We start from the raw sequence: 46,303 nt of genomic DNA, 5'->3' as shown, positions 1-46,303 counted from the left end.
TGATCTTGCGCGTGCCGGGCTCGTGGCTCTCGCCGGGTTCGATCGCAAGGATCGCCGCATGTTTGCGTTGGAACGGGTGGGGCGAAGTGGTGCTCGCGGTCCGTTGGCCCGCATGCCAGGGAGCCCGGCAGGACGCATCTCGGGAAAACTGGGCTTGGAAGGGCGGCGAAGCTCGTCCTCAGGCTGCAGCAGCCGCGTAGCGGAACGGCTCCTTCGTCTTCCACATTGCGTGGAGGATGACGGCGAGCTGGCGCGCCCCCGCGACCTTTGCCTACTTGAAGCCGGCGCCTTGGCGATCGCAGGCCTCAGGCCTTCAGAGAAGAGAAGCCGACCGTCGCGTGAGGATCACATTGGGGGCTTCGTATCGGTGGGTTCGCGTGAGCTTGTCACCGCGCTTCGAGACGCGGCCGTTTCGACTGACCTCGCCGGATTCATAGCGCCTGGGCGCGAGACCGAGATAGGCGCCGGCGCTGGAGGATCGACGGAAGCGGGGATCATCGTCTCTGCGATTGCCTTGATCTCGGGCGCCTGCCGGTCACCTTCCGCCCTTCCATCGGTTTAGAGAGTGAAGTGCCACCATGTCCGAACAACCCTTGCCGATGCTGCCGATGTGGCGGGTCGATCACATCGAGCCCTCGCCCGAGATGTTGGCCCTACGCGCCAACGGTCCGATCCACCGCGTGCGCTTCCCGTCCGGGCACGAAGGCTGGTGGGTGACAGGCTACGACGAGGCCAAGGCGGTGCTGTCCGATGCGGCGTTCCGGCCCGCGGGAATGCCGCCGGCGGCATTCACCCCGGATTCGGTGATTCTCGGCTCGCCGGGGTGGCTGGTCTCGCACGAGGGGGGCGAGCATGCCCGGTTACGCACGATCGTGGCGCCGGCCTTCACCAACCGCAGGGTGAAGCTGCTCGCGCAGCAGGTCGAGGCGATCGCCGCGCGGTTGTTTGAGACGCTGGCGGCCCAGCCCCAGCCCGCCGACCTGCGGCGCCACCTCTCCTTTCCGCTTCCGGCTATGGTCATCAGCGCGCTGATGGGCGTGCTCTACGAGGATCACGCCTTTTTCGCCGGGCTGTCCGACGAGGTGATGACGCACCAGCATGAAAGCGGCCCGCGCAGCGCGTCGCGCCTGGCCTGGGAAGAACTGCGCGCCTACATTCGCGGCAAGATGCGGGACAAGCGCCAGGATCCGGGCGACAACTTGCTGACGGATCTGCTCGCGGCGGTCGACCAGGGCAAGGCGAGCGAGGAAGAGGCGATCGGCCTGGCGGCGGGCATGCTGGTGGCTGGGCACGAGAGCACCGTCGCGCAGATCGAATTCGGCCTTCTGGCCATGTTCCGCCATCCGCAACAGCGCGAACGCCTGGTCGGCGATCCATCCCTGGTGGACAAGGCGGTGGAGGAAATCCTGCGCATGTACCCGCCGGGCGCGGGCTGGGACGGCATCATGCGCTATCCGAGGACCGACGTGACCATAGCGGGCGTGCATATTCCCGCGGAGAGCAAGGTGCTGGTCGGCCTGCCGGCGACGTCATTCGATCCGCGCCATTTCGAGAACCCGGAAATCTTCGACATCGGACGCGACGAAAATCCGCACCTGGCGTTCTCCTACGGGCCGCACAACTGTATCGGCGTGGCCCTGGCCAGGCTGGAACTCAAGGCGGTGTTCGGTTCGATCTTCCAGTGCTTTCCCTCGCTGCGCCTGGCCGTGGCGCCCGAGGAACTGAAGTTGCGCAAGGAGATCATCACTGGCGGGTTCGAGGAGTTCCCGGTGCTGTGGTGATGCGCGGCCGCCGCCGGGAACCGCGAGCTTCTCCGCAATTTGTCGGCGCGCCTAGGCGCGCGCCGGTCAGATCAGCCAGCCAACAGGTAACCAAGATGGACGTGCAAGAAACCACGGCAGCATGCCGGGACGCCTTCGCCGAACTGGCGTCGCCAGCGTGCATCCAAGACCCTTATCCGTTCATGCGGTGGTTGCGCGAGCACGATCCGGTGCATCGCGCGGCGTCGGGCCTTTTTCTGTTGAGCCGCCACGCCGACATCTACTGGGCGCTCAAGGCCACGGGCGATGCGTTTCGGGGACCGGCGCCGGGCGAACTGGCGCGCTATTTCCCGCGTGCGGCGACCAGCCTGTCGCTCAATCTGCTGGCGTCCACGCTAGCGATGAAGGATCCACCGACGCATACGCGTCTGCGCCGGCTGATCTCGCGCGATTTCACCATGTGCCAGATCGACAACCTGCGGCCGAGCATCGCGCGCATCGTCGCAGCGCGCCTGGACGGCATGGCGCCCGCGCTGGAGCGCGGGGAGGCGGTGGACCTGCATCGCGAGTTCGCGCTGGCCTTGCCCATACTAGTCTTCGCCGAACTGTTCGGCATGCCCCAGGCCGACATGTTCTCCCTCGCCGCTGGCATCGGCCCCATTCTGGAAGGCCTGAGCCCTCACGCCAGCGATCCCCAGCTCGCCGCGGCGGACGCGGCCAGCGCCAGGGTGGCGGCCTACTTCGGCGACCTCATAAAGCGCAAGCGCACCGATCCCCGCCACGACATCGTGTCGATGCTGGTAGCCGCACATGACGACGATGTCGATACGCTGTCGGATGCGGAGTTGATCAGCATGTTGTGGGGCATGCTGCTGGGCGGCTTCGCCACCACTGCTGCGACCATCGGCCATGCGGTCCTGGCGATGCTGGCGTATCCCGAACAGCGGCACTGGCTGCAGGGAGACGCCTTGGGGGTGGAGGCATTCGTCGAAGAAGTCCTCCGCTGCGACGCGCCCGCCATGTTCAGTTCCATTCCGCGTATCGCCCAGCGCGACATCGAACTGGGCGGCGTGGTGATCCCGAAGAACGCCGACGTGCGGGTGCTGATCGCGGCCGGCAATCGCGACCCGGACGCCTTCGCCGATCCCGACCGCTTCGATCCCGCGCGGTTCTACGGCACCAGTCCTGGCATGTCGACCGACGGGAAGATCATGCTGAGCTTCGGCCACGGCATCCACTTCTGCCTCGGTGCGCAACTGGCCCGGGTGCAGTTGGCCGAGAGCCTGCCGCGGATCCATGCGCGCTTCCCCACGCTAGCATCGGCCGAGCAGCCGACTCGGGAGCCCTCCGCGTTCCTTAGGACGTTCCGCGCGCTGCCAGTGCGGCTGCATGCGCAGGGGGGCTGAGGTGCGCGTCGTGGTCGACCAGGATCTGTGTGGAACCACCGGGCAGTGCGTGCTGACGCTGCCGGGCACCTTTCGCCAGCGCGAACCGGACGGCGTGGCCGAAGTGTGCGTGGCGACGGTCCCGCAGGCGCTACATGCCGCCATGCGGCTCGCGGCCAGCCAGTGCCCGGTCGCCGCCATTCGGGTCATCGAGAGCGACGCTAGCGATGACGAGCGCGCCAGCGCCGACCCTGCGTCTTCTCCGGGGGAGGCCGAGCGGCATGCCGCGAGAGACCAACGCAATCCAGAAGGACACGATGGGACGGTTTGATGGCAAGGTGGCCGTGGTGACCGGCGCCGGCGCCGGCATCGGCAAGGCATGCGCCCTCGCCATCGCGCGCGAGGGCGGCAGAATGGTGGTGGCCGACATTGATGGGTCGGCGGCCATCGCCTGCACCACGCTGATCGCGGCCGAAGCAGGCCAGGCACTGGCCCTGGCTATGGACATCGCCGACGCTCAGGCGGTGGCAGCGCTGTTCGATACGGCGGAGCGGCACTTCGGTGGGGTCGACCTGCTGGTGAACAACGCGAGCGCCATGCATCTGACCCCGCGCGACCGCGCGATCCTCGACCTGGACCTGGCCATCTGGGATCAGACCATGGCGACCAATCTGCGCGGCACGCTGCTCTGCTGCCGGCAGGCCATCCCACGGATGATCGCCCGCGGCGGTGGCGCGATCGTCAACATGTCGTCGTGCCAGGGGCTCAGCGGTGACACCGCGCAGACGTCCTACGCCGCGTCGAAGGCGGCGATGAACATGCTGTCGGTCTCGCTCGCCACCCAATACGGTCATGCGCAGATCCGCTGCAACGCGGTTGCGCCGGGTCTCATCATGACCGAGCGTCTCCTCGCCAAGCTGGACGAGTGCATGCAACGGCATCTGCGCCGGCACCAGCTCCTGCCGCGCGTCGGCCGCCCTGAGGACGTGGCCGCGCTGGTGGCGTTCCTGCTCTCCGACGATGCTGCGTTGATCACCGGCCAGGTCGTGTGCATCGACGGCGGCATGCTGGCGCATATGCCGACGTACGCAGACGGTGGCAATAGCCGCGCCGCGCGGGCTGCCGGCGACACCGCCGAAGCGGAGGGCTGTTGATGGACATGCTGCTCAACCCGCTGGACCGTCGGCACCGGCTGCGGCACGACATCCCGGTCGTGCCCGGCGCTTTCCCCCTGGTCGGGCATCTTCCTGCCATCGTCTGCGACCTGCCGCGCCTGCTGCGGCGCGCGGAACGGACGCTGGGCAGCCACTTCTGGCTGGATTTCGGCCCTGCCGGACACCTGATGACCTGCGTGGATCCGGATGCGTTCGCATTACTTCGGCACAAGGACGTGTCCTCGGCGCTGATCGAAGAGATCGCGCCCGAATTGCTTGGCGGAACGTTGGTCGCCCAGGACGGCGGCGCGCACCGGCAGACGCGCACTGCGATCGAGGCGGCGTTCCTGCCCAAGGGGCTGACCCAGGCGGGCATCGGCGACCTGTTCGCGCCCGTCATCCGGGCACGGGTGCAGGCGTGGCGCGACCGCGGTGTCGTAACCATCCTGCGCGAAACCGGCGACCTGATGCTCAAGCTCATCTTCAGCCTCATGGGAATCCCCGCGCAGGACCTGCCGGGATGGCATCGCAAGTACCGGCAACTGCTGCAGTTGATCGTCGCGCCCCCGGTCGACTTTCCCGGACTGCCCTTGCGGCGCGGCCGCGCCGCCCGCGACTGGATCGACGCGCAGTTGCGCCAGTTCGTGCGCGACGCGCGCGCGCATGCCGTGCGCACCGGGTTGATCAACGACATGGTGAGCGCCTTCGATCGCGGCGACGATGCGCTCTCCGATGACGTCCTGGTCGCCAATATCCGCTTGCTGCTGCTTGCCGGTCACGACACCACCGCCTCGACGATGGCCTGGATGGTGATCGAGCTGGCGCGGCAGCCTGTGCTGTGGGACGCCCTGGTCGAGGAGGCGCTTCGCGTGGGCGCGGTGCCGACCCGGCACGCGGACCTGGCGCAGTGTCCGGTCGCCGAGGCGCTGTTCCGCGAGACGCTTCGCATGCATCCGCCGACCACGCTCCTGCCGCGTCGCGCGCTGCAGGAATTGCAACTCGGCCAACGGCGCATTCCCGCGGGCACCCATCTGTGCATCCCGCTGCTGCATTTTTCGACCTCGGCGCTGCTGCACGAGGCGCCTGATCAGTTCCGCCTGGCGCGGTGGCTGCAACGCACGGGGCCGATCCGGCCGGTGGACATGCTCCAGTTCGGTACCGGCCCACACGTCTGCATCGGCTACCACCTGGTATGGTTGGAAATGGTGCAGTTCTGCATCGCCGTGGCGCTGACCATGCACAAGGCCAGGGTGCGGCCGCGGTTGCTGAGCGGCGTCGAAAAAGGCCGGCGCTATTACCCGACCGCACATCCGTCCATGACAATCCGCATCGGCTTCTCATGAGCTGGCATCGCATGTCCCGTGTGGCGAGGGCAGCGGCGCCCGCGAGGCGCGGCATTGCTGCACCCGGCGCGCGCGCTCGGTGCGACGCCGGCAACACCGCGGCGGCTCGCGCTCGCCGTTGCCGTCTCCTGTCAGGTAAAGGGACATGAACAACATGCAGACCGGTTCCACGCTATACGACGACCTAAGTTGCCCTTACGCGCTCGGCGGATTGGGCGCGCGGGCGCGCGACGCATCCGGCAGGCTGCTGCCGGAGATCTGGATGCAGGAGGGCGCAAAGCGGGTCGAACAGGCGCTGGCGCGTCTCCTCTGCGCCGAAGACGACGGTGAGACCGAGCTGATGGCGGCGATGCGCTACGCCACCTTGCATGGCGGGAAGCGCACCCGCGCCTTGCTCTGTCTGGCTGCCGGCGCACTGGCCGACACGCCGGCCGACATGCTCGAGGACGTCGGCGCCGCCATCGAGATGATGCACGCCTGTACCCTGGTCCACGACGACCTGCCCGCGATGGACGACGACGTGCTTCGCCGCGGCCTTCCGACCGTGCACGTCAAGTTCGGCGAAGCCACTGCGATCCTGGTCGGTGATGCGCTGCAGGCGCACTCCTTCCTGACCCTGGCGAGCCTGGATGCGCCGGGCGACAACCGTATCGCGCTCGTGCGCGAACTCGCGCAGGCGGTGTCCGTCGAGGGTGCCGCAGGCGGGCAGGCCATGGATCTGTCGCTGGTCGGAAAGCACGTCGAGCTGGACAGGATCGTGGCGATGCATCGGATGAAGAGCGGAGCGCTAGTGCGCGCGTCAGTTCGCATGGGCGCGCTGTGCGCCATCGCGGAGGATGCCGCGCACGCTGCGCTGTACTGTGCGCTCGATCGCTACAGCGCCTGTTTGGGCCTGGCGTTGCAGGTGGTCGACGACATTCTCGACGCGACAGCGGATACCGCGACTCTGGGCAAGACCCCCGGCAAGGACGCGGCGGCGCGGAAGCCGACCTGCGCGTCGATCATGGGGCCGCAGGCAGCGCGCCAATTCGCGTTGGATCTGTTGCGCGACGCCGGGAGGGCCATCGCCCCGCTGGGACCTCGTGCGGAACGGTTGGCGCAGGTGCTCCAGCGGGCCAACGCGTATCTGTTCAAGCACACGCCATGCGCATGAGCGCGCCCGACCGGAGGGAGTCGCCGCGCGATCGGCCGGCGGCGGTGATGCATGCTGCACTGTCCCGGTCCGCGGTGCCGATCGGAGCAGTTGGCCAGCAGGGCCACGGCACACGCGGCGCGCTGCGCGCAAGCCTATGCCGCGGACGGGCGTCTGCCCAATCTTGGTTCTCGTCAACCGTCTGCAGAAGGAACGTCCCGCGTGAACGCGCTGTCCGAACAGATCCTTTCCGAATTGCGCCACCTGCTGAGCGAGATGAGCGACGGCGGCAGCGTCGGTCCGTCCGTCTACGACACGGCGCGAGCTCTGCAGTTCCACGGCAACGTCACCGGTCGGCAGGACGCATACGCGTGGCTCATCGCGCAGCAACAGGCCGATGGCGGATGGGGAAGCGCGGACTTCCCGCTGTTCCGCCATGCGTCCACGTGGGCGGCGTTGCTGGCATTGCAGCGTGCCGATTCTCTTCCCGGCGCTACCGACGCAGTCCAGGCTGCAACTCGATTCCTCGAGCGCCTGCCCGATCCCTACGCGCACGCGGTGCCGGAAGACGCGCCGATCGGCGCGGAGCTGATCCTGCCGCAGTTGTGCGGCGAGGCCGCATCCCTGCTGAGCGGCGTGGCGTTTCCGCGCCACCCGGCGCTATTGCCGCTGCGGCAGGCGTGCATGGTCAAGCTGGGGGCGGTGGCGACGTTGCCGAGCGGCCATCCGTTGCTGCACTCCTGGGAAGCTTGGGGGACGACGCCGACCACCGCATGCCCGGATGACGACGGCAGCATCGGCATCAGTCCTGCGGCCACCGCCGCGTGGCGTGCGCGCGCCGTGACGACACATGGGAGCACGCCGCAGATCGGGCGCGCCGACGCGTATCTGCAGGCGGCGTCGCGGGCGACGCGCAGCGGCATCGAAGGTGTCGTTCCCAACGTCTGGCCGATCAATGTGTTCGAGCCATGCTGGTCGCTGTACACCTTGCATCTGGCCGGGCTGTTCGCGCATCCCGCGCTCGCCGAGGCGGTGCGCGTGATCGTCGCGCAGCTCGACGCCCGCCTGGGCGTGCGCGGTCTGGGCCCGGCCTTGCACTTCGCGGCCGATGCAGACGACACCGCCATTGCGTTGTGCGTCCTGCACCTCGCAGGGCGCGACCCGGCGGTCGATGCGTTGCGCCATTTCGAAATCGGCGAGCTGTTCGTCACCTTCCCCGGCGAGCGCAATGCGTCGGTGTCGACCAACATTCATGCCCTGTATGCGTTGCGACTGTTGGGAAAGCCCGCCGCCGGCACCAGCGCCTACGTCGAGGCCAATCGCAACCCGCACGGTCTATGGGCCAACGAAAAATGGCACGTTTCGTGGCTGTATCCCACAGCGCATGCGATCGCTGCGCTTGCGCAAGGCGAGCCCCAGTGGCGCGACCAGCGCGCGCTGGTGGCACTGCTGCAGGCGCAGCGCGACGACGGCGGCTGGGGCGCCGGTCGCGCGTCCACATTCGAGGAAACCGCCTATGCGCTGTTCGCGTTGCACGTGATGAACGGGGGCGAAGAGCCGACAGCGCGCCGGCGCATCGCGCAGGCGGTGGCACGTGCGCTGAAGTGGATGCTCGCTCGCCATGCAGCGCATGCATTGCCGCAGACGCCGCTGTGGATAGGTAAGGAACTGTATTGCCCCACCCGGGTCGTGCGCGTGGCCGAACTCGCCGGGTTGTGGCTGGCGCTTCGTTGGGGGCGGCGCGTCCTGGCCGAGGGAGCAGGAGCGGCGCCATGATCCAGACCGAACGCGCGCTGCAGCAGGTGCTGGATTGGGGGGATTCCCTGACCGGGTTCGCCGACGAGCATGCCGTGGAGGCGGTCAGGGGCGGCCAGTACATCCTGCGGCGCATCCACCCGAGCCTGCGCGACACCAGCGCCCGCACCGGCCGCCATCCGCAGGACGAAACGCTGATCGTGGCGTTCTATCGCGAACTGGCGCTGCTGTTCTGGCTCGACGATTGCAACGACCGTGGCCTGATCGCGCCGGAGCAGCTCGCCGCGGTGGAGCGGGCGCTGGGGCAAGGCGTGCCGTGCGCGCTCCCCGGATTCGAGGGCTGCGCTGTGCTGCGCGCTTCGCTGGCCGCGCTCGCCTACGATCGTCGCGACTATGCCCAGCTTCTCGACGATACCCGGTGCTACTGCGCGGCGCTGCGCGCCGGACACGCGCAGGCGGCAGGGGCGGAACGCTGGTCCTACGCCGAGTACCTGCACAACGGCATCGCTTCGATCGCCTACGCGAACGTGTTCTGTTGCCTGTCGTTGCTGTGGGGGCTGGACATGGCGACCTTGCGCGCGCGTCCGGCGTTTCGCCAGGTCCTGCGGCTCATCTCCGCGATAGGGCGCCTGCAGAACGATCTGCATGGACGAGACAAGGACAGGTCGGCCGGCGAGGCCGACAACGCGGCGATCCTGCTGCTGCAGAGCTACCCGGCTATGCCTGTGGTGGAGTTCCTCAACGACGAGCTAGCCGGCCATACGCGCATGCTGCACCGGGTGATGGCGGAAGAACGCTTTCCCGCGCCGTGGGGACCGTTGATCGAGGCCATGACAGCCATCCGCGCGCAGTACTACCTGACCTCGACCAGCCGCTACCGCAGCGACGCTGCGGGGGGAGGCCAGCGTGCGCCGGCCTGAACGCGCGGGAGGCGGCGGCGTACGCGCGTGCCGTCGGTCCGATCACCGGCGGCATGCCACGCGCCGAGGCCATCAACCGGCATCTGACCGAGGCAGCGCAAGCCTTGGGGATCGCCATGTGCGTAGGTTCGCAGCGCGTGAGCTTGGAATCCCCCAACTCCCAGGGGCTGAGGCGCGCGCTGCGCCGCCTGGCCCCAGACATCCCCTTGCTGGCCAATATCGGCGCCGCGCAACTGCGCGAGGCCGACGGCCTGAACCTGGCGCGCCGGGCGGTGGATACGCTGGAGGGGGATGGACTCATCGTCCATCTCAATCCGCTGCAGGAAGCGGTACAGCCGGAGGGCGACCGCGACTGGCGCGGCATCCTGGGGCAGATCGCTCGCGCCGCGCACAGCGTGGGCGTGCCGATCGTGGCCAAGGAAGTGGGGCGGGCCTGTCCGGCTCGGTGGCCTGTGCACTCGTCGAGGCGGGCGTGGCGGTGATCGATGTCGCCGGCGCCGGCGGCACCAGTTGGGCCGCGGTGGAGGGCGAGTGCGCCCGCGATGCCGCCGACCGTGCCGTGGCGATGGCGTTCGCCGATTGGGGGATTTCCGACCCCGGCCAGCGTGCGGGAGGTACGTCGGGCGCTGCCAGCGGTGAAGCTGATCGCGTCGGGCGGGATCTGCGACGGCGTCGACGTGGCCAAGGCCATCCGCCTGGTCGCGGACATCACCGGCAGACGGCCGGCGTGCTGCGCGCGGCGACGGTGTCGACCGAGGCGGTTGTCGCGCATTTCGAGATTGTCGTCCGCCAATTGGCCGTCGCCTGCTTCTGCACCGGATCGGCCGATCTGGCGGCGTTGCGTCAGGCGTGCTTGTTGCCTCGGCGCATCCCGCCCCCCGGTCGATGCCGGCGTCGCCCGCACGTGGCGGCGGGCGCCTAGTCTAGCAGGCTGAAATACCTAGCCAAAGTTAGACTCTGATCCACCTTGGCCAGGCGGTTCGACGCGCGGGAGCGATGTGTTCATGGAGCAGCTGTACACTATGAAGCGGTTGGAGGATTTCGTTGCAGCCGGTCATCGACTGCGTCCGATCCGGCTGATGTCAATCAAGCGCTGGTGCGGCTAGACGGCTTGTTTTCCGGCATATACGCCTGCAGTGCCTAGGCGGTCGCCCCAGCATTGCGCCGGAGAAATTGCTGCGGGCCATGTTGTTGCAGGTGTTTTACAGCGTCCGTTCGGAGCGGCAATTTATGGAGCAGGTTCAGTAGAACCGCGAGCGATTGATCGAACACGATGCGGTGATCGCGCTGTTCATTGAAGTGGTGGAGATCGCCAATGACCGGGGCTGGTTGTCGGGAAACATTTCTGTATGGATGGCACGCTGATCCAGGCCTGGGCCGGGCACAAGAGTTTGAAGCGCAAGGGACGGCGATGAGGAGGACGGCAGCGACTTCCGCGGACGATCGCGCAGCGACCACGCGCACGTGTCCACGAGCGATGTGGATGAGAGGCTGTATCGCAAAGGCATCACGGCCAGCGAGCTGCGCTACATGGGACACACGCTGAGCGACAACCGGCATGGACTGATCGCCAATGCGCGGGTGACGCCGGCCGACGGCTACGCCGAACGCGAGGCGGCAACCACGCTCGCCGAGTTAGCGGTGAATTCGCTTGTCGGCAAACGGATGATCAAGATGCAACAAATGCGTTGGTCGCTACGCGGCGCCCATATGCTGATGCAAGTCCGCCCAAGCCCAAACCCCTCCTGTAGGCCGCCGTATAACCCCGGAATGATTACCGGCATCCCTCAGATTGTGCAATCCCGTTCGCGATACTCTCTAGCCAAGACGGAGCATGCGCGATTTGTACGCTGTTTTGAATGCACATTTGTCCGGCTGTGCGCCCTAACCGCTGACGAGCAATCGTACCGACGACCAGTCTTCTCATAATTTCAGAAGCTTTTTCCTCGATGCCCGGTTCTTGTATAACAATTCCATTGACCCCATCGATAATTTGCCGTTTTAACCCGAACGCGTCTGAGACCACCACGGGCCGACATTTAAAGAGCGCTTCGGTAAGTGCAAGGCCGAAACCCTCCTCTTTTGAAAGCTGAAAAACCGCAAAAGCGCGAGCTTGAAGTCTGCTGATGATCTCAGCGTTTTTTTGGTGATCTTTCATAGACACGCAGACAAATCGGATGTGCTGGCGGACTTTCCGGGGCAAACGCGCAGCATGAGCCTCGCACTCCGAGAGATATTCAGCCGCTTCTGGATCATCCGACACACCTGCAGGATCGGGACCAGCAATAACCAATCTAGTTCCGTCGGCCACTGAAGATTCGTTCTCAACAAACCGCCGAAAAGCCTCTAATACGCGATCGATACCCTTTAGTCTGTCCCAACGCGACACCTGAAGGAAATATCTCTCCTTTATTAGGTCGGCAAGGCTTATCCTTAAATCTTCATCATATCCGTTTATAGAGACGTATCTTTCCAGCTCGTCTCCAGGCTCATCGGGATATGAGAGGTTCTTATCAGCAAACGGGCTAATAGACGGCGGTATTATATCGATGTCGGAAATTCCGTTGAAAGCATAGTCCGCATCGCTCAACACGACTCTATGAAACGGACGTAAATATCCTCGCAAGAATTCCCAGGTTCTATCGACCGTAGGAGCTCGTTGAGGATAGCCGATATGGCATCGCCATATAGCGGGATGAGGTTGAGATTCAAGAAAAAAAGAGGCCGCAGCCAGCGGTTGAGGATCGTGTACGATCACTACGTCATCCGCTCCAATGATGCGCCTCAGGTCACGCGCGCCCTGTCTCGATTCACGCTCGTATGACGCCACAAGTTCGTCGGTGCAAGGGGTTTGGACATTGTGAAGCGAATTGTGCAATCCCTTTGTGAAGACAAAAAACTGCTTGTCCCGAGGCTTAAAAATCAGCCACCTCATGTCAATCCCAAAGCCCCGCATCAGCGCGATGTGGTGTGGCAGCATTTCCGCCACGCCTCCTCCAAACGCTGTCGAGTTGATATGCCAGACGCGGCGATCGGACAGCCGAACGCGGCACGCCATGTAAGCTCGCTCAGCCGCATCAAGCAGCGAGCCGTAGATATCGCGCTCGCGTTGATATTTCGCAAGAATGTCATCATGGAACACGACTTCATCGAGTGTTTTTTCAACCGGTGACAAAGCGATATTCATGGCCTTACACTCCCCGCAGCGAATTGACCGCCGCCAGGTTGGAGCCCTGTCCAAAATCTGGTATCCACTCCATGATACCTTGACAGTTTTGCGCTGCAGCGCCGACCCCGATGCAACGACAACCTGCTGCAAGTGCTGCGGCTATGCCTGTGGGCGAATCTTCAAACACCAGGCATTCTTCAGCCAACACACCAACTGTTTCGAGAAGCAATTCGTAGGGCTGTGGATCCGGCTTTCCGCGTGTGACGTCATCTGCCGAAATCAGAACGTTGGGCAAAGGGATGCCGACCTGGCGCAGCCTGGCGGTCGCGGCCTCCTTGGTTGAAGAAGTGACTATCGATTTACGGGCGGAAGGAATCGATCGAAAAAAACGCTCAGCACCGTTAATTTCTCTAAGCTGAGACATCACCTCAATCTCGAAATCAGCGATGCATTTGGCCTCAGCTTTCGGATCGCGATGCGGCGCAACTTCGGCGATTAGCTCCTGGTCTCGACGTCCGGCAGAGAGCTCAATTACGAGGTCAGGAGAATATCCCCTCTCTTGTGCCCACCGTCTAAGCGCAAACTCAACAACAGCCTGCGAGTCAACGAGAACTCCGTCTAGGTCAAATGCGATGTGGTGGAATTTTGATAAGTCAACAGTCATGATGAACAAAAGTCTCCTGGCTCCTCTGCCCACGCAAACGGTTTAGGCAGATCAGGCTCAAGCACAACGGAGAGGCGCCGCTGCATGCCGTCGGTAGCGATATCTCTTCCCGCCAAGCCTCAAATTTCGACTGAAAGTGACATACGCCTGGCATTAGCCATGATTGTATGGGTTGGGTTGCTATTGCCGGCGAAGTTCATCACCGAGCCGTCCATGACGTAGATATTGTCGTACCCGTGAATACGGCCGTTCCTGTCAACTACGGACACCCTCGGATCATTTCCTGCGCGCGCTGTTCCATGCAGGTGCGAACTGCCCTTGCTGTGAACTGATGGCTCCCGATCTAGGTCTTTGGCTCCTGCTGCGCGAAGAATCTCATCTGCTCGGTCGGCAAGGAATCGGATCCTGGCAATGTCATTTTCGGAGTTCCGATACTCGAACCGGATGTAAGGTACTCCAAAGCTGTCTTTCCGATCGTCAAGCAGTACCCTGTTTGCCATCCATGATTCTTCACCGATCAGGTAGTGGAGGCGAAGTCTGCCGATGTTGTCGCTGGCCTCAGCGTAGTTCGCCTCGTATATCAGTCCGGCAATTCCGCAGGGAGAATCGACGGTTTCATAGAAATCATCGGTGTAAACGGTGGCATGAGGCCCCTTGTGTCTCGCATTGAATTGGGAAGCTGCGCCCCACTTCTCACTATAACCAACGGAATAGCCACTCACCTTGAACGACAAGCCGCGCCCTACCAAGTCGACCTCGTTGCCTATTCCATTCGGCGCCTTCGGGCTTTGCGATCTCAAGAGGAGAGCGGCTGATTGAACGGCGTTAGCGCAAATAAACAGTCGATCAAAGGGAATACTAAGACTTTCGCCAGAGAAGGGGACATAGCACTCCAGCGCCGATCCCCGACTAGTCGACGACAGTTCGACCAGATAAACAAGACAGCCGTACAAAGTGGTTATGGTTCCTGGAAGATCTGTGTCATCCAGAACTCGTCGAGAACGGACGGAAGCCCGGGCGTCCGTAGGGCAGCTTCTTTCGTCACAGGGGGAACACGCGAAGCATCCATTCACTGCCTCAGGGTGATCGATTGCTAGCGGGATTCTCTTGGCATTTATATCCAGCGATGCCATCGCATCCAAAATACAACGTCCCCGCAAACTCAATGGGAATGGATAAAATCCATCGCTCCCGCTCACTCGAAGCAGGCTCTCCACGTATCGATAGTTCTCATCTAGTTCTCCAACTCCTATTGGCCAATCCATGTTCATGTCAGAAGACAGATATTTTGACGGCTTAAGGTCTATCTCCCGGTACCGGAAAGTTATTGCGTCGTAGAACGCCATTCCGCCGCCGACGCAACATGCCGTCCACGGATTTGCGTCCAGACTTCCGCTCGGAGAGAACCCTCGACTGTAAGGCGCCTGATGCTCAAAATAAGTTGACCCCGGACTCGCGATGGTGCCGAATTCGAGGACCAGGACGCTTAGTCCCTTTTCGGCCAGTGTTCTCGCTGTGATTGCACCTGAAGGCCCAGAGCCGACAACGACTGCGTCATATCTCGCAAAATTGGTTGAAGCTGCGGTGATGTGCTGTAATGCGCTCAAGTGTCCCTCCTCGGGTCGGTCGACAATGCGCGGCCACGATGAAAACTGGAAAATGGCTCTAGGCTCGTGAACGAACTGGGCGAGAGCCAGTGAGCTTGCCTGTAGCGCATCCGTGCCCCCTGTCTGCCTGCCGCGACGAATATTCATAGCGGCGCAGCGAGAGGTGTCACACGTCAGATTTGACGGGTTGACGGATTCAGCTCTACCAATCGGGAGCAAACCGCAATTGCGACCGCGTGGGTTTTGTTATTAGCTAGAAGCTTTTCACAGGCGCATCTCATGTAACAGATCGCTGTTGTTTCCTTTATCCCAAGTATTTTTGCGGTTTCCCAGGTCGTTTTTCCGGCAGCAGCCCACACGAGTACATCTGTCTCTCTTTGCGTTAACGTTTTAACCCCCATACAATTGTTGCACGGCGCTTTGTTACTGGTAGCTTGAATGTTGTAAACCGGATTCGCGCAGGCCATGGGTAAGGCGCTCGTCTCTGGGGTCGCAACAGAGTCTTTCATCGCACATACTCCTTTCACTTAGGTCGGAGACTTAAACCGGTTGGTGACGCCGGGTGCCGACGATGGTCGGCCCAGATCCCGAGGCCAATTACGGAGGTCGCGGACACGGTGGGCACAAGCGCAAGCATGATGCCCCAAGAATTTAGTCTAAGGCCCATTATATTGGTGACGGACGCGTCGCAGGCTTAGATCATAACGTCGGAGTTGGGATTTTCCTTTTCGCTCCGCATGGCGATGCCCTCAAGGGCTTTGATTTTGCGAGTTTCGTCATCGATTTGGAATGGCACTTAGGCCCGCCCGTTTGTGGAGAGGACGATCATTGCGACGTCGAGAAATTGAAACGTCGAGAGGCTCAAGCGTCGTTGGATAGTCCTCGGGAAGACGTCCGATTTCCGACGCCCATTGTGGCGTTTGTCGGCTGCGCGACAAAATTTCGGCGGCATTGCTGTCTCGATCTTCCCATCCCTTATTGAACAAAGGGCAGTAAGCTACCCTGGCTGGCGCCCGGTTTAATTGGCACGATTTTTGAGCATGCTCAGTCATTATCCGGTTGTGTTGCCGATCTTGGGGGCGATCGGGCAATGCCCAATAAAGCGGATCCGGCCAACTTAGTATCGGGATTGGCCGACCCAATCGAGACTATGCGCATGCGGATGTTTCATTTCTACTTTCACGATTCAGGCGAACGCCCGCGGAAAACCCATCGGACAGTTAGAAACTGGCTTGACGAACGTGCCGGACCATTCAAGCGAAGGATTATTCATGTCCATCAATGCGCCCGACCCGGTCTTGCGCACGGCCGACCTACATAACTCAGCAATGCATAGAGCGTTGCTGCTTACCGCATCAGCAAATTGGGACTTTAACCGGCGCTTTCCGGCGGTCTACGCCCGCGCGTCTGGCGCACATGTCTGGGACTCTGACGGAAACAGGTACGTGGATCTCACGTCTTGCAGCGGGGCAGCGCCTTTGGGAGCTGGATACGAGCCAGTTGTCACCGATGTTGTGAAGGAAATGCGCCGCACAGGTGGTATTCTGCCCGGGCCTTTGTCCTTGCATCGGGTCGAACTGGCCGAACGGCTGGCGGAAATATTCCCGGTTGCCGAGCGCTCGATTTTCTTCCGAACCGGTTCTTGTGCTACAACCGCCGCGGTCCGTCTTGCCCGCGCGCATACTGGTGTGAACTTGGTGCTCACCAGTGGATATCACGGCTGGCACGATTGGCACTTGCAGGACCGGCCAACGATGGGACTGCCCGACAGGGACCGGGATAGCATCGAGTTCGGTTACGACCTGGACCGGCTCCAAGAGCTGACCAAGGCCCATCGTGTCGCTGCGGTGATCCTGACCCCAGAAGTCAACTTCTTCCCACCCGAATATCATCAGGAACTTCAGAAGCTGGTCGGCGAACGCGGCGCCCTGCTGATCTTGGACGAGGTAATGACCGGTTTCCGCTATGCGGACGGCGGCTACCACACTGCCGCCAACCTCACACCGGACCTGATCACGCTAAGCAAAGGACTGGCCAACGGCACAGCACTGTCCGCGGTGGTCGGTCGGGCGGACGTCCTTAAGGCCGTCGACAAGACCTACCTTGGCAACACCTTCCAGCGTGAGGTCACACCGTTTGCGGCAGCCCTGAGCACACTTAAGGCGTGGCGCGATGGAGTTGCACTGGCCCGAATGCAGCAAGTGGGCAAGCAACTCCTCAACGGGCTTAACGATGTCTTCGCCAACCAGGGGGTCGAGGCATGGGCGTTCGCATGGCCTACCATGTTCGACGTAGTATTCGCCCACGACGAGGTCGGCAGCATGTTCTTCCAGGAGATGTGGTCCCGCGGCTTTCTCATGCAGTACGGCGGCAGGTTTATGCCGTCGGCGGCATTAACCGACGCCGACGTGCAGTCCGCTCTCGAAGCTGCCAGGGAGGCACTGGCGACTGCCGTGATCCGAATGGAGAATACGGGGGGCCAACCGGACAGGTTGGCTGCCGCCGTCCGGTTCGCCGGTGAACGTTTCCTGGCCACCCCGAATTCGCTCTGTCGCTGGTTCACTGCGGCAAGCCATCCTAAAACTTGACAAGAAACGCTGCGATGCCCGGTACCGCCCCGTTTTCCACAACCCCCGTGCTGCTTGGCGGCGAGAACAGGTCCGGTACCACCTTACTCAGCGTGGTACTGGACTCGCACCCCGACATGGTCGTCGGGCCAGAGATCGATTTTCTCGAACCACTGAATCTTGGATCTCACATCCTGGAGGCGACCGACCTACTCACCGCCCATTTGCCCCAGGTGACCAGCTACACCAAAAATGGAATCGACCCGTTCTGGTATGACGGCTTGCACTTTTTGGTGCAATGCCTGAGGTTCGGCTTGGACCTCGAGGATGTACGCGCCCTGGTCACCAAAGTGATGAGCGAGGTGGCTGGTGAGATCGTATCGTTCGTCGACCGATGCCGATTGATCAATGAAATTGGGGAGTTGCGCAAGGCGCGCGCCGGAGCCCGGCGATGGGGGCTGAAACTGCAGCGTAAGATCGCCCAGGTCGATGCCTACGCCCGAGTGTGGCCGCAGGCTCATTTCGTGCATATCGTGCGGGACGGACGGGATCTGGCCGCGTCGCATCTGAAAACCGTGCCAGATTGGGGTTATCAGACCGTCGCCGAAGCCGCGGAAGGTTGGCTCGAAGTCGTATCGCGATCGCATCAGGTCTCGCCGCCGAACGTCTATTTTGAGCTCCGCTACGAGGATCTGGTGCGCCACCCGCGACGGTCGCTCACTCGAATCCTGGATCACCTGGGCCTGCCCTGGCACGAGGCTGTGCTGCGGCACGCGGAACACAAGCATGCGCTGTTCGAGCGCCCTTACGGGCACCCGGCGGCCGACTCCGCGGGTAAACCGCTGCATTCAGGCCGGCTGGGTCGCTATGCAGAGGAGCTAACACCGGAGCAGATCATGGAATTTGAACGGATCGCCGGCTGCGAGCTGTCGCGCTTGGGCTATCTGCCGGCCGGACGACGGCGGTCGACACATGAGCAGTACTGAGATTTTCCGCCTTGTCTAGGGAGCTGCCGCACAACTATTTGGCGCTGCTGCTCGGACCAACCGGTTCGCGCCTGCACTCCAAGGTGACCCTCCTGCCACTGACGGCGATTGCGTTGTTGGACCCGGGACCTGCACTAATGGGGCTGCTGCCGCCCTGCGCTGGCTGCGGACAGTCCCTTGTGGATGGACGCCTTCCGTGCCCTGTGGCCACCGCACTTGGGCGCGATGATCGGCCCAACCGATGGCGCCCGACCAAGCCTGTGGTCTGCAGTATTCTGAGCGCGGCCGGCGCGCTTCGGATCTGGTGGTCCTCTTTTCGTCTCATGCGCAGCTTGCAAGTCGAACACGACCGCTCGACAGAGAAGGCCGGGTATGGACATCGATAAACTAGCCGTGCAGCCAGGCCGGTTGACGGCGTGGCGGATCGATGTGCCGGACCCAGGTCGGTGGCGGCCCGACTCGCGCCGCGCGTCCCATGCTCAAGAGGAACACCTCGACTGCGTTGGGGATGGCCGGCCGACGTGGCTGGCCGTGGCGTTTGAACAATCAGGCGCATTCGACCCGCCCGCTTTCACTCGGGCAGTCCTGAACTGGATCGACCGACACGAGGCATTGCGTAGCCTCGTCATTCAGGAAGGTTCGGCGATTCAGCGTTTCACCGTCGGCCCCGGTGCTGCCGCGCTCAACGGGACGGAAGTCGGCGACTACGCCAATACCAGTGAACTGGTCCGGAGGATGGAAGAATTATTTGACGCGGATACGAGCCCCCTCCAATGGCCAGCTTACGTGTTGGTTACGGTCAGCCGCCCGGGATCGACCACCGTGGTGCTGGCCTGCGACCACTTCCTTACTGATGGTTACTCATTGGCGTTGGTCCCACATGAAATCTGCAAGTTGTACACCGCTGCGATAGAGGGGGTGGCACCGCGTTTGCCTATTGTTCACAGCCATCTGGACTATGCGGAAAGCGAACGAACCCTAATGGCCGGCCTCACAGTCGACCATCCGGCGATCATCCATTGGCGAGAGTTGATCGCGGCAAACGCTGGCCAACTGCCGGATTTTCCATTGTCCCTCGGCACCTCAAAGGGAGCTGCGCAACGCAGCGGACGGATCTTGCTGTTTGACGCCGCCGCCGCTCGCGAATTTGATCGGGCGTGTCGGGTCGACGGTGGAAACGCCATGGCCGGGATCTTCGCCTGCTTAGCGATGGTCGGCCGTGCGTTGGCAAATAAGCAGGAATTCCATACCGTCACGCCGATTCACACTCGGCACGACTGGCGATGGAGAAACTCGTTCGGCTGGTACGTCGGAATGAGCCCGGTCAGCTTTCGTGCGGCAGGTGGATTCTCGGAGATAATGGGCGCGGCCAAGTTGGAAATAACGCGAGCCAAGCAAACAGCGCGAGTGCCGTTTAGCAGAGCCATGGACCTGCTCGGAGCCCAGCTGCGCGACCGCTTCATGGTATCGTACTCGGACATTCGCAGCATTCCGGGATCGCATTTTTGGGCCAGCCGGGGGGTGAGATTGCTGGCCAGCGGCAGTGACGATTCGCACGAGACATACCTGTGGATCAACCGGTCACATGAAGGAATCTGGCTAACTTTCCGTCATCCCGGCACAGTGACCGCGCGAGCCGCAGTGGACGGTTATCTTGCGGAACTCGTTGCGCTGGCCCATCAGGTAAGCCATGCAACGTCCTTCGGCGAACGAGAGTCCTAACAGCCACGCAAGCGCTGGCTGTCCCAATCGGAACCGGCGGCAAATCGGCGACCACATTATTTTAGCCGAGCCGAAAACCTGAAGCATCAAATATGAGATGACGGCCGGTGATCAACGGCACCCTGAGCGAAGGGCCGGCTTCGTTCCGATCTTGCACGGGCTCAGCTGCGACGTAGGCATGTTGTTTCAGCGTTGTGTGCCAGATCGTGGGAAAATCCACGCCCTTGTCGTGCGCTGTGTTGCACTCCCGGACAAGCCTCGAGACCATGTCGGCCATGTATCACCTATCGGATAATTGATTTTCCAATAATGGGTGTAAACGCGCGGGTCGGCATTGACCTGAATCAACTCCGCCAAAAGTTTCCTGTCTCGTGACAGGAAAGTGTCGCATCAAACGCTGTCGGAAAACTCTACTGGTATCGTTATTCGCCTGGCCTGCACCGCCGCGGCGTTGGCGCAAGATGACCACGTTTGACATCGATATCGCCGGGCCCGCCTGTCGGATTGGCGTCTGCCGCGTCCCTCGCCGCAAGTGACCTCAAGGTCGGCCGGATCGAACTTAAAATCCGGCGCAGCATGCCCTTGAGGGGACGCCCGGAGCAAGGAGGGGCTGCAGGAGTGGCGCGAATGGGACCAGACCGCAGGTGGCGCGCCCGAACACATCACGTTAAATGAATCCCTCGGTTGAGCGACCGGATGAAACAAAGTAGGGAGCCCCAAGCACTCAACCTAGCGGCGAAAGCCGCGCCAAAGTATCCCGCTGCCTGTCGCTACGAAGCAGCTTCAGGCATCGTTGCTTCAAACGCAAGAACTGGATGGACGCGATCATTTCCGCCGTCCTCGGTCTCTCGAAATCCACATTGATTTCCTCTTGGATGCGACCCGGCCGTGCCTGCATGACGATGATGCGATCCGAAAGCAGGATGGCTTCGTCGATATCGTGGGTGACGAAGACAATCGTGATTTTGAACTGCTCCCAAACCTCCAGCAGCAGTTCCTGCATCCTCAGTCGTGTAAGCGCATCCAGGGCTCCAAAGGGCTCATCCATCAAAAGTAGCCTGGGCCGATTGATGAGGACACGGGCGATCTCTACGCGCTGTTGCATGCCGCCAGAAAGCTGGCCGGGGTACCGGTCTGCAAATCCATTGAGGCCGACAAGGTTCAGTATCCTGTCCGCTTCACGCCTCCGTTCGGCGCGCTTAATGCCGCGCATCTTCGGTCCGAACGCAACATTGTTACGTGCATTCTTCCATGGAAAAAGTGTGTGATGCTGGAAGACGATGCCTCGGTCCGGATGCGGGCCGCGCACGGACACGCCGTCAACTGAAAGCCTCCCAGAAAGCGGCAAGATATGTCCAGCCAACGCGCCAAGAAGGGTCGACTTCCCACAGCCCGACGGCCCCAGAAGACATACGAATTCACCCGGCATGACTTCGAAGCTTACATCGCTAACCGCTTCGAGGGCCGCGCTAGCCCGTCCAAGCCTGATTGAGACGTGTTCGGCCGCGATGCGGCCCATCGTTGCCCGGATTTTGCGCTCCTGCATGTTCATGATTTGCCTTCCTTGCTGTGCCACGGGAGGAGTGCCGCTCCCACAGCCTTCAGCGCGGCACTGCTCGCCATGCCAAGCAGCCCAATGACAATCATGCCGACGATGATCTCGGGATAGTTCTGCAGCGTGTACGATTCCCAGGTGTAGTAGCCGATGCCGAACTGGCCTGAGATCATTTCGGCGGTGACCAGACAGAACCACGATGTGCCCATGCCAATCACCAGCCCGGTGACAATGCTCGGTGCAGCGCCAGGGATGATCACTTCCACGAGCATGGCTGAGCGGGTGCTGCCTAGGCTGCGGGCGGATGCGATCAGCCGCGGATCGATGTTTTCGACGCCGTGGACGGTGTTGATGAGGATTGGAAAGAGAGCGCCGGTGAAAGTGATGAAGATCATCGAAAGCTCCGAGGACGGGAACATCAGCACCGCCAGCGGGATCCATGCCACGGCAGGGATCGGGCGCAACAGCTCGAGAGGCGCCTGAAGGAAGTCCCCGGCATATCGGAGGCGGCCGATCAACAGACCCAACGAGACACCCACCACAGCGGCGATTCCATAGCCTGCAAGGACCCGCTCAAGGCTGCTGGACACATGGGCAAAGAGCCGGGGGGATCCAAAGAATTCGAGCGCGGCCGACGCGACGTCTCCCGGCGGCGGAACATTCGTGAAAGTGATGATGCCGAAGTCCAGTTTCAGGGTAGACGCCGTCTGCCAAACAGAAAGGCAGAAAGCGAGAGAGCCCGCCCGCCGCAGCCATCGTCCGACTTGAAGGCCGATCATTGGTCGCCTTGATTGCTTGCCTGGACGGCAGCTTTGACGCCGGCGAAATCCAGCACGCTTCCGCTATGGGCCCTGGCCCAGTTCTCGGCTTTTTCCTTGAGCAGGAACGCGCTGACCTCTCCGCTATCGGAACGCACGAACCAGGCTTGCTTGCCCAAAAGCTTGATGCCGCTGTCGCGATCCTGGGCATAGAATACCCTTATTGCCTTGCCCTCGCCTTCTATCGCCTTGAAGGCCACAAGGGCGTTTTCCGGCGAGGCGAAATGTCGGACCTGCGGCTCGCCATCGACCCAGATCTCGGCGACGAGCTTGGGATCCTTGATCTGCTCGCCCGTCGAAGCATCCTTGGCGTTTGGCGGCAGCTGCTCATAATCCTTGAGTGCCGCTTCATAATCCAGGCCCGACGCCTTGAACGCCGCTCGAATGAAACGATCGTCGACGAAGCTGTCGACATCAAGCGAGCTGTCCGCCTTCTTAAGGAGCTTAAGAGTTTCGATGGCGGTGGCCACGGCCTGTCGATACTCTGGCTTCCACGTTAGATCGCGGGTCTGTAACCCAAGCGGACCATGGAACAGATAGTCCACCTCGGCGTCGACGCCGGTGATCTTTCCGATCAGCACGCTGTACCTCTCGGGCTCCTTGCTGATGAGCTTGTCTGCCTCGATGACAGCACGAAGATAGGCGACGACGATCTCGGGATATTTTTCGGCATAGGAAGCATCAACCAGGACGCCATGAAAGGTTGGCACCTTTGCCTGCGAACCATCATAGATCTTGCGGGCAAAACCACGCCACGGGAAGAGCTCCGCAAATGGAACGAAATCGGCATGGGCGTCGATTTGATCTGCTTTGAGAGCTGGGCCGGCGACCTCGGGAGCCTGGGTAATGATCTTGACGTCACGTTCGGCGTCCCAGCCTTGCGCCTTCACGGCTCGCAGCAACATCCCGTGCGAAGTGGAAGCAAACGGCACCGAGATCGTCTTGCCCTTGAGCTCCGCCAGGGATTGGATGGACGAATTGGCTGGCACGACGATGCCATTGCCGCTGCCATTGACGCTTCCCGAAAGCACAGCAATGAACAGACTCTTTCGCCCCGCCTTGAGGTGGGCAAGGCCGTTCAATGAACCTGGAAAATCTGCCATCACCCCAAAATCGAGCTTGCCGGCGAGCTGCTCGTTAGTGATTGGCGCGCCGCTGGTGAAATTCTTCCACTGAATGTCGTAGGTGGCGGCCTGGTACCTTCCGTCGTGTGGAAGATATTTTTCAAGGAGATTCAATTCGCGGATGAGAAGCCCGCCGGTCGCAGTATTGATCGTCGTGTCCTGAGTGCCGATAGCCACGCGAATGGTTTCTGCTTTGGCAGCCGAAACGAAGACGGCAGCCGCAAGGGCGATCGCAGCGAAGTGTGTGCGCATGTTTAGGGTCCTGTTCCATAAGTCCTGTCCCGGACGGCCCGGGGCTCTTTGGTTCGGCGACCGGTGGACGGATGGCCACCGTGCCTGACTGATTTATGAGGCGGTCTCGCAAGGGGGATAAGCAATTATTTGCCCGGACAAGCGAAGGAACCCTTCCCCCACGACAGCAAATTTTGAACACACCGAGATGCCGTTATCGCTCTATATCAGACACTTAGTCGCAACCCGACAGCCGGGGCAACGGGCGCAAACAGCGACAATCGTTCCAGCAATAGCAAAAATGCGCAACGATTTTTCTTTATACTCTATAGACTTTATATAATTCTACTCTGATCTATGGAGGATCTATCATGACCTTGCCAACGCAGGCCTCGAGGGAGGCTAAGGATCGAAGGCCGGAGCCGCGGCCAGTGCTTTCCAGCCAGGCCTTGCTCCCTGGTGACCAGGCACTCTTCCTGAGCGAAAGCGTCGAGGGCCTGGACGAAGGCGCGCATTTTCTAGACACGCTAAACCCGGACGAATTGGCAAGGCTCAACAGTCACGGCCGGCGTCTCACCTTCTCGACCGGTGAGCCGATCTTCAGCCAGGGCGATCGGCACGGAGGCATTTTCATAATCGAAAGCGGTCAGGCTCGGGTCTTCTATACCGCTCCGTCGGGGCGGGAAATCACGCTCGCCTATTGGACAGCCGGGCATTTTATCGGCGGTCCCGAAATGACTGGCGGAGGCGCTCACATCTGGTCCGGCGAGGCGCTTAGCGACTGCCAGATCCTCTTCCTGCCTGCCTCCGCGCTCACGAGGCTCGTAGCGGAGCTTCCGGGCTTCGCTCTCTGTCTTGTGCAGGGGCTGGCCGCAAAGGGCCGATGCTATTCGGCCATGGCGCAGATGCTGGGGACGCGGTCGGTGATCGAGCGCCTAGCGCAATTCCTGATGAATCTCGCAGAGCTTCACGGCGTTCGTGACGGGCATGCCGTGATCATAAACGCCAAGGTGACGCATGATCAGATTGCCGCGATGGTGGGGTCGACGCGCCAGTGGGTAACGATGATGATGAAACGCTTCCAGAAAGATGGGTTGGTTACCGTCAAGCCGCGACAAATTCGCATCGAGCGCCCGCGTAAGCTAATGAACATGGTTTCGAAGGACGGCGTCAGTCGCCGCCCTTCGACAGTTCTAGCCGAGCCGTGCCAGGGCCCAGCGCACCGTCTTGCGGACGTCGGGGTCGGCATCGGAGATGTGATCCATCAACGCCTCGCGTGAGGCTGGGGCAGCGATTTCGCCAAGCGCGGCGGCCGCCTCCTTGCGCACGGCTGCAATTTCGCTTCGAAGCGACCCTGAAATTGCCGCAACAGCCCCATGGGCCTTGAGCTTGCCAAGCGCATTCAGGCATCTCAGTTGGACCTGCCAGTATTCGTCATCCAAGGCAGCCGTCAGTCCATGGACCACCGAGGCTTGGCCGAGCTGACCGAGCGAATCCGCGGCGGCGGCGCGCACCTGCCAGCTGTCGTCGCCAAGCACAGCCGCGACTGCCGCAGCGGCCGCCGGCTGGCCGGAGAAGGAGAGCGCGCTTGCAGCAACTGCCCTGACGCCAGCATCTGGGTCAAGTGTCGCGCCAATCAGGGATGGCAATGTCTTCTCCAGTTTGAGGTAAGCGATAACGCCAAGCGCCTGAGCACGTACGTCCGGATTGTCGTCGCGCATTGCAGCAAGCGCCGGACCGAGCGATCCCGGAGACCGCAGCCCCCTCAACCCTCGAAGGGCGGCTGCGCGGACGAAAGCGCTCTCGTGGTCGAGCAGTGGCCCGATCAGTTCCGCTGCTGCCGGATCCTTGATTTCGGCAAGACCGTCAGCCGCTGCCTTCGCGACGGGGCGGTCTTTGTCCGTTACCAATTTGACGAGCCCGCTTGCGGCTTCGTTCGAGTCGAACTCGGTAAAAGCGAGCGCCACTTGCAATCGCACGGCATCATTGGGGTCGTCGACTGCGGCCAGAAGATGAGGCAGCACGTCGCGGCGTGCGGCAGCGGCGAGATCAATCACCGCCAGTTGCCGCACTTTGCCGTCGGCGTCGTTGAGGCGTTCGACTATGTCGTCGATGTCGCCGAAGTCTTCAAACGGTTCGAGGGTTCTCATCTCAGCGCAACAGGTAGGGAATGTTCACGGTGACCGCACCCGTTGGGCAATCTGTCTCGCACGGCATGCAGTACCAGCATTCGTCGAATTTCATGTAGGCTTTTCCAGTCAAATCGCTGATGCGCAGCACGTCTAGTGGGCAGACGTCGACACAGACGGTGCAGCCCTTGTCAGCGATACATTTGGCATCGTCGACGACTACGGGAACGGCAGTAGGCGAAAGCGCGAATGGCATATATTCTCCTGGTCAAGCATTTTTGGAAACACGTAGATGATCGTAGGCTGCCCGCTCCTCGTCACCGATAGGAACAACGTAGGATTGGACAGCTCGCTTCTGGGAAATCATTCGGCCGTCGATCTTGCGCAGCAGCGTGTGGCAAAACCAATTCGCGTCATCCTTCTCGGGATGATCGACACGGTTATGGTAGAGGCCCCAGCGACTTTCGGTGCGATAGAGCGAGGCATGGGCCGCCATTTCTGCGCAATCCAGGATCGAGGATACCTCCAGGGAACGCATGAGTTCGTGGGCGTTGCGGGCGACAAGTGCCGTTTCCAGATCCTCTCGCACCTCGGCAAGTCTGTTCTGCCCGATCTGCATCTTGGCAGTGACCTTTGGCGGCTGGAGGTAGTCGTTGACGAGGCGACGGGTCTTGTATTCCAGCTGGTTGGGCGGAATGCCGTCGTCGCGTCGGGTAGGCGCCAGCACCCGTTCGCGCTCACGCTCGAGCAGATCGCTATCGAATTCCGGCAGGTCGACATCACCCGCGATGTCGGCCGCGTGTTCTCCAGCAATCGCGCCGTTGGTGAATGCGCCGAGCATATAGCTGTGCGGCACACTGGCCATGTCGCCTGCTGCGTAAAGGCCCGGCACCGTCGTGCGAGCATATTCGTCCACGAATACGCCAGATGCGCTGTGGCCTGAACAGAAGCCGATCTCAGAGATATGCATCTCGATCATCGCGTTGCGATAGTCGGTGCCGCGGCGTTGATGGAATCTGCCGCGCGAGGGGCGCTCGACCTTGTGCAGGATCTTTTCGATCTCGCTAACTGTGTCGGAATGCAGATGATTGAGCTTCAGGAAAACCGGTCCCTTGCCGGACTGCAGCTCGTTATAAAATTCTTGCATCATCTGTCCCGACCAATAGTCGCTCTCGATGAATCGCCTGCCTTGGTTGTTGGCCGTATAGGCCCCGAATGGCCCCGCCACGTAGGCGCAGGCGGGACCGTTGTAGTCCTTGATCAGCGGGTTGATCTGGTAACACTCGAGATTGGCGAGCGCGGCGCCGACGTGATAAGCCATTGCATACCCGTCACCCGAATTGGTTGGGTTCTCATAGGTTCCAAACATGTAGCCTGAATGGGGCAAGCCGAGCCGGCCCGCAGCGCCCATGCAGAGGATCACAGTCTTGGCGCGAACGACGAGAAATTCGGCGGAGCGTGTATTCACCGCGATTGCTCCGGCGATCCGGCCGTTCTTCGCGGTCAACAGGCGGGTCGCCATGTAGCGATTGGAGATCAGAATCCGCTCGCGTCGGAGCTGGCGGTAAAGCGCCTTTTTTACCGTGTCGCCATTCGGCATCGGCAGGACGTAGGTTCCGAGGTGATGAACCTTCTTCAAGTCGAAATCGCCGTTGGCGGTCTTCTGAAAGCGTATACCGAAGCGATCCAGCTCCTCGATGATTTCATGACAACGCGACGCATACTTGAAGACGGGGGCCTGGTCGACGATGCCGTCATTGGCGATCGTGATTTCCTTGGTGTATTGCTCAGGGGTGGAATAGCCAGGCACAACGGCATTGTTGAGCCCGTCCATGCCCATCGAGATCGCGCCCGAGCGCTTTACATTTGCCTTCTCGATCAGCACGACGTTCAGATCGGGACTGCGCTGCTTGGCCTTCAACGCGGCCATCGGGCCAGCTGTGCCGCCGCCAATTACCAGAACATCGCAAGCGACTTCGGCTTGCCCATCGACAAAGTGGTCCATTGTCTTCCTCAACTTTGTGTGTCGACGATTTCGCGCAGGTAGCGCCAAGGATAGATGCCGCGGTCGTGACCATCGGAGAAAACCAGCCGCATGGCATACGAACCGATAGCCTCGGCGCTAACGATGGTGATGTCGTCGAAAGGATGCTCTCTCCCGTCGATGGCGGACCGGATCTGAAGGGCCGCTCGGCTGAGTTTGCGCAAACGTGCCGCATGGATAGCGGAGAGAGTGCCGTCATCCCAAGCGATGGCCAACGATCGGCGGTCGGCGCCGATCCTTATTTCCAAAGGTTTCATGGCGTTTCCTGATCGTTGGCGCCATTGTACGAACGAGTCTCGGTTCGACACGCAATAAATTGCCTGTTTTGCCATCGTATTTCAGCACGATTGAGCTCCGCGGTGAATTTTGGCGCAGCGCCATTCCTTCGCAGGCGAAGCCCCTTACCGCTTGCGCAGTGGACCAGAAATGCATGGGCTTCAATTTCGATAGTCCATACAACATGTGCTCGATGCTGGACCAAGTGCCCTCGATGTCTGTCTTCAAGGGTGTGGCTTCGGGAACGAAGGCGGCCGGAAACCAAAGACCCGGCGCGTGAAATTTAAGCCGCCATTTGCTGCATATTTCCGTCCTAAAAAACGTACTGCTGTTGTGGCGAGTGCGAGATTTAGCCGGGATCGCACCTGGCAAGCTTAGGGGCGCGGCTAACATCGGACTTGGCTGCGATCTATCGCATCCTGCTGCTCAGAAGGCATGCGACCTCCGCCTGGATGCGATTTGTGGTGAGGCCAACCACGCCGAACCGCTCGTAGACACCACAGGAAACAGAGTGTCCGCAAGGCGGGAAGTGATGTCGACAGCGGAGACCTCCGTTTCGACCAGGACCTCGTCGCTGCGAGCAGGCCTTCCCTCAAACATGAGGTCACTGATCGGGTTCGCCCAGTTCCGCAAAAGCCGGCCGGTCAGTCCGGTATAGAGCGCACGAAACCGAACCGTGATCTGGCTTTCCGGGTCCTTCCGCATAAGACCGGCTAGCCGCTCGGCGTGAAGAAGCGCCTCGCCCGTCCGCCACACAGGCAATTTCGTATCGAATACACTCGCCGACGGGAAAGTCTCCTGACCGTCTTCCTGATAGTCGAATCAGGAACAATCGTCCCGAGGGTACGGCACGCCAAAAGTCGCAATGCGCGGGATCGCTAAAGATGTTGCATTCGATCCCGTCACTCTCCGGGGGCAGCTAAACCTCAATGGCTCTCCCGACCTCGCGTGGGGCAAGATCTTCGCGGGTCAACATCATGAAGACCGGCCAACCAGTGTGCCTGGTGACCGCGTCGTCCAGGACCTGCTCGAACTCCGTCAGGGCAAATGACTTCAGATCACCTTCCAGGCAGTAGTCTCATCGATATGAGCCATTGGGAAACCTGGCAGGGCTATCACTTGGCAGATCATTCGTGAGGGCGCGCCATCGCTCAAATGATTCCCGCACGAACCGATCCTGCGCACCGCCTTCGGTAGGCGCGTCCAAAAGTCCGACAACACGAAGGATATCGAATGCCTTTCCATGACCTCGGCCCATTCGCGATCGACCGGCTCACCGCGGACATTGCTTACGTGGCCCATGGCTCACATCGAAAACTTGCGCGAGAACGGCGACGCGCCTGCTGATACGGATCGCGAAGGAGCACCCGCCGAACCTGCGCAGGTTTCGGCCTAACGACGGATTTTAAATTGCTCTGAGAACGAAAAAGGCACGATGAAGATGGTATTGCCGGCGGATCGAATTCCTCCGCGGCCTTGCGAAGCCGAAAGAGACGGCGCGCACACGCAGCGGCTGAACGAACCGTTTGCCGTCGCAGCGAGAAAGCGGCGATACCCGTCAAAAGCATATCTGCTATGGTATCACGACTTGCAATTTGGCTGCTTCAAAGTCGAACGAAATGCGGTTCCGGCCACGCCGTTTCGCTTCAAAAAGGCATCGTCCTGCTGTGCGAAGGATATCCTGAGTATCTGCATTGGGAGGGAATTCCGCACCACCGATGCTGACAGTCACCTTTACATCGTCGTGTTGCCCTTTGATCCAGGGCATCCCTTCAACAAGACGGCGGATGTTCTCCGCCATGGTCATCGCCTGCTCTTTGTGCATCCCTCGCAGCAGGATCCCGAATTCTTCGCCACCAAGGCGCCCGATTGAATCGCCAGGGCGCGTTAGATAGACAAGCGCTTTTGCGATTCGAACCAAGGCCTCGTCACCCTTGGAATGTCCGTGCCTGTCATTGAACAAGGAGAAGTGATCCGGGTCTATAAGGAGAAGCGTGTCGTATTCACCTTCATCGCGCTTCCTGTCCATCCTTGCCATGAATCCGCTGCGGCTAAGAAGCCCCGTCATCGGGTCGTGGCTGGTGACGAACGCCAGCCTGTCGTGGGTCTCTCTCAGGGCGGCATATGACTTCTCCAACTGGTCACATGTGTCCTGGATCGTTTCCGACTGGGTGAAGATGTAGGTGCCGACGGGTATTCCAATCAGGATGGGAATGAGGGTGCACTCCACCCAACTCAGCCAATCGACCGGCATGTGCAAGGCAATTCTTGCCGTGAACGACAGTGCAAAGGTCGCGACGATTGCAATTATCGTCACAACTATTGATTTGCCCAGAATACGCTTGGCGCGAGGCGTCATATTGTTTCTTTGAAGATTGGCACTGCTTCTTTAGATTCGGCCTCTGAAGGAACCGTTACCAAGTCAAATAAGATTATTCTGAAACTAGAAGGGGGTGAAAGGGCTGCGCCCACGTTGGAGCTGTTCAATTCTAGGCAATTGCTTAACACCGGCAGATTCGAAAAACTCGCATTTTAAGCGTTGCTGAAATTCGCCGCGCTGTCATACGTTCCCACCCTTTCGCGACATCCGACGGCGTAAACTCAGGTACCCACTCTCAGTCGTCGAGTTTACGAGGCGGCAAATTCGCCTCGAGCGGTTCGCCGCCTCCAAGCGAGCGACGTTCTCGCGTCCTAGATCCCCGGATGAGCCCCTGTCGAGTCTCGATCACATTCGCAGTATGGTAGGCCTCGTCGTCCGCTTCTCACGATCGAGTACCAATTGATGCTGCACTGCAACAAAAACAAGGGTACGCTGATGGATAGTGATGAGGGCTTGACCATGCCGATCGGAGACAACCTGCCGACCCAATCGGAGCAGACCTTTCTCAATTTGTTTGAGCCGCTGCCTCAGTTCGTTGAGCCCGCTGTCCGGGCCTGTCGTTTGTTCAACACGGCGCTCGACGCCATTTTCTATGATGTGCCGACCTTGGCCGCCCAACTCGCGGAAAAAGACGCCCCGGTGCGCGCCAGTGGCGAAAAGACTCCCTCTCGGATCGTCGAGTTCGATGCCCTCAGCAACCCAGAAGGCTCGCTGCTACTCATCGATGCGACTAAGGCGCCTTACGTGCACAAATATACGAACGCAGAGTTGTTTCTCTCCTCGCCCTATCAGGAAACGCGCGACGTCGAGATCGCGACGATCACGGGCGTCGGAAGTTCCGCGCTTGGAAGTGCGGCGTTCGCGTGGGATATCTCTCTTGCACTCGAAAAGCCCGTGCTCGCCATCGTGCCAGGATACGGCATGGGGGACGTCATTCTTCAGGCGCTTGGTGGCTGGTTTGGTTTCGGCCTCTATGACTATCTCCATGCGAAAAGCTTGATTCAGAACGGCCTCGCGAATGTCGCGCCGCAGACCGCAAGCATTGGCCGCCGCTTCTCGGCATCGATACCCGACGCCAAGACTGTGCATGGCGCGCCCGTCTTTCGTCATGGCTCTGGTTCGTCGGACATCTTGCATGCCCTCCTGACCTATCGCGACGCGCCGTTCAAGCTTTTGGTCGGGCATAGCAAAGGGGCGTTGCAGATCGGGAATGCAATCCAGTCGCTACGGCCGGAGCGAACCCATGCACTGCGCGTTGTGACACTTGGTTGTCCGATCGCCACGGATGTCGAGGGCGTGAGCTATTTTCAGTACCTTGGGCTGTTCGATGCCTTGGGACAACTCAACATGTGGGGACACTGGCCAGATCAGTGGACTCCGACCTGGCACAGCACAAACCCCATGCTGCCGCCGGCGATGGACGCGGGTAAGTACACGGAAGGTGTGATACCGACATAGCCGCTGTATCCGCGTCAGACAAGAATATCTCAGCAGGGCTGGCGGCTGACATTGTCTCTGCCTGTCAGCACTAATGGCCCCCCAATACTGGGTTTGGCAGCATGAGGGATTCCGTCCAGCCTTTGGTCGCCAAAAGCTAAGCGGATTCCTCCGCTAGTTTCTTATCCGCCCGGAAATGTCCGTCGCGTTCGACCGGCAGACCAAGGCGACCTCTGACGGCAGCCAGATCCGATATGCTGACGCTGCCGAGCTCTGGGAACCCCAGCCCAAGGTCGCAAAGCCCGAATGCGATATCCGGGTCTTCTGGATCGATCTCCATAAGCGGCCAGGTCGCAACGGCATCCGGCGTGAACAGCTTGACAACAGGGGCAAAGTTGATTTCGCCGCCCATGCCACGGAGAGGAAGCTGCTGGCGATCATTCGCCAGCAGCTTATTCCGCAGGTCTTGGGTCAAGAACTGCATGCCGCCTCCTATTCTTCGTCTTTGGGAGCGCGGAGGACAATGCGTCCCTCGAGCGGCAGGGCGTCGAGGAGGAGCGTTCCACCTTCGCCGTCATCGTGGGCGAAGAAGGAGCCAATGCGGGTCCAGAAGCTCTTCTGGCCGTCCTTGCCGTCCCGCACGGTGTAGGCGTGATAGATCGGAGTTTTTGGCTCGGGCTTCGTTGGGGTGTCGCGTTTGATGGTCATGGTCTTTTCCTTTGGTTGATGGTTTCTGTCCCGGAGGACGGTTCCAAAGGAGACGGCGCGCAGGGCTGGCTTGTCCCCAACACGGGAGCGCAGCGAAGGAGCGGGCAGGAACGGGACAAGACGGCTGCGTCGGCCAAAGGGGAACGGGCCTCAACTCCGGACAGTCCATCAACGGAAAAGCCATGGCCGGCCGCGGCACGGGCGTGCCGAGCCCCATCCGGCCACACGATAGGGCTGTGTCTGCTGGGGGACTATGGGCAGATGCAACCTGCATCGCCATGCTGCCCCACTGAGCTCAGGCGGCGCGACGTCCAACTAGCCTTCGGCCCTGACACAGGGCCCCCGCTTGCCGACTACGTAAGCCCGGAGGCTGGGCATGCAATGGCCGAAATGGGGAGCAGCGTGACGAGCATGGTCGGACATAGGATGCCCGATCGATGCGGGTGAGCGGCGGTGGCTAACAGGTTCTCTCAAACGCTGCTGCTTGACCTGCAAATGACGCTGCGCTTCGCCTGAGCACGCGGAAATCATTTCTGGCGCGATGCGCTGGCCATTAGCAGGCGACAACGTCCACTATCCCGGCAGGCAAACACTGCCTAACCCATCTCACCCGACCATTTCCCCAGCAAAAAGGAGAGCACACATGCATGCTCATCTCATTCGTGCGCCACCGCGGCGGCCACACCTCCGGTTTCGACCTCTCGGTAACCGGATGCCCAACGGGGCAAACCAATTCGGCCACCGGTCCGGCGAGCTCGGGAGGCTCATACCGAGCGGCAAGACAGTCGCCTGCGCCGACGCCACCGTCATGGCGGGCGACAGAAGGGCAACGCGGGAAGACACGAAATGAGCCTCACCGAGATCACGCAAGCGACGGTTGCCTTCATTCGCGAGCACGAAGCCTGGGACGTGCCGCTGGTGCTGGTGCTGGCCTTGGGGGGTCGTTGGCGTTCATTTCGCTGCTGCTTCCCGCGACCGTCATCCTGCTCGGCGTCGGCTTCCTGATCAGCGAAAGCGGCATCATTCTGGCCGCTGTGGCTGGCGGCCATCGTCGGCGCCTTCCTGGGCGACTGGCTGTCTTTCTGGATCGGCACCAGGCTTGGACACCGGGTTTCGAACTGTTGGCCCCTGACGCGCTACCGGGACGTTCTGCCGCGCGGCCATCGCTTCTTCGAACGCTGGGCCGGGCGTGTTCGTCGGCCGCTTATCAGGCCCGTTGCGCGCTTCCGTGCCGCTGCTCGAGGGCGGCATCTGCGAGATGCCCACGCTGATCTTCCAGATCGCCATCATCACGTCAGCGATCATCTGGGCGACGGGCATACTGGTGCCCGGCGCCTTCGGTCTCAAATGGCTGCAGCAGTGGATGTAGCGGCTTCGCGGCGCACGAGCAGCTTGTCGATGCGCCTTCCGTCCATGTCGAGGATTTCGAAGCGCCAGCCTTCGTAGCAGAAATGTTCGCCGGTTTCCGGAAGATGTCCGAGTTGGAACAGGGCGAAGCCCGCGATGGTGTGAAAGTCGCCGTCCGCCGATCCCGGCCGAAACCCGAGCCGTGCGAAGGCATCGTGCGCCAGCATCATGCCGTCGATCAGCAGCGAGCCGTCGTCACGCTCGACGATGTCGGGGGCCTCGCCTTCCATGTCCGGCAGGTCGCCGGCGATGGCTTCTAGCAGATCGGTCTGGGTGACTATCCCTTCCAGGCTGCCATATTCGTCGAGGACGATGGCCAGCCGCACCGGCGCGCTCTTGAACTGGTCGAGCACGCGGAATATCGGCGTTCTCTTATGCACGATTACCGGTTCGCGGATGACGGCCATCGGATTTAAAGCGTAGCCGTGGAGCACCTGGTCGAGAAGATCCTTCTTTAGGACCATGCCCAGCGGCTCGTCGATGCCGCCGCGTCCGACCAGGAGCTGGTCGTGGCGGCAGTCGCGGATGGTGCCAAGCATCTCGTCCAGGCTGACGTCGGCGTCAATCCAGTCGACTTCGCGGCGCGGCGTCATGATGTTGGCGATGCGGCGGTCGCCTATGTTGAAGACGCGCTCGACCAGTTCCTGCTGCGCCTGATGCAGCAGCCCGGCCTCCTGGCTGGCGGCGACGAGCAGTTTCAGTTCCTCGGGTGAATGCAGCGCTTCCTCGCCCGTTCCCGGCCGCAGCCCACAGAGTTGCAGCACGAGGTTACCGAGATTGTTGAGGCCAATGATTGCTGGGCGCAGCAGGAACAGGAACAGTCCGAGCGGGCGCACCACCCGGAGCGCGGTCCCCTCGCTGCGCTGGAGCGCCAGGCTCTTGGGCGCCAGTTCGCCCAGCACGATGTGTAGCGCGGTGATGATAATGAAGGAAATGATGACCGCGATGGCGTGCGAACTGAATGCTGCCAGCGATCCCGGCAATGCGTTCAGCAGCGGCTCGATCAGATGGGCGAGCGCGGGTTCGCCGACCCAGCCTAGCCCGAGCGAGGATATTGTGATGCCGAGTTGGGTGGCCGCGAGGTTGGCGTCGAGATTATCGACGGCGCGCTTCAGGGCGTTTGCATTGAGCCTTCCGGCATTGACCAGTTCGATCACGCGGCTGCGGCGAACCGCCACAAGTGAAAATTCAGCTGCTACAAAGAAACCATTGGCGGCGACGAGGGCAAGTACGGCCAGTATCCCGAGTAAATCGTAAATACCGCCATCGATACTGGACATGATCTCCTTTTGGGCGGAATGCCGCCACGCGTGGTGATTGGGAATCACTCATAACACGGTTTTGTTGCATTCCTACGCGGTGCGGATGGATGAATATGACCAGCGTTTCTTGTGCGGCCGGACTTATTCACGGCCGGCTAGTGGATTGATGCCGCCAAACGACCCTATTCGCTGCCTTGGATGTGCTCGAAGCCAGGGTCATCAGTAGCTGCATGCAGGGGCACCGCCGTCATTCGCTTCCTCAGCCCTGTCGAGCGCAAAGTCTGTGCCGGCAGACCGCGGTCGCGGATGCGGTCGATGACGGTCGAAAGGAGCGTGCCGGTGGCATCATGGCGTTCAAACCCGGGGTGTCCTTGGTGCTCGCTCCGAGCGCCAGCAGGGCGCCCACCTGTCCTTCGAGCACCACAGCCGGCAACGGCGGGGCGACGACGAATTCCGGCGATAGTTGGTTGATGAGCGACGAGAGCGCTCTGCACCTTGTGGAATCGCCCGCGATCCGCTGCCCGACAAGCACGTCCGGTTCGGGCACCCAGCGGCGCAGCCTTTCCTCGTCGAACCCCAGGTTGAAGTAGCCGTTGGCAGCCGGCGACACCATATCCGGGGATTGGGTCGTCCATAGAGCAGGATGTCGCCGGGCATCATGCCGAGGCGCTGGATGTGCGAGCTCTTCCGCGCTAGACGAAGCGCATGACCAGGTTGAACGTGTGCCGGTCGCTGCGCGAGAGCGCCTTGGCGCCGGGGATAGTACCGCTGTCGTTCGCCGGCCCGCTTCACCACGTCGACCCCGCCGAGCCGTGCGAGTTGCAGGGTGAAACTGAACGTCGCTCGGTCCACGTCCGCGAGTCCGAGCGGATGCGCCCGCGTGGCAAACGCCAGACATCCGACATGATTTGAAGCAAGAGTGAACGGCATGGCGGCACACTGGAATGGCGCGGGCAGGACGCTATGTGGTGAGCTTCGCGGCCTGCTGCAACGCCGAGGTTCTCGGCGAGGTCGCCAGCGGCAATTCCGCCGACGAAGAGCGGGGTGAGCGACTTGTCGCCTAATGGCCGCCCGGATTGTGCTGAGTTCGCCATGCCAATCCATCAGCCGCCCCCTTTCGCCGCAAGCCGGTCAATGCTAGGTTTGTGTGTGATTCGACACACCTTGAGTGAATGAAATAGCATTCTGAAGAGGCCGAAATGAAAAAGCAGCTGTATCCGGCGGTCCTGGAGCGCGGTGCTAAGGGAACGTTCGGCGCGTGGTTTCCCGATTTTCCCGGCAGCGTCGCCGGTGGAAAATCGCTAGAGGAAACAATCGAGAAAGCGGAGTGCACGCTGGCGAAAGCGGTTGATTTGCTGTTCGAGCACGGCAAGTCGCTACCCGAGCCGACGCCGATCGATGGGATCGTGCTTCCCAAGGGCTGCGATCTGCTGGCTTATTTCATTGTAGGCGTGGATCCGCCGGATCAGTCGGAGAGGGTGAACGTCTACCTGCCGACAAGCCTGATTGCCGAGGCCGACCGGTACGCGGCGGCACTCGGTATGAGTCGCTCCAGCTTTTTCGGGCTCGCTGTCACCAATGCGCTAAACCCGCGCCATATCCCTGCCACCTTTCGGACGAGTTTGCCGAAGTCTCACTCGAAGGTGCACAGGACGGGCGGGCTGCGAACTGAAAAATCACGGACCAAGAAGCGCTCGCCATAGACGGGTGCGGCTCGATCCGTCCAAAATCCTGACCAAGATTGGCAAACAAACCAGGCAACGTTCTTCCGTCTGGAGTCACATTGTCGTGCCTTACCTGCTCACGGAGCACAAGCCGGTAGAGCTGTGAGAGACGTTCGCTATCGAACGACCAGCTTCGGTTCGCGCGATGAAGGTGCAGAACGTCGAAAAGCTGCTCAAGCTCGATCGCAGAAAAACGTTGCACCTGGTTTGGGCCGAAAGAAATCGTCGGAAGTGGCGATGCCAGGTCAAGCGGGCGTTCTCGTCTCAAGTTCTTCCCGAATTCTCCGGATTTCAGCTTCGACTGCGTCTGCCTCGCCAGCTGCCCCTAAAGCCCGATAAAGTTTTTCAGCTTCCTCAAAAGCCCAACTGGCGGCAAGGAACGCGTCGGTCTCATCAAGATCCCGCAGCCCCCTGAGGTATGCCTTGGCAGAAGCTTCATAGAGCTGTGCAGCGCGCTTGTAGCTCGCCGTAGCCTCATCAGGCGCGTGCGGCTGGAGCAAATCACCTAAACCTCGCAACGCAAACGCCAGATTTCTGACGACGCCGACGGACCAAGATTCAGGATCAACGGCCCGTCGCGATATTCCCTCAAGGATGGCGATCGCCCTTCGAAAGTCTGCTTCTGCTCCATTTCGCCGGGCCCGCATGCATAGCAGGATTCCCAACCTCTCTTCAGCTGAAAGCCTTTGACGAGATTGCGGGCTGCCGCTCAAAATGGTGAGTACGCTGTCGAGCATTTCAATAGCCGCCGTCAGGTCATTCTCGGCGGCACCTTCGTCCCCTTGCTCAGCAACAGATTCGGCAAACCCAAGAGCTGACTCGATCCAATCTGATTGCGCCATCGTGGGATCGATTTCTTGGGTGGCAGCGCGAAACGCTTCCATCGCTCGCCGAAGAGCCTCATCGGAATGAAGGCCGTTTTGGTTTCCAGGAGCATCAGCAAGATCAAGGAGAGTCTGCGCCAGGATTGCGCGTGCCTTGCCGTTATCAACTCCGCCGGCTTTAAAAAATTCGCCCCAGGCCTCGACACTCGCCGCCAGCAGGTTTGATGCATTTTCTGAGCTGCCCAACCTACCGAGACTGATGGCGCGCAGTCTGGCTGCATCGGGATCAGCCGCAGCCATTGCTTCCGAAACACCTTGAACAACGTTGCTATCCCTCCCGCCGAGGCTATCGATTGTTGCCCGCTCAAGGATAATATCATTTGCGCTCGGAGTTGCCGCATTTCTCAAACGCCCTATGCCGAGGCCAAAATCACGCTTGAGACGCGCGATCACCGGATCAGCTGGATCGGCAATGAGTTGCTTTCGCATGTCTAGCACCGCGAGCGGATCGGTCATCCAGCTTGGCGCGCCAAATCCAAGATCGCGGACCACCTGCGCAAAAAACTTGTCTGCATCTTGATTTACAATCGCAAACTTGTTCCTGCCCGCTAGCATTGCTCGAACCCGCGGATTTAGCGCCTCAATGGAATCCTCGAACAATACCCAAAACACCATCAAATTAGGTATTGCAGAACAGGCTCTTTCCAGCAGCGTAACAACGCCCCCCTCCTCGCTGCCGGAATAACCAACAACGACCAACAGTTCAGCGTCTTTCAATCCGAACATTGTCCCCTGCATGGACAATGCTTCCTGAGTAGCGAATGTATCACCTACGCTATTTCTCAGCTCGTATGTGTACATCGACCCGTGCAAATGGACTACTTGGGGATGGTCTGGGCGAGACGCCACACGACTAAGTGCCGATAGACCGTCCGCCACCACCGGTATCATGCCCGTGAGAATGATACCCTGAAGCACTAGCTGATCAAAATTGGTGGTCAGGACTGTATGAGCATAATGGCAGCGCACCAACTCTCCAAGGCAAATATGAGCCCAGTTCACTTTGCCCTCACTGCGATCGATGGCAGCTTTGATAATTGAGCGCTGCTTGTTGTCTGACCGAAAAAATTGCTCGAACAAATAACCGTATAGGCGACCCCAATTGGGGTCTCGAATGTCGAAACCGGGTAACAGCCTAGCAATGTCTGTGAGATATCCGCGCTCTTCCAGCCAAATCAACGCAAGTGCCGGATTCTGCCTTTCCATTTCCGGTGCAGCTTGAAGTTTAGCCAATTCCAGCGTCAAATCCCTGGCGATTTCGCTCGCCATTGGAATACCCGCAGATCGCGAACAGCCGGCCCCAATCAGGAAGACTGCCCCAGTACCCCGCTGTCCGTCTCCCCATTCGCACCCCGATTTTGCAATCTTGAGCTGAATCGAAAGCTCTCTCACGCTTACTGGGATCGGACCACTTGGAAGTCCAACGGACGAATCCATCCTGGGTATCACCTGGGTTGACGCGAATAATGGGCACTTTTAATTGCGATATTTTTTTCTGCAATATCTCGACGATGCAGACAAAGATCATGAAGGACCGCAGGGTTTGAGTCGGGAAAATAAACAGTTCATTCTGCGGTCACATTTGCCATAGCTTCAACCTTGTACCGTGCTAAGGCTGAAAAGAACAATCGGATATTTTTTTTCTCTTGCGATCTAGGCGACATAAAATCTATCATAGAGTTTATTTATTATTTATCCGTCTGCCGATTCATCTATAACTTCTCGAAAGTAAACTTAAAACGCACTCGCGCAGGCAAACGCGCAGCGAAATGCTGATGACTAAACCTAGTAGATTCCTTATTTTGGCATGCTATGATGGCAATGAGAAAGCTGGAGCCTCAAATGTCTAATCCAAGTCAACGCGATCTTTCTGCCTCTCCCGCCACGCCGAATCGGGACGTGCGTATTGCCTTATTAAAGGGTCAACAGGCCAATCCAGCGCTCCAGCGGCTGCAAGGCCGTGTGTTAGCGCAGGCTGAGCCAAGCGATGTTATCACTAGCTATGATCGGATGCATCATCGCCATAGCCGTTCATGACTGCTGACAAGGCGCCTCCACGGATAACGTCATTTCTGGTGAAGGTTGCCTCGCGCTGCAATCTCGATTGCGACTATTGCTATGTCTTTCATCATGCCGATCAGTCTTGGCGATCCATGCCGAAGCTGATCGCTGCGGACACGCGAACTGCGTTTGTTACAAAATTGGCGGACTACTTGTCTGAGGCTTCGATCCCGCGTTGCACAGTGATTTTCCACGGCGGGGAGCCGCTGCTGGCCGGGGCCGACACACTAGTGGCGTTTGCCGCTCAGATCAGGGCTGCGACGCCGTCGTCGGTCGACATCGGACTTCAGACCAATGGCCTCTTGCTCACGGAAGCGACACTGCAGGCTTTTGAGGCAGCGAACATTAGCGTGTCGTTGAGTCTGGACGGACCACAGGCGACCAACGACAAGCATCGGACTTCGAAGAAGGGGCGGTCTAGTTTCCGCAAAGTCGCGGCCGCGTTGGAAAGGCTGAAGGCGCACCCAGCGATTTTTGCAGGGGTTATCGCCGTTATAGATCCGACGACAGCTCCTGAGGAGCTACTTGGGTTCTTCAGTAACCATCAGGTGCCCAAGCTCGACTTCCTCCTACCCGACGCCCATCACTTGCGGGAACCTCCCGGCCGCAGCGGACAGGAAGATCTTTATGAAACCTGGCTCCGCCGCGCCTTTGACGTTTGGCTCGACGAACATCCGCACCTTTCGATCCGGACATTTGAAGCTCTGCTTGACGCCGTAGCAGGCCTTCCCTCGGGCACGGACGCGTTCGGGCTAGGCGATGTGAGTTTGATCAGTATCGAGACCGACGGCAGCTACCACGACCTTGATGTTCTCAAGGTGACACGCGATGGAGCAACCAAAATCGGCGGCGGCGTAGCCGATACCGCGATAGCGACCATTGCTGCCTCCGACCATCTGGCTGCTCATCGTAAATTGCTTAGCAAGCCAGGCCTCAGTGTGACGTGCCAAGCGTGCGATATAGTCGATATCTGTGGCGGCGGCTCCCTCCCCCATCGTTTCGGTGAAAACGGCTTTAACAATCCCACGGTCTATTGTGGAGAGATGACTGCGCTCGTTGCGCATGTTCGGGCGCGTGTTCAGGAACTGCTCGGGCAAGCTGTCAAGCCAGGCGAGAGGCTCGCCACGGATTTCGACTTCGAAGCTTACGAATTGGCTGAGCGCGGCGCTAACGCCATGGCTTACCTTTGTCAATCATCACGCTCGGCGCTGACGGCCGAATTCATCAGAGCTACCGCGCACCTGGCGGTCGGACGGAGCGACCAGGTTCGACGGCTGGAGGATACAGATTCTGACCGACTGGCAGAAGTCGCGCAGCAGCCGGGAGCGGTAGCCTGGCAACGTACGCTCCTCGCCCAAGCTGAAGGCCGTTTGGTCCGTACCGTGGACGGGCTACCGCTTGAAGCCGACGGCGATTACCTACCAATGCTGATCAGTCGGTCGCTCCCAGAACTGATTTCTCTTGCGGTGGCAGCGGTCGACCCATGGCTGCGCAAGCCGTTTGGCGATGCGATCTATTTTGAGGATGATGAAGCGGCCGCCCAGGCTCGGCCTGTAGTCGAGCAGGCCTTTGAAATAATCGAGCGGTGGCGCCCGGCGCTTGCTGCTGAGATTCGCCAAGCTTGCCGCGCGATCCAGTTTGTCAGGGATCCGCTCGCTCACCCGGAGAAGATCGTCTCTTTCAGTGACAACACCGTCCCTGGAGCACTCTACGTATCGGTTTGGCAGGGTGATCGGTTGATTGACCCCTACGATCTGGCGGATTCGCTTGTCCACGAGCATCGCCACCAGAAGCTCTATCTGCTCGAGCGCCTTGCGCCGACGGTTGAACCGACAGAGATTCGCGTAGTCTCGCCCTGGCGCGAGGATTTGCGTCCCCCTTCCGGTCTGCTGCACGCCGTATTCGTTTTCGTCGAGTTGCGGCGGTTTTGGGCCTTCGTGCTGAAAACCGGCCCAGCCCGCCTGCACAACCGAGCCGCGAACCAATTGCGAGACACCGACGAACATCTTGCAGAAGCGTTTGCCACCCTGTTGACGTGCCCGTTGACAGAAGCCGGACGATCCCTCACGGCTGTCCTGCAAAGAGCCGCAGGGCTAATGGCCGAGGCGGCGTGAGCATCTCGGGTGTTCAAAAGGGTAATCTACCCGACTCGGAGGCCGAGCGTCACGCGGCGCTTCGCGATTATTTCTGCGACATAGACGGCGAGGCGACGCTCACCCATGCGGGATGGGACATTACGCTGCGCTGGCCCGGGGGCGCCGACCGCCACGTCGATCCCCGCTTAATGGAGGGATTGACCTGGTGGGACGACGACGTCACCCTATCGACCATGGTGCACGCGCGACGCCGACGAGGCCGTATTCTTAGCGCGCTCTACGATACTTGGACCCTGCACAGCTGGAGCGAATGGGTTAGCCGTCAGCAGGTGTCTCAGCACGAAAAACTTCTCGTCCTGCATGTCGACGATCACCGTGACCTGGGCAGCCCGCGCCTATTTAACTCAGGCGGGGCTTGGATCGACAGCATCTCGGGCCGCTCATGTCGTCTTGACCAACCGAACACAGTCCTTGATGCGATCGAGAGCGGGGCCATTGGGATGGGCAGTTTCATGACACCCTTCCTGCACGCCTTTCCCGCCACCGAGGTCCGCCAGCTCTGCCAGCCACCCAAAGCCAGTTCCACACAGGATTTTACCATTGAACTGACTAGTGTTCAGGATACGCTCATCAATCGGCACCTCAGTCGACCAGCGATCCGTTTGTCCGATATAACAAGCGGCGAACACCGCGGCCGTTATCGTCTGACAAACAACCTTACCGAATGGCTTGACGAACTTGGTGATCGGCGCATCCTTCTCCACATAGACATGGATTACTTTAACAACCGGTATGATGGAGACACCGACTGGGGGCAGCGGGCGGCGAGGTTAGATCCTCCCATCAATCAAGTCTTGACCAAGATCGATGAGGTCACCGACGCATTAGCGCGGATGGTACGCGCAGAACAGCTGGTCGACATCGTTGTTGCTTACTCGCCGGGTTTTTTTCCAGCCGAGTTTTGGGGCACGGCGACGCAGCGACTGATCCCGCAGCTAGATCGCATCTATGAGCGTTAAAGCCTCCCCCAAGTCTAAGGCGCGACGGGTCCCCAAGCGGCAAACTCCGAAGCCCAAGATTAGGCATAAGCTCCCTCTCAGCGCGGTTGACGCTGACCAAGTGTTCCTCACCCGAACCAAGGGAACTCCCCAAAGGGGCGGCGGGCCAGGCGGCGAGGCATGGAAGATCGAAGTCGATGCCAAGCGCACCGGCATCGTGTTCATCAACTTGATCGACGAGATGCCCGTCGGACCTCACGCCTCGATCCAGATCTACCTGAACAAGCCGAGCCAAGGCAGGCATATCGGCAGGATCGCCTACCGGAAGGCTTGCGAGGCAAGCTCTTACGACGTGGTCTACGCCCACATGCGCAAGTCGAATCTTGCATCACGCCGGGCAGCTGAGGAAGCAGGATTCGAGATAGACATGCATGCGGGGGCAAGCCAGCTGCTGATGAGATGGCAACGTAAGCCGTGATCCGGCCCCCGCATTGGCTCAAGCCCTCGGCAGTCGTCGACTTGCGCCTTGTCGAACTCGGCATTCGTCCGGCCCTCCGCACGGAGACAAACGGGTCGGTCAGCAATGCAGATATAGGCCGATGGGCACGCGGACGGTCGCTGTATTTCTGCCGCGACACGGAGGATTTTTTGGTTTTGGCTAGAAACCCTATGTTGGTTCGCTACATCATGATGATCGATCGGAGTCCCGGCGACCACGTCGCGAGGCTCGGGCACTGGCTTGGATATCCGGCGTGCTGCATACGGTCGGCGGGACGAGTTACTGAATCCAATCTCGACTTTTGGTCAGAGAAGATTGGCACCCGTAGGCACATCGGAAGGCATGCATACACTAAAACGGCAGGCTATCGTACCGGGCAGGCGTTAATCAGCCACGTCCCTTGTTCGCCACACTGTCGTGCCTCCCTCGCCATGGCCACCAAGGTCAGCGAAAGCGCGGGGCCGCGTTCACCACGGCCGTGGATGGGAAAATAGGATGCACACCGCCGTTGCCATCCCGTGCCTCAACGAGGCGGCAACGCTGGTGAAAGTCTGTGCCTCCCTCGGGTACAGTGACCAGACCCGGACGCCACCACCCGACACGACGTTGATCTTGGTTGATAACGGCTCGACAGACGGAACAGTTTCCGCGATGGCGGCAATCCGATCAGCGCACCCCGGCGCCGTCATCATGGGCGTGGAATTCGAACGCGGCTATATTCCCCCGCGACACCGAGGCGTGCTTCTCGCCAAAGAGATGGCAGATGCTCGTGGGATACCCGCGGACGCACTCCTGATTCTGCAGGCCGACGCCGACACGCTTTATGACCAAAACTACGTGCAGGCGATGCAAAAGGCCGCCGCGATGGCTCCCGGAAATCTGATCGAAGGTGTGGCGCATGAAGATTTCTCTTTCGAGGCCGCTCACCCAGGTTACGAGGCCCGCTGTGCCGCTACAGATGCGGTCGTTGCTGGTCTCCTTGTGCCGGAAGCCGAAGAGGTTATTCTCGATGACAAGGTCGCGGGCTTCAGGCTTAGCGACTACTTACGCTGGGGCGGTCTTCAGCGAGAATTCGACCGGGACGGCGACGAGATCCATGCCGAAACGTCGCGGCTTTATATCCGCGCGAAAACCTTCGGTGCCGGGCGCGTCCGGGTCGGAGATGCTATTGCCTTCCCTTCAAGACGCAAACTCGAGGCAGATCCGCTAGCCTATTTCGCCACCGCCGGGTTTCCCAGGGAAGCTGGATGGCGCCAACGTTGGGCCGCAAGCCACAAGCGGGTCCTGTCCCTTGATGACTTCGAGCGGTCGGGGGACAGTGAGCGCCTCATAAAACATGCCGCGTTCGTTCGACAAATGCATATGCTGGTCCTATTTGCCCTGGTGCCAATTCACGTGCAACTGGCCCTAGGTACATCCGCGAGGTCGGCGCTTGGTTCACCACTCGGCCAGCTACTCAAGGCGGTCGCTGTGGATCTTGAAACCGTCAAGACTCAACCAGGCCAGATTCTCGATGCTTTTCTGCATCTCGCCGACGACAACCCTGAACTCTTCGCCGATTGCATTGCGGCCATAGATGCGCCTGTCAGTCAGGGCAGTTGACCAAGTATATACGCGTCAACTTTAGTGTTTCAGTCACTGCTCAGCCTTGGTGGCGCACCCGAACGACCGGTTACCCGAAAATTACATGAGAATATTCGAGATGCCTGACGTCCAATAGCTATTTGAAAAACTTGGCGCACGCGACGCGATTCGAACGCATGACCCCTTCCTTCGCAGAGAAAGTGTGGTTCATGGATGCCACGCAAGCGCTGGTGCTAACGAGTGTGCGTTGCGCGACATTGTCATCCGCCGTCGCGTGACCGAGCTCATAGATACCGGTGTAGACCGCCCCGCCCAAGATGCCCGATAAAGGACCCGTAGAGCCTCGGATCGATTTTCGAGACTAACGCGGATGCGCCCTAACCGCCGCTTTCATGCATTTCCTCCGATGGTAAATATGATGATTTAAATCATCTTATTCGATATAAAAGGGAAGCAGGCTCCATTCGTCAACAGACATTCAATAGGCCTGCACAGCCGCGCGCTAGATCGGGCGCGCCGGACGCGCCCGATGCGGACGCGGCGCCGGCCGCTCTCACGCTTCCCTCAGCCATACCAGCATCTCGCCGGGATCGCGGTTGTCCCAGGCAAAATAGGGAACCGCCTTGAGCTTCGTCTCCTGCGTCGCCGGCGGTTCGGAGCGGTAGAGATCGCTGCCCCAGTTTTCAGCCCCTGCCCTGCTGCCGATGGCCGAAAGCGTGACGATCCCACCGAGCAGGTTCGGCTCCCCATGCGCCTCGAGCCTGGCCGTGCGCGGCAAGGCAACGCGGTGCAGCCCACGGCCATTGTCGGTTTCCTCGACGCAGTAGATCAGCGGGCCGCGCGCGAGCGCGACGCGGCCTATATCCTGGCGCACATGCGGGTTGGCGAAGACGCGGCCCATCGACATATCGAGGTCGAGCTC

40 protein-coding genes and 4 pseudogenes are annotated in these 46,303 nt (G+C 60.5%); 24 read left to right on the top strand and 20 right to left on the bottom strand.

The features are described 5' to 3' along the window. Positions 1–313: 313 nt before the first annotated feature. Positions 314–484: pseudogene (locus ACWGS9_RS28070) on the bottom strand (transposase); the annotation flags it as partial. Positions 485–578: 94 nt separating this feature from the next. On the opposite strand from ACWGS9_RS28070, the gene ACWGS9_RS28065 reads away from it, so the two are divergent. The 10 genes and pseudogenes from ACWGS9_RS28065 to ACWGS9_RS28020 all read left to right on the top strand — a co-directional run. Then, a complete protein-coding gene (locus ACWGS9_RS28065; protein WP_454508292.1) occupies positions 579–1,781 on the top strand; it encodes a cytochrome P450 in 1,203 nt (400 codons plus the stop codon). Between the two features lie 95 nt (positions 1,782–1,876). Beyond that, positions 1,877–3,166: a cytochrome P450 gene (locus ACWGS9_RS28060; RefSeq protein ID WP_454508291.1), complete on the top strand. Its 1,290-nt coding sequence runs from the start codon at positions 1,877–1,879 to the stop codon at positions 3,164–3,166. Position 3,167: 1 nt separating this feature from the next. Further along, positions 3,168–3,476 carry a ferredoxin gene (locus ACWGS9_RS28055; protein WP_454508296.1) on the top strand — a complete coding sequence of 103 codons (309 nt, stop codon included), beginning with the start codon at positions 3,168–3,170 and terminating at the stop codon, positions 3,474–3,476. After that, positions 3,463–4,299: an SDR family oxidoreductase gene (locus tag ACWGS9_RS28050; RefSeq protein WP_454508295.1), complete on the top strand. Its 837-nt coding sequence runs from the start codon at positions 3,463–3,465 to the stop codon at positions 4,297–4,299. Before ACWGS9_RS28055 ends, ACWGS9_RS28050 begins: the two co-directional genes overlap by 14 nt. Next, positions 4,299–5,642, top strand: coding sequence for a cytochrome P450 (locus tag ACWGS9_RS28045; RefSeq protein ID WP_454508290.1), 1,344 nt, complete (start codon positions 4,299–4,301; stop codon positions 5,640–5,642). The genes ACWGS9_RS28050 and ACWGS9_RS28045 overlap by 1 nt, the downstream gene beginning before the upstream one ends. A 154-nt stretch (positions 5,643–5,796) precedes the next feature. Beyond that, positions 5,797–6,795, top strand: coding sequence for a polyprenyl synthetase family protein (locus ACWGS9_RS28040; RefSeq protein ID WP_454508294.1), 999 nt, complete (start codon positions 5,797–5,799; stop codon positions 6,793–6,795). Positions 6,796–6,996: 201 nt separating this feature from the next. Continuing rightward, on the top strand, positions 6,997–8,550 hold the full coding sequence (locus ACWGS9_RS28035) for a hypothetical protein (RefSeq protein ID WP_454508289.1): 1,554 nt from the start codon (positions 6,997–6,999) through the stop codon (positions 8,548–8,550). Next, complete coding sequence (locus ACWGS9_RS28030) at positions 8,547–9,449, top strand: terpene synthase family protein (protein WP_454508288.1); 903 nt, start codon at positions 8,547–8,549, stop codon at positions 9,447–9,449. The genes ACWGS9_RS28035 and ACWGS9_RS28030 overlap by 4 nt, the downstream gene beginning before the upstream one ends. 32 nt (positions 9,450–9,481) lie before the next feature. Next, positions 9,482–10,371: pseudogene (fni, locus tag ACWGS9_RS28025) on the top strand (type 2 isopentenyl-diphosphate Delta-isomerase); the annotation flags it as partial. A gap of 82 nt (positions 10,372–10,453) precedes the next feature. Continuing rightward, positions 10,454–11,078 (top strand): annotated as a pseudogene (locus ACWGS9_RS28020) (transposase); the annotation flags it as partial. Between the two features lie 145 nt (positions 11,079–11,223). Here ACWGS9_RS28020 and ACWGS9_RS28015 read toward each other — a convergent pair. The 4 genes from ACWGS9_RS28015 to ACWGS9_RS28000 form a co-directional block, all read right to left on the bottom strand. Continuing rightward, entirely contained in the window at positions 11,224–12,636 is a 1,413-nt protein-coding gene (locus tag ACWGS9_RS28015) for a glycosyltransferase (RefSeq protein WP_454508287.1), read from the bottom strand. A gap of 4 nt (positions 12,637–12,640) precedes the next feature. Further along, on the bottom strand, positions 12,641–13,282 hold the full coding sequence (locus ACWGS9_RS28010) for an HAD-IA family hydrolase (RefSeq protein ID WP_454508286.1): 642 nt from the start codon (positions 13,280–13,282) through the stop codon (positions 12,641–12,643). 119 nt (positions 13,283–13,401) lie between these two features. Next, positions 13,402–14,889, bottom strand: coding sequence for a GMC oxidoreductase (locus ACWGS9_RS28005; protein ID WP_454508285.1), 1,488 nt, complete (start codon positions 14,887–14,889; stop codon positions 13,402–13,404). 173 nt (positions 14,890–15,062) lie between these two features. Continuing rightward, entirely contained in the window at positions 15,063–15,398 is a 336-nt protein-coding gene (locus ACWGS9_RS28000; RefSeq protein ID WP_454508284.1) for a helix-turn-helix transcriptional regulator, read from the bottom strand. Positions 15,399–16,160: 762 nt separating this feature from the next. On the opposite strand from ACWGS9_RS28000, the gene ACWGS9_RS27995 reads away from it, so the two are divergent. From ACWGS9_RS27995 to ACWGS9_RS27985, 3 genes are all read left to right on the top strand, one after another. Beyond that, a complete protein-coding gene (locus ACWGS9_RS27995) occupies positions 16,161–17,477 on the top strand; it encodes an aminotransferase class III-fold pyridoxal phosphate-dependent enzyme (protein ID WP_454508283.1) in 1,317 nt (438 codons plus the stop codon). 14 nt (positions 17,478–17,491) lie between these two features. Next, complete coding sequence (locus tag ACWGS9_RS27990; RefSeq protein ID WP_454508282.1) at positions 17,492–18,442, top strand: sulfotransferase family protein; 951 nt, start codon at positions 17,492–17,494, stop codon at positions 18,440–18,442. 372 nt (positions 18,443–18,814) lie between these two features. Further along, a complete protein-coding gene (locus tag ACWGS9_RS27985; protein ID WP_454508281.1) occupies positions 18,815–20,164 on the top strand; it encodes a condensation domain-containing protein in 1,350 nt (449 codons plus the stop codon). 61 nt (positions 20,165–20,225) lie between these two features. Here ACWGS9_RS27985 and ACWGS9_RS27980 read toward each other — a convergent pair whose 3' ends face one another. The 4 genes from ACWGS9_RS27980 to ACWGS9_RS27965 all read right to left on the bottom strand — a co-directional run bounded on the left by ACWGS9_RS27980 (position 20,226) and on the right by ACWGS9_RS27965 (position 23,913). Then, positions 20,226–20,441: a hypothetical protein gene (locus ACWGS9_RS27980; RefSeq protein ID WP_454508280.1), complete on the bottom strand. Its 216-nt coding sequence runs from the start codon at positions 20,439–20,441 to the stop codon at positions 20,226–20,228. Positions 20,442–20,888: 447 nt separating this feature from the next. Then, complete coding sequence (locus ACWGS9_RS27975) at positions 20,889–21,716, bottom strand: ABC transporter ATP-binding protein (protein ID WP_454508279.1); 828 nt, start codon at positions 21,714–21,716, stop codon at positions 20,889–20,891. Continuing rightward, positions 21,713–22,498 carry an ABC transporter permease gene (locus tag ACWGS9_RS27970; protein ID WP_454508278.1) on the bottom strand — a complete coding sequence of 262 codons (786 nt, stop codon included), beginning with the start codon at positions 22,496–22,498 and terminating at the stop codon, positions 21,713–21,715. The genes ACWGS9_RS27975 and ACWGS9_RS27970 overlap by 4 nt, the downstream gene beginning before the upstream one ends. Further along, positions 22,495–23,913: an ABC transporter substrate-binding protein gene (locus ACWGS9_RS27965; RefSeq protein ID WP_454508277.1), complete on the bottom strand. Its 1,419-nt coding sequence runs from the start codon at positions 23,911–23,913 to the stop codon at positions 22,495–22,497. The genes ACWGS9_RS27970 and ACWGS9_RS27965 overlap by 4 nt, the downstream gene beginning before the upstream one ends. A gap of 350 nt (positions 23,914–24,263) precedes the next feature. Between ACWGS9_RS27965 and ACWGS9_RS27960 the strand changes: the two genes are divergently transcribed. Then, entirely contained in the window at positions 24,264–25,172 is a 909-nt protein-coding gene (locus tag ACWGS9_RS27960; protein WP_454508276.1) for a Crp/Fnr family transcriptional regulator, read from the top strand. On the opposite strand, the gene ACWGS9_RS27955 is transcribed toward ACWGS9_RS27960, so the two are convergent. The 5 genes from ACWGS9_RS27955 to ACWGS9_RS27935 all read right to left on the bottom strand — a co-directional run bounded on the left by ACWGS9_RS27955 (position 25,086) and on the right by ACWGS9_RS27935 (position 30,700). Then, positions 25,086–26,042: a HEAT repeat domain-containing protein gene (locus ACWGS9_RS27955; RefSeq protein ID WP_454508275.1), complete on the bottom strand. Its 957-nt coding sequence runs from the start codon at positions 26,040–26,042 to the stop codon at positions 25,086–25,088. The genes ACWGS9_RS27960 and ACWGS9_RS27955 overlap by 87 nt on opposite strands. A 1-nt stretch (position 26,043) precedes the next feature. Continuing rightward, positions 26,044–26,277, bottom strand: coding sequence for a 4Fe-4S dicluster domain-containing protein (locus ACWGS9_RS27950; RefSeq protein ID WP_454508274.1), 234 nt, complete (start codon positions 26,275–26,277; stop codon positions 26,044–26,046). 12 nt (positions 26,278–26,289) lie between these two features. Next, positions 26,290–28,026, bottom strand: a complete 1,737-nt coding sequence (locus tag ACWGS9_RS27945) for a fumarate reductase/succinate dehydrogenase flavoprotein subunit (RefSeq protein ID WP_454508273.1) — start codon at positions 28,024–28,026, stop codon at positions 26,290–26,292. Positions 28,027–28,034: 8 nt separating this feature from the next. After that, the gene (locus tag ACWGS9_RS27940) at positions 28,035–28,322 is read right to left on the bottom strand and encodes a DUF971 domain-containing protein (RefSeq protein WP_454508272.1); all 288 of its coding nucleotides are present in this window, start codon (positions 28,320–28,322) and stop codon (positions 28,035–28,037) included. Positions 28,323–29,914: 1,592 nt separating this feature from the next. Then, the gene (locus ACWGS9_RS27935) at positions 29,915–30,700 is read right to left on the bottom strand and encodes a GGDEF domain-containing protein (RefSeq protein ID WP_454508271.1); all 786 of its coding nucleotides are present in this window, start codon (positions 30,698–30,700) and stop codon (positions 29,915–29,917) included. 423 nt (positions 30,701–31,123) lie between these two features. On the opposite strand from ACWGS9_RS27935, the gene ACWGS9_RS27930 reads away from it, so the two are divergent. Beyond that, entirely contained in the window at positions 31,124–32,179 is a 1,056-nt protein-coding gene (locus tag ACWGS9_RS27930; protein ID WP_454508270.1) for a hypothetical protein, read from the top strand. A gap of 136 nt (positions 32,180–32,315) precedes the next feature. On the opposite strand, the gene ACWGS9_RS27925 is transcribed toward ACWGS9_RS27930, so the two are convergent. Then, a complete protein-coding gene (locus ACWGS9_RS27925) occupies positions 32,316–32,642 on the bottom strand; it encodes a DUF2958 domain-containing protein (RefSeq protein WP_454508269.1) in 327 nt (108 codons plus the stop codon). A gap of 8 nt (positions 32,643–32,650) precedes the next feature. Beyond that, entirely contained in the window at positions 32,651–32,866 is a 216-nt protein-coding gene (locus tag ACWGS9_RS27920; protein WP_454508268.1) for a hypothetical protein, read from the bottom strand. Between the two features lie 846 nt (positions 32,867–33,712). Here ACWGS9_RS27920 and ACWGS9_RS27915 point away from each other — a divergent pair. Together ACWGS9_RS27915 and ACWGS9_RS27910 are read left to right on the top strand one after the other, a co-directional pair. Further along, on the top strand, positions 33,713–33,871 hold the full coding sequence (locus ACWGS9_RS27915; protein ID WP_454508267.1) for a hypothetical protein: 159 nt from the start codon (positions 33,713–33,715) through the stop codon (positions 33,869–33,871). 184 nt (positions 33,872–34,055) lie between these two features. Then, on the top strand, positions 34,056–34,235 hold the full coding sequence (locus ACWGS9_RS27910) for a hypothetical protein (RefSeq protein WP_454508266.1): 180 nt from the start codon (positions 34,056–34,058) through the stop codon (positions 34,233–34,235). On the opposite strand, the gene ACWGS9_RS27905 is transcribed toward ACWGS9_RS27910, so the two are convergent. Together ACWGS9_RS27905 and ACWGS9_RS27900 are read right to left on the bottom strand one after the other, a co-directional pair. Continuing rightward, complete coding sequence (locus ACWGS9_RS27905) at positions 34,210–35,553, bottom strand: hemolysin family protein (RefSeq protein ID WP_454508293.1); 1,344 nt, start codon at positions 35,551–35,553, stop codon at positions 34,210–34,212. The genes ACWGS9_RS27910 and ACWGS9_RS27905 overlap by 26 nt on opposite strands. 241 nt (positions 35,554–35,794) lie before the next feature. Continuing rightward, entirely contained in the window at positions 35,795–36,145 is a 351-nt protein-coding gene (locus ACWGS9_RS27900) for a hypothetical protein (RefSeq protein WP_454508265.1), read from the bottom strand. Between the two features lie 95 nt (positions 36,146–36,240). On the opposite strand from ACWGS9_RS27900, the gene ACWGS9_RS27895 reads away from it, so the two are divergent. After that, positions 36,241–36,447, top strand: a complete 207-nt coding sequence (locus ACWGS9_RS27895) for a hypothetical protein (protein ID WP_454508264.1) — start codon at positions 36,241–36,243, stop codon at positions 36,445–36,447. A 287-nt stretch (positions 36,448–36,734) separates the two neighbouring features. Continuing rightward, complete coding sequence (locus ACWGS9_RS27890) at positions 36,735–37,238, top strand: type II toxin-antitoxin system HicB family antitoxin (protein ID WP_454508263.1); 504 nt, start codon at positions 36,735–36,737, stop codon at positions 37,236–37,238. Between the two features lie 266 nt (positions 37,239–37,504). Here the strand turns inward: ACWGS9_RS27890 and ACWGS9_RS27885 are convergent, their stop codons facing one another. Continuing rightward, positions 37,505–39,412, bottom strand: a complete 1,908-nt coding sequence (locus tag ACWGS9_RS27885) for a hypothetical protein (RefSeq protein WP_454508262.1) — start codon at positions 39,410–39,412, stop codon at positions 37,505–37,507. A gap of 543 nt (positions 39,413–39,955) precedes the next feature. Here ACWGS9_RS27885 and yhhA point away from each other — a divergent pair. The 5 genes from yhhA (at position 39,956) to ACWGS9_RS27860 (ending at position 45,399) form a co-directional block, all read left to right on the top strand. Next, positions 39,956–40,180, top strand: coding sequence for a YhhA family cyclophane-containing RiPP (gene yhhA, locus ACWGS9_RS27880; RefSeq protein ID WP_454508261.1), 225 nt, complete (start codon positions 39,956–39,958; stop codon positions 40,178–40,180). Continuing rightward, positions 40,177–42,318, top strand: coding sequence for a cyclophane-forming radical SAM/SPASM peptide maturase YhhB (gene yhhB / locus ACWGS9_RS27875; RefSeq protein ID WP_454508260.1), 2,142 nt, complete (start codon positions 40,177–40,179; stop codon positions 42,316–42,318). Before yhhA ends, yhhB begins: the two co-directional genes overlap by 4 nt. Continuing rightward, entirely contained in the window at positions 42,315–43,319 is a 1,005-nt protein-coding gene (locus ACWGS9_RS27870; RefSeq protein WP_454508259.1) for a hypothetical protein, read from the top strand. The genes yhhB and ACWGS9_RS27870 overlap by 4 nt, the downstream gene beginning before the upstream one ends. Continuing rightward, positions 43,309–43,776 (top strand): GNAT family N-acetyltransferase, encoded by a 468-nt coding sequence (locus ACWGS9_RS27865; RefSeq protein WP_454508258.1) that lies wholly within the window; start codon positions 43,309–43,311, stop codon positions 43,774–43,776. The genes ACWGS9_RS27870 and ACWGS9_RS27865 overlap by 11 nt, the downstream gene beginning before the upstream one ends. Positions 43,777–44,292: 516 nt before the next feature. Next, positions 44,293–45,399, top strand: a complete 1,107-nt coding sequence (locus tag ACWGS9_RS27860; RefSeq protein ID WP_454508257.1) for a glycosyltransferase family 2 protein — start codon at positions 44,293–44,295, stop codon at positions 45,397–45,399. A 535-nt stretch (positions 45,400–45,934) separates the two neighbouring features. On the opposite strand, the pseudogene ACWGS9_RS27855 reads toward ACWGS9_RS27860, so the two are convergent. Further along, a pseudogene (locus tag ACWGS9_RS27855) lies at positions 45,935–46,303 on the bottom strand (glycoside hydrolase family 127 protein); the annotation flags it as partial.

Source organism: Mesorhizobium sp. Arg314 (assembly GCF_053714275.1).
This window is presented reverse-complemented; position numbering and strand designations above follow the sequence as displayed.

Bases quoted from the DNA above. Each gene is read 5' to 3' on its own strand.
- ACWGS9_RS28010 (WP_454508286.1), bottom strand. From the start codon at position 13,282: ATGACTGTTGACTTATCAAAATTCCACCACATCGCATTTGACCTAGAC.
- yhhA (WP_454508261.1), top strand. From the start codon at position 39,956: ATGATGGCAATGAGAAAGCTGGAGCCTCAAATGTCTAATCCAAGTCAA.
- ACWGS9_RS27990 (WP_454508282.1), top strand. From the start codon at position 17,492: ATGCCCGGTACCGCCCCGTTTTCCACAACCCCCGTGCTGCTTGGCGGC.
- ACWGS9_RS27955 (WP_454508275.1), bottom strand. From the start codon at position 26,042: ATGAGAACCCTCGAACCGTTTGAAGACTTCGGCGACATCGACGACATA.
- ACWGS9_RS27975 (WP_454508279.1), bottom strand. From the start codon at position 21,716: ATGAACATGCAGGAGCGCAAAATCCGGGCAACGATGGGCCGCATCGCG.
- ACWGS9_RS27945 (WP_454508273.1), bottom strand. From the start codon at position 28,026: ATGGACCACTTTGTCGATGGGCAAGCCGAAGTCGCTTGCGATGTTCTG.
- ACWGS9_RS27865 (WP_454508258.1), top strand. From the start codon at position 43,309: ATGAGCGTTAAAGCCTCCCCCAAGTCTAAGGCGCGACGGGTCCCCAAG.
- ACWGS9_RS28015 (WP_454508287.1), bottom strand. From the start codon at position 12,636: ATGAATATCGCTTTGTCACCGGTTGAAAAAACACTCGATGAAGTCGTG.
- ACWGS9_RS27925 (WP_454508269.1), bottom strand. From the start codon at position 32,642: ATGCAGTTCTTGACCCAAGACCTGCGGAATAAGCTGCTGGCGAATGAT.
- ACWGS9_RS28045 (WP_454508290.1), top strand. From the start codon at position 4,299: ATGGACATGCTGCTCAACCCGCTGGACCGTCGGCACCGGCTGCGGCAC.
- ACWGS9_RS27940 (WP_454508272.1), bottom strand. From the start codon at position 28,322: ATGAAACCTTTGGAAATAAGGATCGGCGCCGACCGCCGATCGTTGGCC.
- ACWGS9_RS28030 (WP_454508288.1), top strand. From the start codon at position 8,547: ATGATCCAGACCGAACGCGCGCTGCAGCAGGTGCTGGATTGGGGGGAT.
- ACWGS9_RS27920 (WP_454508268.1), bottom strand. From the start codon at position 32,866: ATGACCATCAAACGCGACACCCCAACGAAGCCCGAGCCAAAAACTCCG.
- ACWGS9_RS27930 (WP_454508270.1), top strand. From the start codon at position 31,124: ATGCTGCACTGCAACAAAAACAAGGGTACGCTGATGGATAGTGATGAG.
- ACWGS9_RS28050 (WP_454508295.1), top strand. From the start codon at position 3,463: ATGGGACGGTTTGATGGCAAGGTGGCCGTGGTGACCGGCGCCGGCGCC.
- ACWGS9_RS27960 (WP_454508276.1), top strand. From the start codon at position 24,264: ATGACCTTGCCAACGCAGGCCTCGAGGGAGGCTAAGGATCGAAGGCCG.
- ACWGS9_RS27985 (WP_454508281.1), top strand. From the start codon at position 18,815: ATGGACATCGATAAACTAGCCGTGCAGCCAGGCCGGTTGACGGCGTGG.
- ACWGS9_RS27965 (WP_454508277.1), bottom strand. From the start codon at position 23,913: ATGCGCACACACTTCGCTGCGATCGCCCTTGCGGCTGCCGTCTTCGTT.
- ACWGS9_RS27935 (WP_454508271.1), bottom strand. From the start codon at position 30,700: ATGACGCCTCGCGCCAAGCGTATTCTGGGCAAATCAATAGTTGTGACG.
- ACWGS9_RS28065 (WP_454508292.1), top strand. From the start codon at position 579: ATGTCCGAACAACCCTTGCCGATGCTGCCGATGTGGCGGGTCGATCAC.
- ACWGS9_RS27970 (WP_454508278.1), bottom strand. From the start codon at position 22,498: ATGATCGGCCTTCAAGTCGGACGATGGCTGCGGCGGGCGGGCTCTCTC.
- ACWGS9_RS28000 (WP_454508284.1), bottom strand. From the start codon at position 15,398: ATGAAAGACTCTGTTGCGACCCCAGAGACGAGCGCCTTACCCATGGCC.
- ACWGS9_RS28060 (WP_454508291.1), top strand. From the start codon at position 1,877: ATGGACGTGCAAGAAACCACGGCAGCATGCCGGGACGCCTTCGCCGAA.
- ACWGS9_RS27980 (WP_454508280.1), bottom strand. From the start codon at position 20,441: ATGGCCGACATGGTCTCGAGGCTTGTCCGGGAGTGCAACACAGCGCAC.
- ACWGS9_RS27915 (WP_454508267.1), top strand. From the start codon at position 33,713: ATGAGCCTCACCGAGATCACGCAAGCGACGGTTGCCTTCATTCGCGAG.
- ACWGS9_RS27995 (WP_454508283.1), top strand. From the start codon at position 16,161: ATGTCCATCAATGCGCCCGACCCGGTCTTGCGCACGGCCGACCTACAT.
- ACWGS9_RS27905 (WP_454508293.1), bottom strand. From the start codon at position 35,553: ATGTCCAGTATCGATGGCGGTATTTACGATTTACTCGGGATACTGGCC.
- ACWGS9_RS27885 (WP_454508262.1), bottom strand. From the start codon at position 39,412: ATGGCGAGCGAAATCGCCAGGGATTTGACGCTGGAATTGGCTAAACTT.
- ACWGS9_RS27950 (WP_454508274.1), bottom strand. From the start codon at position 26,277: ATGCCATTCGCGCTTTCGCCTACTGCCGTTCCCGTAGTCGTCGACGAT.
- ACWGS9_RS27890 (WP_454508263.1), top strand. From the start codon at position 36,735: ATGAAAAAGCAGCTGTATCCGGCGGTCCTGGAGCGCGGTGCTAAGGGA.
- ACWGS9_RS28040 (WP_454508294.1), top strand. From the start codon at position 5,797: ATGCAGACCGGTTCCACGCTATACGACGACCTAAGTTGCCCTTACGCG.
- yhhB (WP_454508260.1), top strand. From the start codon at position 40,177: ATGACTGCTGACAAGGCGCCTCCACGGATAACGTCATTTCTGGTGAAG.
- ACWGS9_RS27895 (WP_454508264.1), top strand. From the start codon at position 36,241: ATGACCAGGTTGAACGTGTGCCGGTCGCTGCGCGAGAGCGCCTTGGCG.
- ACWGS9_RS27860 (WP_454508257.1), top strand. From the start codon at position 44,293: ATGCACACCGCCGTTGCCATCCCGTGCCTCAACGAGGCGGCAACGCTG.